Source organism: Cytophagia bacterium CHB2, assembly GCA_030263535.1.
Lineage (GTDB): Bacteria > Zhuqueibacterota > Zhuqueibacteria > Zhuqueibacterales > Zhuqueibacteraceae > Coneutiohabitans.
The window spans coordinates 1-57671 of the sequence record SZPB01000002.1 but is presented as its reverse complement, the minus strand read 5'-3'; the positions used below and the strand labels follow the sequence as shown (position 1 = coordinate 57671).

Sequence of the window (57671 nt, the reverse complement as noted above, 5' to 3'; positions counted from 1 at the left end):
CCACAGCGGACAGAACGCATTGAATAATCCGCCCGATCATCTCTTCTGGACGGACGAGCAGATGTGGAGCAACCGAAACGATGTGGCGCTGCTGTTCGATTATCGCGGCCTCGAAATTGACCGCTGCGCTTATTCCCACAAGCGTATGTTGGGCCATGAGGCCAAGCGCCGCAAGCGCTTGCTTGACGAGGGTGAAACCTGGCGGCTGGTGGATGAGCCCCGGCCGCAAGCACGCAAGATCGTTCGCCAGGAACGCGGCACAACCGGCGTGCGGCAGTCATTGCGATGAGTGAGATTCACCGCCGCAACGCGCCACCCCAGATCATATTCGTAGTTGAGTGACGGAGGCCAACATGCACCGATATAAACGCCTCATCGCCGGGCTCAATCTGAGCGAGCAGGATGAAACGATTATTCAATATGCCGCAATGTTTTGTCGCCGGGTGAAGCCGGAAGCCATGCATTTCGTGCATATCGTTCCCCGGATCAACATCCCGATGAGCATCCGGCTCAAATATCCCAACATGTTCCGCACGGTGTTGAATCAAATGGAACGTATTCTTGAGCGGCATTGGGAAGCCGGGAAAGGAGCGGCGTTTGCGTACGAGGTTGTTGAAGGAACGCCGCTGACGGAGTTGATCTACCAGGCAGCAGCTCATGCCAGTGATTTGATTTTGGTGGGAAACCGGAGAGAGCAGCGAAAGAGCGGCGCGCTTCCAGAGCGGCTTGCGCTGGATGCAACGTGTTCGGTTTTGATTGTCCCGGAAGGCGTGCAACCGAAATTGAGCAAAACTTTCGTGGTCACGGCGAACTCAAACGTTCCAGCAAGGGATCCGGCAGCAACATTGCAGAAAATGGCGCGAGAACGGCGCGCCGACCTGTTGGTCATTGACGCGCGGAAGCCAAGCCATGCGGCCCTCCTGGCAACGGTGATCAAGCAAACGATTCAGACAACCGCCATGCCGTTGCTGGTTTGGAAAACCGGCAATTGGGACACCTCCGCGCGTAAAGCTGCGTTTGAGTGGGAAGACGATATGTGGGAGGCGCCGCGCAGTCTTGCGGCCTAGGGGTATGTCCCGGATTGTTTTACGGTTTTGTTTTTGCCGCCAAGCGCGAAGCGCCAGAATGAGGTTGACTGCCGTGATTCTTGTCCTCACCAAAGCGCAACACCTCGTGAGTGAGTTTAAAGAGATTTCTGAATAAAGGAGCCGGAAACCATGCAGGAAAAAAACATATACGTTACGGAGAATGACGTGAAACGATTGCAGGCTCTGCTTGAGGTTGCAAAACAATCGCAATATTACGGCAGCGACGAACTGCAAAAACTGGGCGCGGAATTGAATCGCGCCATCGTGGTGGCATCAAAGGATGTTCCGCGCGATGTCATCACCATGAACTCGAAGGTGCGGTTGCTCGATCTTGAAACCAAGGAAGAGATGACGTATACCCTGGTGTTCCCCGATGAGGCTGATTTCGCTGAGGGCAAAATCTCCGTGCTTGCTCCGATTGGAACGGCGATGCTCGGCTATCGCGCAGGAGACACCTTTAGCTGGCAGGTGCCGGCAGGCATACGCCGGATAAAGATTTTGTCCATTTTGTATCAGCCGGAAGCTTCCGGCGATTATCATTTGTAGTGCATGACCATCAATCACCAAACAGATTCCTCATGGCGCCTGTAACCGACAAAGAATGTATTCTGATCGTGGATGAAGATCCGAACATGTTGGAATTGCTCCGGAGACATCTGAGTGCGAAAGGATATGAGGTTGTCTCGGCCACCGGCGTCAGCGAGGCGACTCAAATCCTGGCGGCAAGGCCGGTTGATCTGGTCATTACCGCGTTGAAGATGCCGGAAGGCAGCGGGCATGATTTGATCAGGCACATTCGAAGAAATTTCAAGCACACGGAAGTCATGATCGTCACCGGTTCTGCTGCAATTCGAGAGACTTTAGTGGCTGCCAAAGCCGGAGGGGCCGAGTATTTGGTGAAACCCTTTACTGAAGAAGAGCTTTTTACCGCGGTTCAAAGGGCTTTCAGCAAATTGAGTGTGCGCCAATCAAACCAAGCACGCGTCTATTTGGCAAGAACGGCGCATGAAGCGATCGTCCCCAACCATTTCTCTTGAGAGCGCAGCAAATAAGATTTACTCCTGCATGAATCGGTGAAATGCCTGCCTGCCGATTGGTTTCATTGGGATTCCCCGGGCGGGGGCACTTGACTTTCACCTGCAAGGAGGGTATCTTCTTCGCGAATTTCAATTGATGTCGACGCTATGAATCAGGATCGTTATGAACATGACGCACACGCAGCAGATGTGACGGACTCCGCACAGCGCGCAAAACGGGATTTGCGCGAACGCGTCAAGGAACTGACCTGCCTGTACGGCATCATGCAAATTGCCGTTCGCCCGAACCTCTCCCTGGAAGAGCTTCTGCAGAACATCGTGAATTTGCTGCCTCTCGCCATGCAGCACCCGGAATTTGCCGTTGGCCGAATCATTCTCGATCATCGCCCCTACACCACAACAAATTTTCACGAAAGCCCGCGCAAGCTGTCTGCTGACATCGTCGTAAATGGCAAGCGCCGCGGCGCCGTGGAAATTGCTTACTTGGAAAACACTCCCCCTTCAGAACTGGGATTATTTCTCAACGAAGAACGCAGCCTGATCGAGGCGGTTGCCAATCACGTCGAACTTATTGTCGAGCGCCGTCAGGCTGAAAGCGACAAAGCGCGTCTGCAATATCAACTGCAGCACGCTGATCGATTAGCCACCATCGGCCAGCTTGCCGCGGGTGTCGCGCACGAGTTGAATGAGCCGCTGGCAAATATTTTGGGTTTTGCACAGCTTGCCCGAAAATCTCCCGGGCTGCCCGCGCAAACGGAACAGGATATTGAAAAAATCGTTTCATCTGCGCTGCACGCGCGCGAGGTGATCAAGAAATTGTTGATGTTTGCCCGGCAAATGCCGCCTACCAAAGCGCGCGTCAATTTGAATGAGATTGTGCAGGAAAGCCTTTTTTTTCTCGAGTCACGCTTTGCCAAGCAGGGTATCCGGTTGATTCTCGAATTGGCGCCGGATCTGCCCCATATCACGGCCGATGCCACGCAACTGCAGCAGGTGTTGGTTAATTTGGCCGTCAATTCTTTGCAAGCCACTCCGAACGGAGGAAGTTTGACTGTTGCGACTTTTGCCGATGACAGCCAGGTTTCGCTTGTCGTCGAAGATACCGGAACAGGCATGACGGACGATGTGAAAGCCAGATTGTTCACTCCGTTTTTTACAACGAAGGATGTGGGACAGGGAACGGGTTTGGGCCTGGCAGTAGTTCATGGCATCGTCACCTCACACGGAGGCTCGATCCACGTCGAAAGCAAAGTCGGGCACGGCACGCGCTTCGAAATCAATTTGCCGATCGTGGAACCTCCGGAAAGCTGATGTTCTGCGCCGGAAGCAGCGCAGGCGTTGCATTCAGACGCTTTGCCGCAGAATCAGTGCAAGGAAAGGCATTCCTCATGCTGATTTCGTGAATGTCATGCCCACTTGCTCCGACCTTGTTTGAGAGAATGAAAAATGACAACCGCTTCCGATAATAAAGGCCGCATCCTCGCAGTCGATGACACGCCGAGTACGTTGGAATTGCTGCAACGCAATTTGACCTCGCAAGGGTATCAAGTTTTCACGGCGCCCAATGTGACGGAAGCCATTCGCATGCTGGAGTCTGCGCCGGCAGACTTGGTGATCACCGATTTGAAAATGCCCGGCGCCAGCGGCATGACCCTTATTCGCCATATCCGGGAAAACTTCAAAGATATCGAAGTGATGATGATCACGGGTTACCCGACCATTGAAGGCGCGGTCACCGCGGTCAAAAGCGGCGCGGAGGATTTTCTTGCCAAACCGTTCACGGATGATGAGCTGCATGCTGCCGTGCAACGCGCTTTCGAGAAATTGCACCGGCGCCGCGCCGTGCAGGCCGTCAACTTTCAAACGCCGCACTCGCCGCAGGGCCTGATTGGCAAATCGGAAGCCATGCAGAAGCTGCTCAATGTCATTGCCAAAGCCGCCACCAGCTCGGCGACGGTGTTAATCACCGGCGAGAGCGGCACCGGCAAGGAACTGGTGGCGCGCGCAATTCATTACAGCAGCGCGCGTGCTTCGGCGGCATTCGTACCGGTGAATTGCGGGGCCATTCCGGAAACGCTGCAAGAGAGTGAGTTGTTTGGCTATGTCAAAGGCGCATTCACCGGCGCCACCGAAACCCGCAACGGCTTTTTTCAAGCAGCGGATGCCGGCTCGCTTTTCCTGGACGAGGTTAGTGAGACCAGTCTCGCGATGCAAGTGAAGCTGTTGCGCGTTTTGCAGGATAAAGAAGTCCGCAAAGTTGGCAGCACGGTTCCGCAAAAGGTGGATGTACGAATCCTTGCCGCAACCAACAAGGATTTGCCGGCTTTGGTTCAAAAAGAAGTCTTTCGCGAAGATCTCTTCTATCGTCTCAATGTGATCGCCATTGAGATTCCGCCGTTGCGCGAAAGAGGCGATGACGTGTTGCAATTGATCAATTATTTTGCGGGCAAGTTTGCTGAAGAAACGGGGCGTGTGCCGCTGCGCTTTTCAGACGAGGCGCTGCAAACGTTAAGAAATTATTATTGGCCAGGCAATATCCGCGAGCTGGAGAACTTGATGCAACGGCTGGCCGTTATGACTGACGAAGAGGTGATCGAAGTCGCTGATCTGCCCACGCACATGCATTTCTCGACCGAGCGAGGCCATGGCCTCCGGCGCACGCTCGCGGAGGTGGAAATCGAGCATATTTGCAACGTGCTGGCCAGCGTGGACGGCAATAAGACGCGCGCTGCGGAAATTCTTGGCATTGACCGCAAAACCCTGCGCGAAAAGTTGAAACAACAGAATGCGAAGTCGAGCTAAAAATAGCTGCATCATATGATTGTCAATCATGACGGCAACATCGCGGCATCGCGCATGCCGGTTTGAAACCGTCGATACAAACGAGAGCTTAGAAACCAGGTTGCGTGCTTGAGCGTGCACCGAATTCGCGAGACAAGATTATCCCGGAGACCGCGACGAATTTGACAAAAATAGTCCATTTGGACTAGCAACTCCCGCCGGGACCTGCCGTATCCGGTGCAGTTTTTCATTTGATCATGCGTAACTATTCAGATCACCGCCCGGGCGCTTTTGTTTTTTGATTGTTGGAGCCAAGTATTGATTCAGCGCTTGGAAAATTTACACCGCCCGGGCGGTAATTTCTGACGAACGGAACAGTATCTCACATACAAAAAAGAAGAAATCTATGTCCAAGCCTGTGTTGCCCAAATGTGTTATGATGATTTGGCTGGTTGCGTTTGCCGTTTTTGTTTGGAATGGCGCGGAGTTGCATGCGTTTGTCTCTGGTCGAACCGATCGTTTGAAAGGCGCGCCGTTCCTAAAAACATACAACAAGAAAGCTGTTGTCAATAAAGCCGCCGCCGGGTTTGTCGCCCTCAGCTTTGACGAATTAACCAAATCTGAATTTTCTTATGCCGGGCGCGAAAAAGCGTTGCAGCCATTGGCCGAGGCGATGAATGCTTATTGGGATAGCCTCGGTTGGGGCAAGCATTTGGCCGGCGAAGCGCTGGCGGAAAAGGGCGCGCCTTATGTTTACGTCGGCAGCGCCGAGGGTGAAGGCGCGCCGCCCGAAGCAGCCATGCAACGCCTCGAACATGACAAATATCCGCCGATGGTCATTCATATCCTGAACCCCTCGAAAGCCTGGCGCGCCGCGCTCGGCGCAGCGATGCAAGCCCAACAAGTTGAGTATGTGTTGCTGCTCAAGCTCGGCTTCAGCGAATATCCTAAAGCCAATAAAGGGATGTTTGGGAAAAAAGTTGTGTTGGGAACGGGATACGAAGAAGGCATCCGATTTTTGAGCGCGGAAGACAAGCCCGTGGAAGTTCTGCAAGTCACCGGCATGTTGTTGGATCGCGAGGGCAACATTGTGCGCGCCGGCGCGGAAGGCATTGCCGCCAAAGACTCGCCGTTTTGGGTGCAGGTTCTGGAAGCGCAGGAGGCCATGAGCAACGAAGCATTGCAAACGTTGTTGCATGAAGAACGCCGGGAAGACCTAGCAGGCAAGCCGCTGAAGTGGCAGGTGGCGCTGCGCAATCTCGTGGCGCAATTGCTGGCGCAACCGGAATGGGTGGTTAAGTAAGGATTGTCACTCAAATAACTTGCCCATTTCACAAACCGCGAAGGGACGCGAATAAACGCGAATCTTAAAATTAGCGAATAGTCGCATTCATTCGCGGTTTCAAAAGTGAGCAAGTTATCTCCAGCGGATTTTCGACAAACTTAAAATCGCAGATTTTTGAGCAGCTTTAGACTCTGCCTACAAAAGTAAAAAGGGTTTTGGTGGGATTTCAATGTTGTCGATAATAAACTTTCAGAATTTTATGCGAGTTTAAAAAATTAAACGCGAACAACAGGGAGTAAACACAAATGGCAGGAGGGATCTCAAAATTTCTGGTGTTGTTGGGATTGTGGACCAGCGTGGCTCATGCGCAATGGCAGGCCGTGCCCTCGCCGGCAGATCGCGTTTTTGCTTTCGTGCAAAGCGGCGCGCGCATTTTTGCCGGCAGTGAGAACTCCGGACTTTGGTTCAGCGCCAATGGCGGCGCCAGCTTCGCGGTTTATCAAACCGGTCTGGACGAAATGAATTTCGACATACGCGGCTTCGAGGTTCGCCAGGACACAGTGTGGGTGGCCCTCGTGGGCGGCGGTATTTGCCGCAGCACAAATGCTGGAACAACGTGGCACGCTTTTAACGAGGGATTTGAAACACAGGCGTTCGCTATCGGAGTCAAGCAATTTGGCGACACGGTTTATGCGGCAATCGACTATTGGGATGGCTTGCAACCGAGCGGAGTTTACAAGACTTCTATCAAGCAGGCGAATTGGAAGCGCGCCGGCGCCGGTTTTCCCCCAGACCTGAGGGGTGTAACGTCCTTTGCCGTAACCCAAAGCGGGGCCATGCTGGCGGGTGCAGCGCTTGCGGGCGCGCGAGGAAACGTGCAAGTGAGTGTAGATCACGGAAACAGCTGGCTCAATCGCCGCATTGCAAACGTCGGGGATGTTTATACGCTTGAAGCTGTTGCCGATACGGTTTATGCCGGAACCTCAAACGGCATTTATGTGACGAAAGATTTCGGCGTAAGCTGGCAACCGCTCAGCGCGCAACTGCAAAACACGTTTATCGATGATATTTTGATTGTCAACCGCACGCTGTTCGCAGCAGTTGATCAGGTGGGCGTCATGTACTCCACCGATGGCGGAGCAACGTGGAGTACCATCACCGGCAATCTACCGATTGACAACGACTTTGTTAGCGCGCTGTTCGGCCATGACGGAAAATTATTTGCCGGACTCTCGGCGGCGCGCGGCGTTTGGAGCAGGCCGTTGCCCGTCACCGGCGTCGAAGAGCCTGAAAATGTGCCGCATACGGCTGTGCTCGAACAAAATTATCCCAACCCCTTCAATCCTGGCACGCAAATTTCATTCACGCTGCCCCAAGCAGAATTTGTCACGTTAAAAGTTTATAATGTTCTGGGCAAGGAAGTCGCGACGATTTTTGATCATGAGAAGAAAGCCGCCGGCAGCAACATCGTTTGGTTCAACGCGGAAAAACTTGCCAGCGGGTATTATTTCTATCGTTTGCACGCGGGCGATTTTATGCAAACGAAGCGAATGCTTTTGTTGCGATAAAATTGGGGAAACCTGGGCGGGACACTTCACTCAGACAATTTTCGCATATCTCTGAAACCGCCAATAAGCGCGAATATCTGCCAATTTTTGATTCGCGTTTATTGACGGTTTCAAATCGGAGAAGAATAAAATTCGAAGTTGGCCGGCTACGGCGCCGTAATGATTTCGACCCCCTTGTCTTCCGTGGGCGCTGCGCTGCTCTTGCCAAACCAGCGGACGCCATAATACACCCACCATGTACGCGGCAAGAACATGCCGTCTGCTTTGCACATATCCCGCAAAATTTCGTCCGCGCGCCTGCGGTCGGCTTTGTGATCCAGCAGGCTGAGGCGCATCAATTGATATAAGGCATCGTGTACCAACGAGCCGCGCATGAAGCTTTTGGTGTCGAAGGTCGGCCCGCTCGGACCATCCCAGGCGTAACGCTTGCGCACCGTGAGCTGCCCGCCGGCAGAAAGCGAGATGTACGGATGATCGATGTCTTGCTTGGGCTTGAGAGCGATCGTAACCGTGTAATCTTCCATAACCTGATATTTATACTTTCTCAATTTGCGGTAGAAGATCGGCATAATGAAATCCTTTGGCATGCAGTGATTTTTGAGCAAAGTGGTTTTGACCGGTGAAATTCAGGCCGCATGATAATACTTCGGTAATACAATTTCAATCGCAAAGATTTTTTGCCGGCTGCGGGATGGTTCTGTTGGCAGGCTGGAAGGCAGGTGGGCGGCGAGGCTCTAACGGTTGTCGAAGCGCTCGACCCAGAGTTGTTTGTTGCTTTTGAGCACGCCGAACTCTAAAAATGCCGGACGCGCGGAATGATCGCAATAGAGCGGGCGATTGAAGCAGAATGTGCCGGGATGCACGGCGCAGTATTTCTCCATCTCGCGGAAAAGCTTGCCGCGGGCGGACCAACCGCGATTCAGATCGCGGCGCTGCACGAAGACGTTGGCTTCGATGCCGTCTACCGCCCCGCCGAGGGAATGTGCCATGAAATGCCCCTTGTCCCACTCTTTACCAAAATTTTCTTCCGTGCGGCCAACCCAGCCGCGCAGGCGATAGTCGTCGCGGCTGCGTTTTATGGGATTTGACCGACCTAAAACCGCCACAAGCCTGGATTCGGAAGCACGATCGTATGCGGCTTTTCCCGCAGCTTCCAGCGATCCGTAATCATCGAAAATGTATTCGAACGTGCCGTGCGTAAAGCGGCAGACATTGGTTGGACGCTGCGTCATTTGGAGATAGGCGTCATACCAGAGGTGGGGAAGTTCTTCGAGGAGGGAGGAGATGATTGCTTCGATGGGCTGATCACCGATCTGCGACAAAATACCTGGGTAATCAATACCATCAGACTCGGTATAGTTTTTTTCGAATGAAATTTTCATTTGGTTCTTTGTAGAACTAGCGGACCACGCCCAAAAATCGCGACAATGCGATCATGAAGCTTTTCTGAGAGATTGCTCGGCATGCCGTTGTTTTGCCGTTCATTTATTTTTCGTACCTGAATTTTGCACAAAGGCTGACCTAATCCGCGATGAGTGCGGGTTTGATCAAAATGCCACTCTACCAATTGGGTGATGCACAAAAAATTGTATGAGAGTTTGCTGGCAACTACAAGGAGTGAAATGTTTATGGTGGGCGCAATTTTAAGGCGTGTTGCTTTGAGAATCAAGCGATTTTTGTTCACTTCGATTTCGGTGCTCACAATTGAAACAAATTTCTCACTCTCTCTTTGCATCGCTTCGCGGAAAAATTCCGCATTTCCCCATTCCCTCCGCAAAACCTCGATATTTCAACCTCACCACAATCTTCTGTAAACAAAAGAATTGTCTCGCCATCGAAAATTGGCACTGGCCTTGCTTGAGTCAGCCTGCGAACAGTTGCTGTCCGGGTGTTGCCCTATGACGCGCAATTATGTTTATGAACGGCAATCACCATAACTAAAAAGCGTCCGGATGGTGACTAAAGATCAGCAAAAAATCACAAGGAGGCGGTGTGGGATTTCTGGTTAAATATTCTGCCAAGTCGCGTATGTGCCAGAAGGCGTTGTTGGTATGCAGTTTTTTTGTGATGTCTACCGCGCGCGCAGACGACGCCAACAATATCAAAAACGGCGAGATCAAAGGCCGCGTCATCGCAGCGGAAACCGGCGAACCGTTCATCGGCGCAAACGTGCGCGTGCTGGGTTCGCGCCTGGGCGCAGCCACAGACGCCGAAGGCCGTTTCGCGATTGCCCGCGTGCCGGTGGGAACGTATACGCTGCTGGCCACTGCCGTGGGTTACGAGTCGCAGCGCCTGGAAAATTTAGTCATCAAAGAAAATGCCGCCATCGAAGTTAAATTCGAGCTGAGCGAAGCGCCGGTGCGCCTGGCGGATGTCGTGGTAACGCCCGGGCATTTTGCCATTATGCAAGAAGAGCCGGTGACGCAGCAAACGTTGACTGCCGAGGATATTCAAAACATTCCACATTTCGGCGAGGACATTTACCGCGCGGTGCGGCGCTTGCCGGGCGTGTCTGCCAGCGATTACTCCGCAAAATTCACCGTGCGCGGCGGCGAAAACAACGAAGTGCTGGTGCTGCTCGATGGCCTGGAGTTGTACGAGCCGTTTCATCTCAAAGATATTAACGGCGGCGCGCTCAGCATCATCGATGTGCAGGCGATTGGCGGCATCAATCTCATGACCGGCGGTTTCACGGCAGAATATGGCAACAAGTTGAGCGGCGTGTTCGACATCAACACCATCAAGCCGGAAACGGAGCGCCATCGTACCTCGCTGGGCCTGAGTCTGCTGCATGCGCGCGTCATGAGCGAGGGCACGTTTGGCAACGGCAAGGGCCATTGGCTGGCTTCGGCGCGGCGCGGTTATTTCGATCTCGTGATGCAAGTCGTCGAACCTGAAAGCAAATTCCGGCCGACGTATTACGACGTGCTGGGCAAGTGGCAATATCGCTTGAGCAACCGGCACACGTTCTCTGCCAACGTGTTGCACGCCGGCGATAATCTCGATCTCGAAGAAGACGGCGACGTGACCGACACCGGCTATGGCAATTCTTACGGCTGGCTGGGCTTGCAATCGTTTTGGTCGCCGCAGCTTTATTCGCGCACGGTGGCGTCTGTTGGGCGCGTGAGCCAGGATCGGCGCGCGATTTATTACATCAGCGGCCGGCGCAACGTCTACATGGATGCGTTCGAAGAACGCCGTCTCAACCTCTATGCGATCAAGCAGGATTGGAGCCTGGGCTTGGCGGAACGCCATTTTTTGAAATGGGGATTCAACCTGAAGCGTTTTGCCGCAGCATACGATTACTTCAATAGCGATCCCTATGCCGTCGGACGCGGATCGAATGATTTGCTTTTTGAATATGACACCACTGCCGTGCAACTCGAACCGAACGGCAACGAAATGGGTTTTTATTTCGCCGATCGCATGCGCCTCTTCGCGCCGTTGACGGTGGAAGTGGGCATGCGTTACGATCGCGTTTCACACACGGATGATGCAAATTTCAGTCCGCGTTTGCATGCCGCGTTTGCGCTCGGCAAAGCAACGGTGTTGCGTCTGGGCTGGGGTCGTTTTTATCAGGCCCAGGGCTTGCAGGAATTGCAGGCGCAGGATGGCGACGCTGATTTTTATCCGGCAGAACTGGCCGAGCATCGCGTGTTGGGCGTGGAGCATCAGTTTGAAAATGGCGTCAATCTGCGCGTCGAAGCTTATCAAAAACGGCTGTCGCAGTTGCGGCCACGTTATCACAACCTTTCGAATTCGCTGGAATTTTTTCCGGAGGTGGATGATGATCGCGTGCGCCTGGAGCCGGAGCGCGGCGATGCGCGCGGCGTGGAAGTTTTTGCGAAGCGCGATGCCGGCGGCAAGCTGGCCTGGTGGGCCAGTTATGCCTATGCCATCGCTGAAGATGAAATCTTGGGACAGAAGGTTTTGCGCAATTTCGATCAGCGCCACACGATTTATCTCGATGCAACATACCGGCCGGCGCCGCGCTGGCGGGTGAATTTGGCCTGGCAATATCATACCGGATGGCCGTACACGCCGGCGACGGTTGAGCCGGCGCAATATCCTGATGGCACGAGGTATTATCGCACAGTTTATGGCGAATTGAATTCCGAACGCTATCCCGCCTTTCACAGCATGGATGTGAAAGTGAGCCGTGACTTTGACGCCGGGCAGGGGCGCGTGACCGTGTTCGTGGAGTTCATTAATTTTTATAATCGTGCCAATGTGAAGAACTATTTTTTCGAAGATTTTCGTCTGCCCAACGGCGACCTCACGTTCGAACAGGGCGCGGATTTGTGGCTGCCGCGCCTGCCGTCGATCGGGGTGAGCTGGGAGTTTTGAGCGCTAATGATCTGTTATCGCGGTTCGTGTAAGTCAATTCGTTTGTCATTCCGCAGAAATCTTGTGAATAATTCTGCTCCGATGCTAAGCCTCACAGGGTTCTTCCTGAATGACGAGTTGATGTACTCGTGAAATGTCTAACAATAACATATTGGAAAGTGAGGTTTGTCATGAGAAGTAAATGCAACGCCATTTTCGTTGCCGTCGCAACGTTCGCGTTATTTGCCTCGTATGCCCAGGCGCAAATCGAGCCGAGAGCCACTGGCATTGGTTTGCGCGGCTCGTATTGGGACATGAATAGCGCGCCGGATCGCATTGTCATCACGGATTATCAACGCTATCACGCGGTGGAAGGCGGCGGCGCAGGCGGCTGGATCAGTTTCTTCTCTCGCACCAGTGAAAATTGGTTCATGGAATTCAACCTTGGCGCGATCAGCCGCGAGATCGAAAGCGTGTCGCGTTTTGACGGCCAGGACACGCGCGTGATGACGGTGGTGCCGGTGCTGCTGGGCGTGCGTTATCATTTGTTTTCACCGCAAAACCGCAGCAATCTCCGGCCGTATGCCGCGTTCGGCGCCGGGCCGTATTGGTTCGCCGATATTTTTGTGCATGAAGAATATTGGGACAAAGAGGAAGTTACCATCAACTCGAAGCTGAAAGCCGGAGGCTATGCCGGCGGCGGCCTGGATTTCATGCTGACCAGTTGGTTCGGCCTGAATTTGGATGTGAAATATCATTTCGTCGATTTCAATTCGAACTCGGATTTCAGCGGCTATGAATATGGTTTGGGATTGCAATTCATGTGGGGCAAATATCGTCCGGGACGGCGGAATTAAGGAGCGACGATTAAATAACTTGCCCAATCTCCAACCGCGAATAGACGCGAATCATCGCGAATTAAAAACATTAGCGGCCATTCGCGTTGAGTAGCGGTTTGAAGAAAATGAGCAAGTTGTTTAAATGACGATCCCAAGCAGCAATCGGAAAGTTCAGCAATGTTCACCACGGCTTGGCCGTGGCATCTACTGTGCTAAAGCCACGGTCAAGCCGTGGCTGAACAATCGGAGGAATCATCATGAAGAAATCATTCAATATAAAACGCGCGCTGCGCGCCGCGGCGCTTGCCGCCGCCGTTCTGTTTTCAATTAACGCTTGCGATATTCATCATGGCATCGATGCCGGCGGTGACGCCACGGTAACCGAATCGTTCTCCTTTCAAGTGAATGTGGCGAGCCAAAGCCAGTTGCGTTTGGAAGGCGTCAACGGCCCGATTGATCTGGTGGGCGCGCCGGGCGCAACCACAGTGGAAATCTGGGGCAAGCGCCGCGTCACTTCCGAAAGCGAAGAAGATGCCCGGGCTTATTTGCGCAATCTCGAAGTGCGGGTGAGCGACAGTAATGACGAGATTTTCGTGCAAACGGTTCAACCGCAAAACACGCACGGCCGCAGCCTCGAAGTGGTTTATCACGTGCGCATGCCCGGCAACTGGCGGGCGATCATCAAAAACGCCAACGGCAATGTTCTGGTGGATTCGCTGCAAAACCAGGCGACGGTCGCCATCGCCAATGGCAATGTGGAATTGCATGAAATTGCCGGCGCAGTCAAGGCGGAATTGACCAACGGCAACATGGCGCTGACCGGCGTGCGCGGCAGTGTGCGTGCGGAATTGATCAACGGCAATGTTTTTGTCGAAACGATTTTGCCGAAGAACGGCGCCTGCGAGTTGAAAACCGTGAACGGCACGCTCGGTTTGCAAATTCCCAAAGTCACTTCAGCAGAGTTTGATGCGGAAGTCTCGAATGGCACGATCAATTTGGTGGGATTGACGTTGCAGGCAACAACGAGTTCGCCGAAAGCCCTGCACGGCCGTCTCGGCAGCGGTGAAGGCAGCATTAAGTTGAACACGGTGAATGGCAATATTCAGGTCGCGGGATATTGAGGCCATTATGTGGATTCGTAAATCAAAGCTAGAATAAAATTCTAACTTTTTATCACCAACGGATAGATTAAGGCCAACGGAGAAAAAGACAAAAAGCTTTATCCGCTGGCGTTAATCTATCCGGTGGAGCCGCCCGCAGGGCTTCGGATTTCAGCTTGTCTGAAATCTGGCGTAGATTCTTGCCGGCAGAGTTTGGAAAAGAATAGGCGTTTTAAAGCCATTTACTACAGGGCGCCTTTGCTTTAGCCTCGGAGGAACACTGATTTTCACGGATTATTCCCACTTGGTTGAAACTTCAAATTTCGGTATCTTGCGGCGAACGCTAAACGATTAAGACAAGGCATACGCGAGGGCTGTGATGCGTTATTTCCTGCAAATGATTACGATGATGTCGGTTCTGCTGGCGCAAACGGCGTTGCACGCGCAACGGCCGTCGCGCGCAAACGGCATCGGCGTGCGCGCGAGTTATTGGAATCTCGGTGAGCAAGCCACGCGCTTCAACATTTCTGAAACGAAGAGCACATTTGATGTGAGCGGCGTGGGTGGATGGTTGTATTACTTTTCGCGGCTGAACAATAATTGGTCGCTGGATTTCGAGATCGGCGGGTTTGTGCGTGTGCGCGGGGAAGAGAATCTTGTCAGCGGCACAGAAGTGGACGTTTCCGTGGTTGCGCCGATTCTTGCCGGTGTGCGGTACGACTTGCTGCCGGTGCAAAACAACAGCGCGGCCCAGCCCTATTTGTCCGCCGGGTTGGGGCCGTATTTGACGACTTCATTCGAAGTGCGCGATCAAGGCACAGGCGAAACGGTTACCGGCGGCGGCCGCAATCTGTTTGGCGCTTATGCCGGCGGCGGATTGAATCTCGTCATGCGAAGCTGGGCAGCGTTCAATTTCGACCTCCGCTATCATTTTGTCGATCTCAAATCTTCTCACGGGTTGGCGGGACTGCATCACAGCCGCGAGTATAGCGGACTTGAATTCGGCCTGGGTTTATGTTTCATGTGGGGCAGCAAACGCGAGTTGTTTCAAATCAAAGAAACAAAACTCGTCGTGCGCGACTTATACCCAGCGTATTATAATTTTTACAGTACCTATCCTCTGGCATTGGTGACGATCAAGAACACGGCGGGTTTTCCGATTGAAGTCAACGTGCAGAGCAATATTCGCGGCTATTCCGAACGCCCGAAAGACAGCGGTTTTATTCGCTTGGAAAAAAATCAAACGAAGGACATTCCCGTTACCGCGATTCTGAGCCCGAGGCTGCAGGCCGTCGCACGGCGCGAGCCTGCGATTCTTGATATCAGGGCCGAGGCGCGCGCCGGCGGCAATGTCCGGAAGGAAACCAGCGCGCAAATCATGGTGCATTCGCGTAACGCCTGGAACGGTGAGGTTGACAAGCTGAGTTTTTTTATCACGCCTGAGGATGAACGCATTTTGAATTTGAACCGCCGCGTTTTGCGTGAAATGGCGGAGCAGGACGCCGCGAATGTCAGCGTTTTTGACAAAGCCAAAGCTCTTTTTGCCGCGCTGAGCGAGGCTGGGTTGCGTTATCAAAGCGATCCCAATATTCCGTATTACCAGGATGATCGCGTACAATTTGCCGCCGAGACGCTTGATTTGCGAGCCGGAGATTGCGATGATCTTGTGATCTTGTGCGCCTCATTGTTCGAGAGCGCGGGTATCCGCACGGCTTTTGTCGAGGTGCGCGATCCTGAAAAAGAAATCGCGCATCTGTATTTGCTGTTCGACAGCGGGTTGCCGGCCTCCCGGACTGCCGCCCTCAGCAGCAATGAAAAACGTTATGTCATGCGGGAAAAATCTGCCGGTCCGGCCACCGCTTGGATCCCATTGGAAACAACGCTGGTGGCAAGCGGTTTTGAAGAAGCCTGGAAAAGCGGGGCATTGCAATATTTGGAAGAGGGCATTTTGCGAAACGGCCTGGCGGACGGCTGGGTAAAAATTGTCGAGGTCAAATAAAGAGGCGCGAGCTGGTATCGAATATCTTGATAGCGCCCTCTGTGAGAGCGTGTTTGAAACGCACCGGTCGGTTTTCTTTACGTATGAACTTTTAAAATGTCCTGTGGAAGTGATTTTTGATTTCCGGCTAAACCGGACATTAAATTCAGTGTGAGGCATATGAAATCTGCAAACCTTGTGAAACGGCTGCTGGTAGCCCTTTTTATTCTGGCAGGCGGGTGGGAGGTGGGAAGGGCTGCGCCGACCGCAAAAATTATTTCTCTCAACGGCGAGGTGAAAATCCGGCGAGGCGTGGAAGAAAACTGGCAACCGGCGGCCGTGGGCATGTTGCTGGAAAGTGTTGATACGATATTGACCTTTGAAAACGCCGTCGCGGTTTTGGAGTTGAACGAGGGGGCAACGTTTCGTCTGAGCGGCAACACACTTCTGGAGATGCTGGATTTGCGCAAGATTACCGAACGCGAATTGTTTTTGCATCTCATGTCGCAAAAGATCAGTAAAATCCCGCCGGCGGATGAGAAAACGCGATTGCGCATCGGCAATGTCAGCTCGGTGCACGGCGAGCAAAAGAAAACCAGCCGCGGCCCGGGCTCGGATTCCGGCGAGCGCCGGCAGCAAGAGACAAACGGCGCAAAGGCTTTATTGGCGCAGCAATATCATCCCAATGCCATTCTCAAACTTTACCAGATTCTTGCCAAATATCCCAACGTAAATGATTGCGGCGAGATCCAGTTCTATCTCGGCCAGGCCCTTGAAGCGATCAACCGTCCCGGCCAGGCGCTGGACGCGTATCAAACCGTGATTGAACAAAGTCGCGCCGCGAACTGTGATGATGCCGTAGCCATGCAGCGCTTGCAAGCGGCTCAGCAGAAGAAGAAAAGCTTGCAAAAGTGAGCGCAATCGCTGATGGCTGCGCCGCATGAAAATAAATTCCATACACCTGCCTTGCACGTGCCCCACTCACAGGCGGTTATGAGAAGCGCATAACCGCCCCGGCTTTCCATGCTTTCTTCCTTGCAAATTTCTCCAAGATGTTTAATATTTCCCCGTGTTTTTTGCAGCACTCCGCGACGGAGGAGCAGTTTATCTTCAATTGAGACCGGGAGGTGTCCTATCGTTTCGATCAGTTTGTTACTGCAGATTCTCATCTTCCTCATTATTTTGATCGGCAGTGCGCTGCTTGCCAAGGCTTACTTTCAGAACGCCAAAGTGTCGAAGGAGGATCGGGAAACATGGAAGAAGAACGCCATGAGCCACAACAAGAAATTGGACGAATTTCTAGCAAAGAAAGACGACAAAAGTTATGGCGAATTTCTTCATCCTAAAACCTCACGTTTTCAGCCCAAACTGCCGTTCCGTATCGATGGCTCAGGAGAGGTGATGAAACGCGTCAAAAGTCAGATGGAGCAAACCATCGGCGCCACCAGTGTGATTCACTCGAGCGGGGAGGTTTATAAAGAAGTGTTGCTGGTGACCTACAATTACATGACGGAAGGCAAGCTCGGCGAGAAATTCGTGGAAGGCTCAGGCAAAGTTACACGCGTCTGGGTTTATGAAAATGGCTGGAAACTCGTGCATGAACACATGAGCGAGAATTGAAAAACGTTGATTTTTCAGAGATGCCCGCTTCTGATCACCTCAAAAGCGGGCATCTTTTTTTGCTTACGTGCGATGTGCCGAGCGCCGCCGCGGGGTCCGTTCCCGGCCTTGATGAATATGGCAGCGCGTCTTGGGTTCCGTGCCGGCTTTGAAAACAGCAAACGTTGTGCTCGGGCACTCTTCGTTGGCCAATTCTTTTGAAATGGTGCAGATTTCCAGCCGCAAAACGGTTGGGGGTTGATTGAAATCCACCACAGGAAGCCCGAGGGTGTCGTGCGCAGCTTTCATGAACGGCGCCCAAATCGGCAGACAGATGGACGACCCCGTACCCTTTTCGAACGACATATCCTGCCGATCAAATCCCACCCATACGCCGGTAGTCAATTGCGGCGTATAACCGATAAACCAGGTATCGCGATAATCATTGGTGGTTCCGGATTTGCCGCCGGCCGGGCGGGTGAAACCGTATCGGCTGCGCGCGCCGACGCCGGTGCCAAAGCGGCCGGGGCCGGCATGATAATCCAGCACCGAACGCATCATGTCGGTCATGATGGTCGCGGTTTCCTTGCTCAAAACTTCATTGCCGTGCGGGCGATTGTCTTCGATAACGTTGCCGTCTTTATCCTCGACGCGAGTGATGAACAGCGGCTCCATGCGCACCCCTTGATTGGGAAAGGCCGAATAAGCCGAGGTGATTTCAATCGGAATCACTTCGCCGGCGCCGAGCGCGATTGATTCATAGGCCGGAATGTTGGTGGTCAATCCCATTTTTTGGGCGTATTTGACCACGGTTGCGGGATTTGCGATTTGCTGCACCAGCCGCACGGTCGGCAAATTCAGCGAGCGCGCCAGGGCCTCGCGCAAGGTTACAAAACCGCCAATGGAACCGTCGAAATTTTGCGGCCGCCATTCTGAGCCGTCGGCTTGCTTGACAACGATGGGTTGATTCAGCACCTCGTAGGTCGGCAGATAACCATTGTCGATGACCGTGGCATAAACGAAAGGCTTGAACGCGGAGCCGGGTTGGCGCTGCGCTTGAATCACGCGATTATACTTGCTCTCATCGAAATCGCGGCCACCGATCATGGCGCGGACATAGCCGGTTTTGGTTTCGATGCACACAAACGCCACTTGCACCGGCCGTTTGCTGCTGAGAAAACTATTGATCGCGGTGGAATCTGCGACGAACTGCTGCATCGTTAAGCCCAGGCTATCTAACATGGCCGGGTTGATCATTTTCAAGTGTTCACGTTTGCGAATCAAATTCTTGTTGACCTGGCTCTGCACTTCGTGCAACTGTTTTTGAATGAGTTGATCCGCAAGATGTTGTACGCGCGAGTCGAGCGTGGTGTAAATCTTGAAACCCTCGGTGAGAATATCGCGGCCATATTTTTGCCATAACAATTGCCGCACATGTTCGGTGAAATATCGCGCCGTGCCATAGTATTCATTTGACATTGTCGAATGCACGCCCAGCGGCATGTCTTGATAGCGCTGCAAATCTGCGGCGGACAGGGCGCCGGTGGTGTACATGTTGCGCAACACTAGATTGCGGCGCGCTTGACATCCCGTGGGGTTGCGGATCGGGGACAGCGGTTCGGGCCGTTGCGCCAATGCCACTAATGTAGCGCCCTCGTGGATATCGACGTCTTGCACATTCTTGCCAAAGTAGCGTTGTGCCGCCATTTGCACGCCGTAGGTTCCGTGCCCGAGGTAAACGTGATTGAGATACATCTCGAGAATTTCGTCTTTGGTGTAAGTTCGCTCGAGTTGAATCGCGGTCAACGCTTCTTTGATCTTGCGCGACACGGTTTTTTCCGGCGTCAAATACATCATACGCGCAAGCTGCTGCGCCAGCGTGCTGGCGCCCTGGCGCTTCTCGAGATAAATCAAGTCGATTGCCAGAGCTTGCGCGATGCGCATGGTGTTCACGCCCCAATGATTGTAGAAATTGCGATCTTCGGTGGCCAACAGCGCGCGTTTGAGGTGTGCCGGCATCTGATCGAGCGGTGTGAACGAGCGGCGCTCTTCAAAAAATTCTTTGATCAGCTTGCCGTCGCTGGAGTAAACTTCGGAGCCCAGTTTGGGTTTGTAGCTTTCGAACTGGCTCGGGTTCGGTAAATCCTGGCTGAGATCGTATAGGTATATGGCGGTCGGCAGGCCGATGAGAAAAACAAGCGCACCCAAAATCATCCACGTTGTTTTGGAAGCGAGTGTGCGGGAAGAATCAGTCATCGTTGGCACCTTCGTTTACTTGGCTTGATAAAACGATTCGAACGGAGATTTGCGTCATGCTTGCACGCGACGCCGCGCGGCTTGCGCCGGTGAAGCAATCGTTTCATTCCATTTCAGCAATTGCGGCCCGTGCTCATCGATTTTGCAGTAGGTAAAGTGGGTCATCCAATCCCCGAGATTGATGAATGTTTTGCCGTTGATTTGCTCGACTTTCGGTTGATGCGTGTGCCCCATCATCACAACATCGTAGCCTTCCGCCAGCTTGTTCGTGGCATACGCGCGGTAGTCACGCTCCCAGCGCGCATCGCTCCGCACCAGCGTGCGGCTGGTGTGCGACATGCTTTTCGCGAGCGGCACACCGAGATCCGGCGTCAGCAAACGATACAAAAAAATATTGACCGGATGTTTCATGATTCGTTTCAGCAGCCGGTAACCGGAATCGCGTTTGGCCGCGCCGTCGCCGTGCGTAATAAAACAGCGATACCCGCACAACTCGCGCGTAATACCTTCGGCGTGAAGGGTGAGGCCGATTTGTGTGCGGAAATAATCGCCCACCCACAAATCGTGATTGCCCGCAAGATAATCAATCGGCATGCCGGCTTGCCGCAGCTCATATAACTTTGCCAGAACTGCAAAATGGCGGTTGGGAATGGCATGCCGGTATTCAAACCAAAAATCAAACAAATCACCGACAATGAACAATCCGTCGCCCGTTTGCTTGACATGGTGCAAAAAGTCAATGATTCTTTGTTCTCGCTGATGATCATCTGGGCGACCGGGCGCTCCCAAGTGGGCGTCCGAAAAAAGAAAATATTGCGGCATCTCCTCGATTGATGTTGGAATGATTTGACAGCATAGGTATCACGCTTCCCGGCAATATTCACGAGTATCTGCCTTTGATCTTGCAGTGGCGCCGGATATCCTCATTTAGGCCGGGCAATTTACATATTCTCCCTCCAACATGCAACTATCTCCATGCAAATCGTCTACCTGGTGGCGGCGAAATTGTAACGGCGTTTCTTCAAGGTTTTTCAAGGTTTAGTGCCAGCGCCGAGACAAAAATGAATTGACAACGAAAAATTTTTTTAGTAGATTCGCCGCACTTTGTTGTTTTAATTCGCGCTGAATGCATATGAAGTTTTAATCCGCAGAGGAGCTTGAAAACATGAGCCTTGATGCGCTGGGAATGATCGAAACGCGTGGACTCGTAGGCGCTATCGAAGCTGCTGACGCCATGGTGAAAGCGGCGAAGGTGACGTTGATCGGCAAAGAAAAAATCGGCGGCGGCTACGTGACGGTGATGGTGCGCGGCGACGTGGGCGCGGTCAAGGCCGCGACGGACGCGGGCGCAGCAGCGGCGGAGAAAGTCGGCGAATTGATTTCGGTGCACGTCATTCCGCGGCCGCATGCCGATGTCGAGTTGATTCTTCCGAAACGGACCGAGCTGGTCAGTGAATCTTAACCGTCATGGCTGAACGCGCGCTGGGAATGGTCGAGACTCGCGGCTTGGTGGCTGCGCTCGAAGTGGCAGATGCCATGAGTAAAGCGGCAGACGTGGTGTTGCTCGGCAAAGAGATCACAGATGCGGCATTGGTGACCATTAAAGTCGCAGGCGAGGTCGGCGCCGTCAAAGCGGCGGTGGAAGCGGGTGTCAAAGCGGCTGCGAAAATCGGCGAAGTGGTGGCGACGCATATCATCCCCAATCCGCATCAGGAAGTGGAAGCAAATTTGTATTCCAAAGAAGAGCGTGCGAAATTGCGTACGTGAGTGATTGGGCCGTGTGACAATTTGGGGCCGCGCCCTTTCGGGTTTTTATGTAGATTGAATTCGTGTGATGCCTGAGAAGACACGGATAGATAAACTGGTGCAACCGAAGTTGCATTACCCGCCAAGCAACTCCAACTCCTCGTGGAAACTTACCGGCGTCACCGATGACGCCTTTATTTTATCCCCGCTGTTCGAAATGCAGGCAAACCGCGCGCATAAGCTAAAAGTCTCAGGCATTTTTTGGAAAGAAGGCGCAGCCCCCGCATGAAGAGCGTGAGAGTTGACGCGTACGCCAAAATCAATTTAGGCCTCCGCATCGTCGGGCGGCGCGCCGATGGCTATCATGATATCGAAACACGATTTTTGCAGGTCAGCCTGGCGGATTCTTTGTTCTTTGAAGCGAATGATACCGATGAAATGGAGCTAAGCTGCAACTGGCCCGAGATTCCCTGCGACCGGTCGAATCTGTGCAGCCGCGCTTACCAGCTTTTGAGGTTACTGGTTGATTGCCGTATGGGCATCAAGCTTCACATTGAAAAAAAAATTCCCACCGGAGCGGGGCTGGGCGGTGGAAGCAGCGACGCGGCGGTAACGCTGATAACCTTGAATAATTTGTTTAATCTTGATTTAGATCTGCAAGTTTTGGAGAGTCTAGGGCAAAGAATTGGCTCCGATGTTCCCTTTTTTCTTCGCGGAGGGTTCTGCGAAGGCCGCGGTCGCGGAGAAATTCTCGCACCGATTGACAAGTTGCCGCAATTCTGGGTCGTACTTGTCTCACCGAATGTATCCATTTCAACCGCTTGGGCTTATCAAAATCTTAAATTCGGCTTGACAAACGAACAAAAGAGTAGTACATTCAGCGTTTTCAAAAAAGAAATGCCTGAGGTAGGCAACGCTAAATGGTGGGGAGAGAATGATTTTGAGGGAATTGTTTTCGATAAGTATGACGAATTAGCTAAGATTAAAGAAGAATTGTTAAAGGGCGGGGCTTTCGCTGCCAATATGACAGGAAGCGGATCGACGATTTACGGTTTATTTCGTTCATTCGAGCTAGCTCAACAGAATCAACAGCGGTTTCAGTTCAACTATAAATCCTTTTTAGCGCGACCACTGAAATGGGGGAAAAAGGAAGTTGACGATTATGTTCTGCAGAGCGTTTCTGGTGTGTAGGTCAGATACTCGGGGGGTGTCCTGTCAAATTCAATGCTTAAGGAGGGAGGAATGGAAATAACTGAAATCACGGTCAGTGTCCGTGATGAAGATAAGTTAAAAGCGTTTGTAAATGTAACGTTTGATGATTGTTTTGTTGTGCGCGGGATGAAAGTGATCAAAGGCGTGACGGGTTATTTTGTAAGCATGCCGAGCCGTAAAATGAATGACGGCACGTTTCGCGACATCGCGCATCCCATCACGAATGAATTTCGCGAAAAATTAGAAAAAGCGGTTTTAGAAAAATATAAACAGGAATCTCGTCGCGACGGTCGCCGGCCGAGCAAGAACGATGACGAATTCTTCTAAGAAGGTGTGGGACACTTCTTGCTTTTGGGGCGTCGCCAAGTTGGCAAGGCACAGGACTTTGGTTCCTGCATACGAAGGTTCGAGTCCTTCCGCCCCAGCACAGTTTTAATTCAGATCGAAGCTGCTGAGATAAAGTTCGAATGGCGAGTGTTCCGCTCAGTTGCTCGTCGTACCCGTAACCGGAGAAGCGGAAGAATCGTCATTTTTTTTGCCGTTTATGAATGCTCTGCTTCAACATCCACGCATGTTTTCTGGTCGGGCGCATCCCGAGTTGGCGCAAAAAATCGCCAATTACTTGAATCTGGAGCTCGGCAAAAGCGAATTCCGCGAGTTTAGCGACGGCGAGACCTGGGTTAAGTTTACGGAAAATATTCGCGGTCAGGATACCTTCATCATCCAGCCGACGAATTCACCGGCGCGCAATCTGTTGGAGCTGTTGATCATGCTCGATGCCGCGCGCCGCGCTTCGGCGCGACGGATCACCGCCGTGATTCCGTATTTTGGCTATGCGCGCCAGGATCGCAAAGATCAGCCGCGCGTCTCAATCACGGCGAAGCTGGTCGCCAATCTGTTGACAACGGCAGGCGCGGATCGCATTCTGACCATGGATTTGCACGCGCCGCAGTTGCAGGGGTTCTTTGATATTCCCGTCGATCATCTTTATTCGGCAACGGTGTTTGTTGAATACTTGCAGAAAATCAAAATTCCGAATCTCGTCGTCGTCGCCCCGGATTTGGGCGGCACACACATGGCGCGCGCTTACGCCAAGCGCTTGCAAGCGCCCATCGCGATTGTAGACAAGCGGCGTTCCGGCCCCAACATGGTTGAGGTGATGAACGTGATCGGACATGTCGAGGGCATGAACGTTTTGATTATTGATGATATTTGCGATACGGCGGGAACGTTGACCAACGCCGCAGCCCGGCTGAAGGATATGGGCGCGCAGCAAATTTTCGTGGCTTGCACGCACGCAATTCTCTCCGGCCCGGCCGTTACACGCATAATGAAATCACCCATTGATCAGATGATCGTCACGGATACGGTGCAAATTCATCCCAATAAGATGATCGACAAGATCAAAGTTCTCACGGTGGCCGAGCTTTTCGGCCGCGCGATCATGCGCATACACAATGAAGAATCGATTAGCTCGTTATTCGATTAGATCATAAACCGAAAAAATCCTTACTACCCAAAATTGAAAGTTGGATCATGAGCGCCTTAAACGTTGAAGTTCGCAATGAAACCGGCAAACAAATTGCCAAGCGCATCCGTCGCGACGGCAAAGTGCCGGGGATTTACTACATTCATGGCGAAAATCCCATTTCCTTCAGTGTGGACGCCAAAGAACTGCGCACCGCGCTGACGCACAAATCGAGCATCCTGGATGTGAACCTGGGCCAGGCCGAGCCGGCCAAATGCATTATTCGTGAAGTGCAGTGGCATCCGGTAAGCGGTGTGCCCTTGCACGTCGACTTGATGGGCGTTCGATTGACGGAAGAAGTTACGGTCGAAGTCCCGATTGTTCTCGTTGGTTCGGCTGCGGGCGCCAAAGACGGCGGAACCTTGCAGCAGATTTTGCGCACGCTTGAAATCAAATGCTTGCCGCTCGATATTCCAGAAACCATCAATGTGGATGTCAGTAACCTGAACATTCATGATGCCATTTATGTGCGGGATTTGAAATACGAGAAGATCGAAATTTTAAATGATCTTGAGCAAATCGTAGTCTCCGTGCTGGCGCCGCGCCTGGAAGAAGCGGCAGCCCCGGCGCCCGCGGCTGAAACGGCTGAGCCGGAAGTCATTGAGCGCGGTAAGAAGCCTGAAGAAGAAAAAGAAGAAGCCGCGAAGAAATAAATTTCCGTTTTGCCAGCGATGCTCCTATGTCGGATAGATACTTGATCGCCGGCCTCGGCAACCCCGGCAAAGAATATGGAAGCACGCGACACAACGTCGGTTTCATGGTGATTGATCACCTCGCCGAGCGTCTGCACGTTTCACTGCATGCCGGCAAAGGCGAATATCGGCTGTCCGACCCCGCTCCAATCGCGAGGGGTACACGGGAAGTTGTTTTGCTCAAGCCGCTGACGTACATGAACAACAGCGGCGTGGCGGTGCGAGAAGTGGCGCAATACTTCAAGTTTGAATTGCGCCACATGTTGATCATACTGGATGACTTTCAATTGCCGTTTGGCACGCTCAGGATCCGCGCCAAGGGGAGTGATGGCGGGCAAAAAGGCTTGCGTTCGATTATTCAGCATCTCGGCACCAATGAATTTGCTCGATTACGCTTGGGCATCGGCAATGAGTTGAATCAAAACGCAACGCATTTCGTGCTCTCACATTTTTCCAAGGCCGAGCGTCAAGCTTTGCCCGGCTTGGTGGAAAAAGCCGCCAATGCTGCGCTTGACTTTTGCGCGCACGGGGCTTCATATGCGATGAATCATTATAATGTCAAAAGCGGCGATCTTTGATTCGCGTAAGCATATCAAGAGTAACGTGTCTGCACAGTTGTAATCCCCTCTCGGGCAGGAGCTCACGGCCGTTTGGCCGGTCATGATATGGCCGTTGCACCAACGTCACTAAAACGGCCAATCGGTGTGAGCAATGATCCCCTTCACAGGGAATCCTTTCCGCTTCTGTCACGAGATTTATGAGTAAACGTTGAACAAGTAAATGGAGAATTGACGTTGCATCTCTACGAAACCACCGTTGTGGTCGATTCGGCGCTGCGCGCCGAAGATCTCAAGGGCTTCAGCGACCGCGTCGCCAGTTTCATTTCAAATAACGGCGGCGAAGTGGTCAAAATTGAAGAGTGGGGCAAGCGCCGTTTGGCCTTCGAGATCAAAAAGAAACAGTACGGCCATTATCTGCATGTCCGCTTTACGGCGCCGGCGGCGATGGTTGCGCTGCTGGAAAAAGAATATCGCCTGAACGAGTCTGTCTTACGCTATCTGACCATTAAAATCGATCCCCGCGCCCTCAAAAAAGAAGAACGCGATAGCCAGGAAAAAGCAGTAGCCGTAGCAGCAGCAGATCATCCGCCCTCCGCCCTCGCCGACAATGATTTCCCGGGAGAGCCATTGCCGGAAGAGTTGAACGAGGTCGCTTAATCCTCAAACGATTTGCCCCTCTTGATGCCGGGAGTGAGTTCTATGGCAGAATTAAAAATGCCGGATATCAATTCGGTAATGATCGCAGGCAATCTCACAAGTGATCCTTCGTTCCGCAGAACGACGAATGGAACACCCGTGGCAAATTTTTATATCGCATCCAATCGCCGGTTCAAAGACAATACCGGCCAATGGCGCGAAAATGTTTGCTACGTCGGCGTTGTCGCGTGGTACAAACTCGCGGAAAGCTGCGCGGAGAATCTTCACAAAAGCAGCGCGGTTTTGGTGGATGGCGAGTTGCAGAGCCGCATCTGGAAGAATGAAGACGGCACCACCCGCAACGTCGTGGAGATCAAAGCGCGGCGAATTCAATTTCTCAATCGCCGCAGCGAAGCAGCGGAAGCCACGGCCTCAGACGAGGAATTCGATAACGTGGCGATGGACGATCATGAAGAGCCCGTTCGCAGCCACACCGAAATTGTCGAACAGGCGCCTCCTCCGGCGGCTCCGGCGCAAAAAAGTGAATTCAATTTTGGTTACGATAACCTCAAATTGTGAGTGAATATCCTATGTTGAAAAAACGTCGTATTTGTCGCTTCTGCGAAGAACGCGAAATCTACATCGATTATAAAGACGAAAAGCGCCTGATGCGGTTTGTCACCGAGCAAGGCAAAATTATTCCACGGCGAACCTCCGGCACCTGTGCGACGCACCAGCGCATGCTGGTGACCGCGATCAAACGCGCCCGCATTTTGGCGCTCATGCCTTTTGTTTATGATCAGGTTCGTTAATCCGCTTCGTGCAATCCATTTTTTAGGCGAGGATACAAAATCATGAAAGTGTTATTGCGGCAGGATTTTCCCACGCTCGGGGAAGCCGGCAAAGTCGTTTCGGTCAAAGACGGCTATGCGCGCAATTTTTTGATTCCGCGCGGCATTGCGTTTGAAGCCACGCCCGGCAAGCTGAACGTTTTTGCAGAAGAGAAGAAACGCGGCGCCGCCCTGAAGCTGAGAGAGAAAAAATCCGCGGAAGTGTTGCGCGCCAAGATGGACGGCGTCTCCATCACCGCCGCCATGCCCGTCGGCGAAGACGATCGCATCTTCGGTTCGGTCACCAGTCAAGATATTGCAGATTTGCTTGCGGCCAAGGGCTATGAAGTCGACAAACGCAAAATCACCCTGGAAGAGCCGATTCGCGCGCTGGGCATCTACGAGATACCCGTTAAGTTGCACAGCGAAGTCGATTGCAAAATCAAGTTGTGGGTAGTCAAGCAATAAGCGAGCGCAAATGTGCAGATCAAAAAGTGGAGCATGCTCCACTTTTTTTGTTTGTGCGCCAGGCGTTTTCAAGGTTGACTTTTAAGTGCAGTCGCGTTAACTTGCTCGCGTTAAATCGTCTCGCACGGCGTGCGGCGCGCGCCGGCTGCCACCCTACTCGTGTCGTTCCGCGTTCCATGAAACCTCACTTGATGCACGAGGAATTCGGCGAGCAGAAATGTTTCAACCAGCGCAATCAAAAACCGTTGTTTCACGATAACTCTGACGGTGAATTGACGCCCGGTGGTCACGCTGCGTAAATCAATGCGATTGGAGCCGATGCCATCGTTCTGAGAGAATGCCACTGGCCTGCGCCAGTTCACTTGGCAAACAACTGGTGAAATTCCCCGAGATTTCTCTCGCTCCCCCATCAAATGAATTAAGGAACACCAGTAATTTGCTGTGCGCGCCAATCCGGGCGCGTACTTCACGACTAGGGTATTGACCGCCCCGCAGCTTTCACGCGCCTGGCTGAGCGAAAGCATGATGGACAGTTGATGCCCTATTTTTGTTGCCGGACAGAAAAAATGCGGTTAAGAGTTCTAAAAAGCAATTTCCTGGAAAATTACCGGATCAAGATCATTGTGATCACGATTGCGACGGTGTTTTGGTTTGCCGTCGTTACGGAAAATATTTATGAATATGATATGGATGTTCCGATTGCGATTGTCAACATACCGCCGGGCAAAACAGTGATCGGCAATCTGCCGCGGCAGGCGCGCGTGCGCTTTGAAGGGCGGGGCAAAGCCCTGTTTGCGCTGTTGTTTCAGCGCGAGGCGCGCCTCGTCATCGATCTCACCGAAAGCGGCTCATCCAAAACGTTTCAGGTTCAGCGCGAGCATGTTCAAATCGGGCGCTGGGGATTGCCGGTTATCGCCAAGCAAATTTTAGCCCCGCACGAACTCAAAGTTCAATTGACCAATCTGTTGACCAAAGAGGTGGCAATTGTGCCGGTTGCCGACCTCGCCACAACACCGGGCTATGCGGTTGTCGGTAAAATTCAAGTCTCTCCGGATTCCACAAAAATTTCCGGACCGGAGGCGGCGGTGCGGCCGATTCGCGAAATTTCAACAGCATTGGTGCAGGGGCGGAATTTGCGCGCACATTTTGAGCAGGAAGTGCCGTTGCAGGATTTTCCCGATTCGTTAAACATCCATTTGTCGAGCAAGATGGCAACGGTTGCTGTCGATGTGCAAAAACTTATTGAAATAACCCTGCCCGAAATTCCGGTGCGCGTGCACAATGCGCCGCGCCATCTCATCGTGACGCCTCTGCCTTCAACTCTTTCTCTCACACTGGAAGGCGGCGAACAGTTGCTGCTCGGTTTGAAACGCGAAGACATAACCGCAATCATTGATTTTCAACAGGTGAAAGGCTTGCTCGATAACGACGGTTATGTCCCGATCATCACCGTGCCGGAAGGCGTGAGCTATCGCAACGTCAAGCCGGCCACGTTTAAACTTATGATGGAGCGCGGCAATCATGCGTCTGCTCGCAATTGAAACTTCATGTGATGAAACCTCCGCCGCGGTGATGGAAGACGATCGCTTGCTGTCGAATGTCGTGTCCTCACAGGAGATTCATCATCGTTATGGCGGCGTCGTGCCGGAGCTGGCCTCGCGCGCGCATCTCGAACAAATCGCACCGGTTGTACACATGGCGCTTGCCCGCGCACAAGTGGTGCCGCAGCAGTTGGAAGCCATCGCCGTAACCCGCGGCCCCGGTTTGGTAGGCTCGCTGTTGGTGGGAATCAATTTCGCCAAGGGGCTGGCGCTCGATCTCGGCATTCCGCTGTTGGGCATCAATCATCTAGAAGGCCATCTCGTTTCAAATAATATTTCAGCGGATGGGCCGGAGCCGCCGTTTCTCGTGTTGATTGTCTCCGGCGGGCACAGTATTCTGGCGCTGGTGGAAAATTGGGCGAGCTATCGCATTTTGGGCGAAACCCAGGATGACGCTGCCGGCGAGGCTTTTGATAAAGTCGCGCGTATTCTTGGCCTGCCTTATCCCGGCGGACCGCAAATCGAAAAACTTGCGCTCAACGGCAATCCCCGCGCAATTGATTTTCCCGTCGCCCGCCTGAAAGACGCGCCGTTTGATTTCAGCTTTAGTGGACTTAAAACCGCTGTTTTGTATCACGTGCAGAAATTGAGCGGCAACGGCGCACCGACTGCCGGTCAAGCGGATATTGCTGCGTCGTTCCAGCAGGCGTTGCTCACGGCGTTGGTCGAAACCACAGCCCGCGGCGTTGAACATTTTCCCGTAAAAGCGGTCGCATTAGCCGGCGGCGTTGCTTGCAATAAAGCGTTGCGTGCGGCGATGACTGAACTAGGCCAGCAGCGCGGCTTTCGTGTGTTTTATCCTCCGCCAATTTACTGCACGGACAATGCCGCCATGATCGCACGCGCAGCCATGTTCTATTTTGCCAATCTCCCATCCGCGCTCGCGGATTTCAAGAATGATCTTTCCCCGGACCCGGGTCTGAAATTGACTTCGACCTCATGACTTTCGATTTGAAATTTGCCGCACCGGCTTTTTACCCTCTGATCCTTCTGGCGCTGGGAGTTGCGTTCACGCTTTTCGTCTATCGCACCACCACCCCGCGCGTATCGAACCTGCTGCGTCGCGTGTTGGCGATTCTGCGAACCGTTGCGCTGGCCGCTGCGTTGTTGCTCTTATTTGAGCCAACACTGAGTCTGGCCGTGAAACAATCGCAAAAACCGGCGGTCGCAATTCTCGTTGATCGTTCTGCCAGCATGACGTTGTCGGATTCTACGCAAAGCCGCGCTGACCTCGCGAAACAGGCGCTGTCACGCCCGTGGCTGGCGCAGTTGCGTGAGCAAGCCGAGGTGTTTTTGTATTCGTTCGGCGATACCTTGCAAGCGCTGGCGTTGGATTCGATTGCTGCGCTGAAGTTTGACGGCGACGGCAGCAATCTGGCTAACGCCTTGACGGCGGCGAAACAACAGCTTGCTCATCGCGAATATCGGGGCGCAATTGTATTCAGCGACGGCGCATATAATATCGGCAGCAACCCGGGCCGGGTGGCAGAAAGTTACGGCCTGCCCATCATCACCACACAAATCGGCGCGCGCCGCGATGCGCGTGATGCGCTGATCAGCGAAGTGGTTACAAATGAAGTTGCCTATGCCGACACCAAGCTGCCGGTTGCGATTTCCGTTTCAGCTTCAGGTTTGGCAGGGCGGCAGGCGCGCTTACGTGTTTATGAGGGCGAGAACGAGGTGGCAACGCAGACCCTTGTGCTGCCTTCCGACAACACCCAAGTCACGGCTTCGGTTTCATTATTGCCGCAACAGGTTGGATTGACACGATACACCGTAAGCCTGGATCATTTTGAAGGCGAGTTGACCACGGAAAACAATCGCCGCGCGTTTTATGTCAAAGTTTTGAAAAGCAAGCTGACCATCTGGATTTTTGCCGGTGCGCCCTCCGCAGACTTTGCATTTCTGCAGCGCACGATAGCGCACGACCCCAATTTTCAAGTACGCGGGTTTGTGCAGCGCTCGGGCGGAAGTTTTTACGCCGATGCGACACAGGCGTTGCCGGCATTTCGCCGGCCGGATGAATGGCAGCCGGTTGACGCGGTTCTGCTGGTTGATTTTCCGCGGCGCGATAGTGACCGCAGCCTGCTTGACATGCTGGTCAAGCAGTTGGGAGAAAATGCCAAACCGCTGTTCTACTTGCACGGCCCCGGCGTTGATTTGAATATGCTCGGGCAATTGCGCGGCGTTTTGCCACTCGCGGCGCTGCCGAATGCGATGAGCGAGCAAATCATATCCGTACAATTTACTCCGGCTGGCCTGTCGCATCCCGTGACGCGCGCAATAACCGATCGTTTGGCAAAATCAGCTAACGGGCGGGCGACAGCACTCAGCACCGATGAACTGCCGCCGTTATTTTCGAATGTCTATAGCCTAAAGCCCTCGCCGAATGCGGAGACTCTTGCCGGCGCAGGAAGTCGCATGGAATCGCTTTGGCTCGCGCAGAAAAACGCCAATCGCAAAACCATTGCGATTTTCACCTATGGAATTTGGCGCTGGAAAAGTCTATTGGAGGCCGTGGGGAAAAACACTGAAACCTATGAAAGTATGATGACCGGCCTGGTGCGTTGGCTGGTGACAAAAGAAGATGCCAAACTCGTGCGGTTTGAAAGCAACAAGGAGATCTATCGCGGCGGCGAGCAAATTGAATTAATGGCGCAAGTGTATCACGAAGATTATCGTCCCTACGAAGGCGCGCAAGTGAAGGCGCAGTTGACCGGGCCGCAATTTAATCAAGAAATCATTCTGCAAGATGCCGGCAGCGGGCTTTATCGCGCGCGCTTGCAAGTTCTTGGCGGCGGGGAATACCTTTACAAAGGAACTGCCGTAGCGGGTGATCGAACACTCGGCGAAGACAGCGGCCGCTTCTCGGTCGAGCCGTTTAGTCTGGAATTTCTCGACACACGCTACAACGAACCGGTGTTGCGGCAAATGGCGCAACTCACCGGCGGCGCTTATGTTGCTTCGGATAGTTTGGGCGACTATCTCTCACGCCTGCCGTTGCAGCCCACCACAAAAGTCGAATCATACCATCTCGCGCTCTGGGGCCGGCCCTCGGTGTTGGTGATTTTGCTGCTCACCCTGGGGCTGGAATGGTTTATCCGCAGACGGCAGGGGATGCTGTGATTGAAACTATACGAATGTTTCAAAACTTTCACTTTCAAGCACGCTCCTGCGAACAAAGCTATTGTAAATCACGCCGGTAATGAGTCCGAAAACAAAACCGTAAACAAAACTGAAGACTATCCCCAGGGAAACGACTGTAAAGGAATTCTGCAAATCCATCCCGGGGTAGATCAGCTCGAACAGCTCCAAGACCGCGCTCTGTCCGGAGAAGAGCACGATAAGTGACACGAGCAGAAACATCAGCGCCCACGCCAGCCCGATGGCCACGCCAAGTTTGACGCTGTCGAAGAGTCCGGCGCGCAGCAATGCCCTTTCAGAATAAAATGTGTCAGTTGCCGGCGGCCCGCCTTTGGAGGTGGCATCCGTCAAAAGCAAAAGATTCTCTTGGTTTGAACCATTCATTTGCTACTCCTCATGTTGAGATAACGTGAACGTTTCAACGGTAATCACCGGTCAATGTGATGGCGGCCCACGCTTTGGGATATGGAAGATTTTGTGTTGCGCTCTTCCGTGACATCTCAATAATTATTTTTTGTTGCGCTTCTCGCAGCGCCTCCGTTTTCGTCATTTTCTTTGTGATCCAGTTGTGATAAAATGATTTCATGAGTTCCATAGTATATTTATCGGGAATATTCCATTGCGTTGCAATAATCGCATTGGTTCCTGCCTTCATAAAAGCGTGCGTCAGGCCGACAACGCCCTCCCCTTGAAAAAAACGTCCATTCGCCGTGCTGCATGCCGAGAGCGTAACCAGTTGCGTCTCGGCGAGATTGAGATCGTACACTTCGTATGCGCTCAATCGGCCATCATCGTCATGATTTGTTCTTGACTGATGGTGAGGGGCTTTGCCGTTTTCGGCGCCAACGACAAGATAGGAGGCCAAAGGGCTTTTGCCATTAATCGAAGCATGCGTGGCAAAATGCAGTATATTAATGTTCTCTTGCAGCATCCCTGAGATTTTGCCCTCCGGAATATTTTTCCCGATCAGCGTATCGGGATTGAAAAACATCCTTGCGATATCTCTCACCTCCGTCGCAGAATGTCTCAAATCGCCGGTGGGATTTCCAAGCGCAAACAACTTCATCTGATTCGCAGGAATGGCGGGCCGGCGATTGTCAAGACAGAGCTTCAGTATTGTGGCGCTGGGAGCGTAAGCAAGATTATAGTCCTGCATCAAAAATTTTTGCTGGCCGTCCTGTGTGAATACCAGCGCGGCAAAAGGCACCTGATACAGTACGCCATCCGGGATAACATAAACATTCTTCTCAGGAGAAATGCCCTGTTTGATTGGCGCAATCACGATCTCATATAGTCGCTGCGCTAATTCCAGATAGCGCGCATAGGAATCGGGGTCGGTTTTTTCAACCGTGCCTCGAAAAGCATCGACCAGTCGGCTCAAATCAGCGCGGGAGATAGCAACATCCTTAATCAGAAGATTCTTATGGTCAACGGCGAATATAATGAGACGATCTTGTGTGACGCGGTATTCTAGCAAAACAACACCCTGATTCAGACTGTTTTGAATGCCTTCCAAGCTGGCAGGATGATCGCTATTGGATGAGACCTTATAAGCATCGTTTGAGCGTTCGCGAAGAATGTCAAGAAACCCCCTTGCCCTCGCTCTTTCCGAGTACGCAAACGCGGCATGGCCATTTCCTCGCATCCATTGCAGAATAATCATTTGATCAAAAAGATTTTGTATGGTGGAAAAGTAACTGATGCGATCTTCACGTTGAATGTGGACTCTCGCCGCTTCCACTTGTGCAATGGCCTGCTCAAAATATTTTTCAGCCAGGTCGAAATCCGTGGTGCGCTGGTAAACGAGCCCGATGCCATACAGCGCATGTACTTGGTGTAATGGCGTTTCAATCGCATTGGCAATTGCCAGCGCTTCGTTGAGGTTTTCCAGGGCATTTTCGTGCTGCCCCATCCCTGCTAGCGTGTTGCCAATCCGGATGAGGGCGGAGGCGATCCCCGTTTTAAAACCTATCGTTTTGAACGTGGTTAGCGCGGTTTCATAATACCCTAATGCCGTGCTGTGGTTGTTTTGCCCTGCTTCAATGTCTCCCATGTTGATTAATATATCAGATTCCAAGATTCGAGGCTTAAACGTCTCGGTTGCCGCATTTTTCTTGATTATGCTGCGCGCTTGTTCGAGGTACGCTAATGCAAGCTTCAGGCTATCCTGATCCTTGTAAACGTCGCCAAGGTTTTTTAGGGTAAGCGCAATGTCGTAGGGATTCCCAAGGCTGTCATTAATGGCCAGAGCATGTGAAAGGTAACTGAAGGATTGCTCGCTATCACCCAGAAGACGGTAGAGAATTCCAAGATTATTCAGTATCACTGCCTGATTGGGATAATCTTTCTCTTCTTCGGCTCTCTCGAAGGCGTTAGTATACTCGCGTTTGGCCTTTTCATAGTCTCCAATATTTTTGAATACAAGGCCTCTATCATTCAAATTTTTTAGCTCCTCCCATTTATTCCCGGATGCTTGGCACAGTGTGATCGCTTGATCAAGAAAATCCAGCGCCCGGGGAAAATCTCCCATCTGATTATTGGCCACCCCCAATCGTCCCAGAAGCTGCAATTCGCCAGCTTGATTGCCGATCGTGCGATGAATTTCCCACGCACGGTTAAAACATTCCAGCGCTTTGCGCACCTCGCCCGACTCAATGTAGATTTGCCCGATATTATACAGTGCGCCGGCTTCGCGATGGAGATACCCCGTTCGGCGAACGATTTCCAACAACTCTTCCCCAATTTTTAGTGCGTCTTCATAAGCCCCTTTTTGATACAAAACATACTGCCACATCAAAAGATTGTCTGCTTTTCGCTTCTCATCGCCGATCTTGCGACTCAAGTGCAGCGACTTTTTAAAGAAGTACATCGCGGAATCGTTCTGTGAAAGACTGGCGATTCCTTTGTTAAAAAAATAGTCGGCTTCGAGTTTGCGCTGCAGTTGCGCGGTTGTGAGCAGTTTGCTGAAATGGAGTTCGTTCATCAAGAAATTATCGGCGAGACTATCCTGATAAACCCGGGCAATTGCGGCAGCAATCTCGAAACTTTCGTTCGCGTTCACGAGATCTTGCGTGAGCTTGGAAAAAAGCGCGTGCTGCAACACTTTTTGAAAAAGGTTGCGAAAGCGAAACGGCTGATTCAAAATCACGGCGACGGCCTGTTGATGCTTGCTTTTTTCGCAATGCAAAGAAAATTCGTTCAGCAGTTCTTCTTCCTGAGCAGTGAGCGTACGCTGGCCCAACTCTTTCTCAAGCTGATCCATTGGCACAGGGTCAGATGCGATGAAGGAAAAGAACCATGCCAGGACAGCGATGAGCCCCCAAATGGCTATGCCGGGGTAAACGAATTTAGCGAAGCTTCGCATCTTTCCGGTCTTTTCTCAAAGGTGTCCGAAATACCTTCGCAATCCAGTTCTGAATTAGCTCCCAAACACCATTAAAGGAGGGGCCATGATAATGTCTCGTAAGCGCCTTCTTCTGTCCCTCTATCCAAGCGCGATAGATTCTGTCATAGTTGGGCATAAAAGATGTCGGAGACTTGGAATCGCGAAACGCAAAAATCTGCCGAACCAGGAGGTCTTTATCGGTGGTTTCAAAGCCTCGAGAATAATACACGAGATAATACAATTGCGTCAACAAGCCTTCATATTCAATCAACTTCTTGGGGGTTAATCCTCTATCACGATGCAGGGGATCCCGCAAAAGGGCTCTTCGCAATTTCGGGTGTAGGGGCGTCATAAAGTTCTCCACAGAAATTTGAACCAGAGTGCCAGCGCTACGATCTGTTCAATTTCGCCAATAAGCGATCATACATAAAATCGAAGATTAATTTGTCCCAGCGAAACTCGTAGTAGGCGATGTCCATGACACACGAGCAACCGATGTCGATGCGTTCCGGCACATAGGAAGTCCAGCTTGAATCCTTGTCGCTGCGATAGCGATCGGAATAATACTCCACCAATTCATTATTGTATCGGTATTTGGCGAAAACATCAGCGATGGCCGCGTTGGCAACCTCACGATCCCTGCGATTGATCATCTTGTCTCGCAACAGAACTTCGGACTTTGGATGATACTTGTCGACATACTCATCGACGATGGCGCCATTTTCCAATGAAGACATGGCATGCGCGAATTCATGCACCGGCGTCTTTAGCCGTTCATCCCACGCGGAAATTGCCGCAACACCGGGAAGTTCGGCCAGCGCAGCATGTTTCATGGTTGTGAAAGTTGCGAGATCCGGTGAGAAGGTCAGTTCAAAGTTCCGGTCAGCCCGATTGAAGCGATCCTTGGTGAAGCGCGCCGAAGAACGGGTCAGATAATCGGAGGCAGAAATGACGAAGATAATATCCACCTCTGGAAGCTTGTCCGTCAGCTCCGCGGTGCTCATCACAAATTCCTTAAGCACAGCAACCTCGGTCAAAGGCGCAAGAATTTCGATTCCGGCAGCAACCTCCTCACAAAGCGCCGTTTCTTCATCTCGAAATACCGCCAGCAACCTCAATCGTGAAATAATTTCCGGCAATCGTAGTAGTTCGTTGTTGACGAAACTTCTGAGGCAGCGTGTGACCACTCTAAAAAACAATTCCTGATTGTCGATGATGGGATCACGCTCAAGTGTCTTGTCTTCTTTCAAGATGCGAGGATTGGCAACAAAAACAATTGTGTAGGGATTGGATCCGCTCCCGGGCTGAATCACATGATTTGGTTGCAGACTAAAAACGCCCTCTTCAACGGCGCTGACTTTTTTTCTGGTCAGCCGGGTGTATATCCAACCAATCAGATACCCGAGCAGGAAGCCATGAATAAATCCCCACAATACGCCCCAAATGACGCCCAATGCCGTAAGTTGGTAGCCAGGATATACAGCATCAAAGAAATCGACCAACTTGCTCGGTTCTTTGCTGAGAATGGCAATCAGTGTTTTGACAAATACAGAGAATGCCCAAAAGCATCCCAATGCCAGGCCCAACAGTTTGGGACGGAGAATGCTGACTTTCGATGAAACCGTTGCTCTCATGAATCATCCTCCCGGTCAATCGCCTCTAGGGGTGAGCAATTATTTGATTGCACTCTTTCAAGCCAATGTTGACATCATTGCCCTCGAAGGGCAGTCAACTGATCTCGCGCGACGCTTGCCCAAGTTGACGTCGAATCAATCTCCAAATATTTTTGCCAGACATTCTCTGCTTGCGTCAGCTTCCCCTGTTTTTGATAAAGTGTCGCAAGATTGTATTGCGCTTCTGCGAATCGCGGGCTCTGCTGCAACGCCGCGGAGAATTTATCCAGCGCGTCGTCGTATTGCAATTTATGCCATGCCAAAACACCAAGATCATTCAGGATGCTGGCATCGCCAGGCGCCAGAGTGTTGGCCCTATTATAGTGCTCCTCGGCTTTTTGCAAATCTTGCTCGACGAGCAAATAATAAGTCCCCAAATATTGATGCGCCCGGGGATTGTCATTTTTAATTGCGAGAGCAGACTGCAACTTTTGGAGCGCCGGTTGACTTTGAGAAACGCGCTCTTGATTACGAACGATTTTGAATTCATCGTATTTGAAACTGCCTGCCGGGCGCGGCTGCTCCGCACTGTCGAAATGAATATCGGAAGAAAGTTCGACAAACGCTTGCTCCGCCAGATTATTGCTCCGCCATTTATCATATTGGGGCATGCCTGCGAATATCACCAGCAACACCGCGGCCGCCGCCGCCAGAATTGGCCGCCAATATGATGGAATTTTTGGCGCTTTTGGCAGGAAAGGCTTTGGCAACCCGGCGAGTGAATTTGGCTGCACTCGGCCGGCCGGGGGGACGGCAAACAGTTTTTCCAATCGCCGTTCCGGAGCTGGTCTATATAACTTTTCAAACTCCGACGCCTCTTCAGCGGTGGGCGGATTGAGCGAGTATTTCACGGCGGTGGAGAATAAATCAAAGCATTCGCGGCAGGAATCAAGATGAGCCTGCACGTTTTCCGCTTCGTTTTCACTGAGAGTGCCTTCCAGAAATCTCAGAATTTGGGCCTCCCGAAGATGGCTTTCTGAGAAGTCGCGGCTCTCGCGCTTGGTTTCTGGCGTAACAGTTGACATGATAAAACTTCCTTCCTCATAAAACAGGTGACTCGTGATTTGATCCGTGTTCTGGACACCCAGAATGTTTTGCCCATCATCCTGTTCTTATGGACACGAAATCACCTGAAAAGTCTCCAAAAAATTTTGGTCACATTAATTTTGCCGGCGCAAGCATTCGCGCACTTTTTCGGACAGCGTCTTGAGCAAGCCATAGATTCGCTTATCTGAAAGCCCGATTTGCCGAATCTGTGCAATTTGCTCCGCGGAGAAATCTTGATAGAAATACAGTTTGAAGAGAAGTCTGTCGCGTTGGGCGTGACGCTTATCGCCCAAAATTTTCCCCAAACAGTAACCCACCGCGTCTTCCAATTCCAGGCGCTTCACCTCATTATCCCAATTTTCCGCCGGCAGGATTTCGGCGAGATTGATGCCGCGGCCTTCGCTAGCGGGAAAGACTTGCTGATCGAGCGCCAGGCCTTTTTCCGCCGGCGGGCGCTTTTGGGCGTGGTCATTGCGCCAGGCATTGCGTACGACATTCGCCGCGATGGTTTCAAGATAAGTGAAAATCGAGTTGGCGTGCTGTCCTTCGAATTCCTTCAGCCGGTGCCCATTTTTTTCTTTTAACTTCAGATAGACTTCCTGCGCCAGGTCTTCTGCTTGCGCCACGCCGCGATAACGCATGCGTTTGCACATTACGAAAATCGTGCGTTGAATATGTTTGTCATAACGCTGAATGAATTCACTCCACAGCCTTTCATCATCTGGTGCGTGTGCCAGTTGCTTGACGAGATCGTTGTGCGTCAGATTTTTGTGGTTGTTGTTTTGAAATGAGCGTTGTTCGGAGTCGTTTCCGGGAAGAATGTAAGACATGTGGCAGCTCGTTGTCAGAAATTTCTCCGCTCGTGCAGAGCAGATGACGCTTGCCGGCGGTCGCAAATCGAAGGTCGATTAATTGATCAAACACGCCCGAAGCCCCAGAGTGCACCATCACTGTTCGTCGCAAGCCGATTGCAGCTTTTGCAGGCTGCTGCTGAGGGGCGCTGCGCTTGTCCTTTCAGAAGAATGCGGCGGTGTGAAAACTTGGGCAGACCGTGCGTCAAGCTTTTGGGCCACTGCACCAACAAAAGTCAGAGCTTAACCTTCAATATACTCCGGTCGCGATGAAACCATTAAATTTTCACACGGTCTAATTGCAACGGCAGGATGAAGTGTGTTGCGCGCGCCAGCCATTTAAAAACTGAAAAATTATACATGTAAATTGATCAAATGTCAATACTATAATTTTTTGAGTATTTGTTTTAAGAAAGATGAGCTGGACATGCAATTGTTGTGCATCGAGAACCAGTTGCGACTAGAACATCAGGGCGCAACTTTTGAAGATATGTGATTTCTTTGGTGATGATCGTGCTTGAGTGAGAGATGAAAAGGTAGAATGATCCGTGTTTGAGAACCAGCAGAATCGTGCGGGCAAAAGTCCATTTGCAGGTTTGCTTTCAGTTGAACGAAAATCTCGTGAGCAGATTTTGGCTGCGGCACGTGATTTTTGTGTTTGAGCGCGCAACATGCCCTCCAACGTGTTGACACAAAAAATTAGAGTAAATTTACGGGCTGGCCTTGTCTCTGGATTTTCGCTTGCATTTGTCCGGCAGAGGATTAAATTCCACCTGTGTTTTGAATGAAAGCCCAACACACGGGCGGGCGTCATGAGAGTGCGCTGGAATTCGGAGTGATTATGTTCATTCGCAAGAAAAAGCGGTGGGAAATTCCTGAGCGCCTGGCAACGCCGGAAGAAATTTTTTTGAACCGGCGCCGCTTTCTCCAGCAGCTTGGTTGGAGCGGCTTGGGTTTGATGGGCGGCCTTGCTTCTCTGGAAGCGTGGAGGAACGCCGCGGCAGCGATGCCGCAATCCAGCATTTATTCCGCCAAGCGCAACGCCACGTATGTGTTGGATCGCCCGCTCACCGACGAATTTGCTGCGACGCATTACAATAATTTTTACGAATTCACCACGGACAAACGCGGCGTTGCCGATTTGGTGGGCGAGTTCAAAACACAACCGTGGGCCATCGCTGTCAAAGGCCTGGTTGCCAAGCCCAAAACGTTCGACCTCGATGAGTTGATTAAACTCATGCCGGTGGAAGAACGCTTGTACCGTTTTCGTTGTGTCGAAGCCTGGGCGATGGCGGTGCCGTGGACGGGATTTCCGCTGAAGGCGTTGATCGATCTTGTTGCACCCACGGCCAAGGCGAAGTTTGTGCGCATGGTTTCATTCAACCGGCCTCATGAAGCGCCGGGCATGGCCGAACAAAGCTGGTATCCCTGGCCTTATTTTGAAGGTTTGCGCCTTGAGGAGGCCATGAACGAGCTGGCGTTTATGGCCATCGGGATGTATGGCAAACCCATGCCGAAACAAAACGGCGCGCCGGTGCGGCTTGTGACGCCGTGGAAGTACGGGTACAAAAGCATCAAATCAATCGTCGAAATCGAATTTACCGACAAGCAGCCGCCGACGTTTTGGAACAAGATCGCGCCGGGCGAGTACGATTTTCTTTCGAATGTTGATCCCGATGTGCCGCATCCGCGCTGGTCACAAGCCATTGAGCGGATCATTCCGAGCATGGAAGAACGCCCGACGTTGAAGTACAACGGCTACGAAGAATTTGTTGCCTATCTCTACAAAAAGTCATAAACATCAAAAATCGCATTATCGAGGAGGTTTCATTGGATACGCCCAAACAAAAGGCCTTGCACATCATAACGCAGATGAGCGACGGCTCGTCGTGGCAGGACATTTTCGATACATTACAAAAAGAAAAAAGCGCCCGTCATACGAATAATGACAACGTCGATTGGGAACGTTTGGTGCGGCAAGTGCGCACCGTTTTGTACGATGAGTTCCCGGACGCCAAAACACTGAAACTGGACGTAGATCACGAAGGCCAGCATGTCTCGGGCTTCATTGTGGCACAGGATTTTGAAGGCATGGAAGACGCCGACCGCCAGGATCGCGTGTGGGATGCTTTGGAAAAGGGACTCTCGGTTGACGAGCAAAGCCGCATTCTGAGCGTGATTGCTTTGACGCCCACTGAAGGCGTCGCGCAAGGCGTGTCATCGTGAGCCGCATGTGATTTTGTCTGTGCTGCAATCTGCAGCAAAAAAACTTCTGTAAAATTAGCAAGGCCGCAGGCATTCGCCGGCGGCCTTTTTTATTTGCAGTGATCGCTTTATGCTGCGGTCGCGCACAAACACGAGAGAGGCACATTTTGAAGATGGTTATGTCGTCGTGGCCCTCACGTTTTTGCAATACGCATCGTAGATTACTCTTGCGCAAAACCTCTCCTGGGGAAAATGACTTGATCGGTCTGCTGCGAATTCCTGCCACTGGAATTCTCCCGTACGCGTAACAAAACCCCCGGCGGTTGCATCAACAATCGCGACGCTCGCAAGCGCGCTTTTGGCCATCATCTGTTGGACTGCTGTCATGATTGACTCGCGGGATAAATCTGTTTCCGGAAATTCCATCAGTTGTGACAGCGTATTTTCAGAGATAATCAGATGATCGGCAAAGGCAAGAGTTGAGAGAAGGTTGAGCTTGACCGGCGCATCTGGAAGCTGATCAACATAAAGCGAAGTGATTAAACCGGCGTTTTGCGCCATTTGCAAGACACGGCCGGCGTGTGTGCGATGTTCATCCGCGGGGTGCAACAACGCCGGCAGCCGGGTGAGATCGTGTAAATGAAACCAGCTTGCGAGGCAATGGCGAAAATCGAAATGCTCGACAGATAAAAGATCATTCGCGCCGCCGCTGTAAAAACTCGTGCGCATATTGCTGCGCTGCGCTAGAATAACCTCGGCATGCGCCGTTGCAATTTCATCTTTAACGCAGAGTTGATACGTGTCGATGTCAAGTTTATGGCAATCGTCAAGGATGAGATGGCCGTTCTCATCTTCGCCGAGGCTGCCAATCGCATAAAGCGGCGCATTCGCGTCCAGGCCGCGCAGTTCCGCCATTAGCCGGAACGCGCCGCCGAGCCGAAGGTGCTCGTTCTCAATTTTTGCGACGCTACCTTCCGGCGGATAGTGTGTAACTTCTCGAACATGCTCGACCACCCATGGGCCAGCGCATGCAAAACCTTCACGATAAGGCATGGTTGCCTCTGTTTTTGCGTTTAAATAAATCCCCCAAACCTGGCAAGATTTTTTCCAAAGTGACTTTGAAAAATATTTTCATACTTGTATGTCATCCAAAGGGATCTGGTAAAGTTGCAGGCCTATTGCCGAGTCCTTCCCAAGATTCGTCCGGTGGACATTTCGAAGGAACCTCTTCTACAAATTAAGGTACCAGCGCACTAGAACGGCCAGAACTTCGGAATCAACAGAATGGCCAGTATCCAGAACAGTAAATTCAGCAACGTACCGGCGCGCAAAAAATCCGCGAATTTATACTGGCCCGGGCCATAGATCAGCGTGTTGGTTTGATAGCCAACCGGCGTCATGAAGCTCAACGATGCGGCAAAGGTCACGGCCATGAGCAAGGGTCGCGGACTCAATCCCAGCGATTCTGAAGCGGCGAGGGCGATGGGCGCTAACAGCGCTGCAGTGGCGTTATTGGACATGACGTTGGTCAAAACCGTGGTCAACAAAAAAAGCGCCGCGAGCAAAGCCAGTGGTCCCCACGGCCCGATGCCGGCAATGAGGGCATCCGAAACCAGCAGCGCCGCGCCGGTTTTCTCCAACGCCGCGCCTAACGACAGCACACCGGCCAGCAGAAAAATCACTTTCCATTCAATGGCTTTGTAAGCTTCCTCCAAATCAAGACAGCCGACGAGGATCATCAAGATGGCGCCGGCAATGGCGCTGCTTACAATCGGTATAATGTTGAACGCGGCGGCGAGCACAACGCCCGCGACGATCGCTATTGCAGGGATAGCCTTGCTCTTGCGAAACGTGGGCAGACCGACTTCGGAAACGACGAGGAAAGCTTCATGCTCCTCGAGGTGAATGAGATGATCGCGCCGAATCTTCACTAACAATACGTCGCCCGCGCGCAGGGTGGTGCTTTCCATCTTTTCATGCACGGTGGCGCCGCGATGGCGCAAGGCCAGCACCGTGCCGCCGAAATAATTGCGGAAGCGGATGTCCTTTAACGTCTTGCCGTCCAACACAGAATTGGGCGCGATCACGGCTTCCACTAACATCGCTTCCTCAGACTCCAGCTCCTCATCGCGCCATTTGATTTCCGGCTTCAGAATAATGCCCTTGCGTTCCTGCAGTTGTTTTATCTTTTCGATTTCGCAGCGCACGCGCAACACGTCGTTGGCCTGCAGCACAGTTGCCGCGGTGGGAAGGGGAATCAGCCGGTCCTCGCGCTGCACTTCCAGAATATCGAGATCGAGATCTTTGACCAAAGGCGAATCCGCCACGGATTTGCCGACCGATTCCGCCTCCGGCAGCAGCACCACGTCGATCAAATAATCGCCCATGCCAAAGGTTTGCATGAGATCACCCTTGCCGCGGCGGTCGGGAATCAAGCGGATGCCGATGAAGATCATGTACAGTATGCCGGCGGCGAAGAAAATTGCGCCCATGCGCGTGAACTCAAACATGCCGAAGGTCGGCTGGCCGTGGCGTTCGGCAATGGCGCTGACCAGAATATTCGTGGAGGTGCCGATCAGCGTGCACACACCGCCGAACATCGAGGCGAACGACAGCGGCATCAACAGTTTCGAAGGGCTGACACCGAGATCGCGCGCGACGCCCAGCAGCAGCGGCAAGAAAATCGCAACCACCGGCGTGTTGTTGATGAAGGCCGACAAGCCGCCGGCGATGAGCATGGTCACAAACAACGCCAGCCAAAGATTGAGTTTGAAGAGCCGGCTCAAGACGCGGCCAAGATGATTTACCGCGCCGGTTTTGAACAAGCCGGCGCTGAGCACGAACATGGCGCCGACTGTGACGGTGGCAGTGTTGCTGAAGCCGGCGATGCCTTCTTCCGGCGAAATGATGCCGCTCACCAGCAACACACCCATCACCAGCAGCGCCACCAGATCAACCGGCAGTTTCTCGGTGGCAAAAAGGATGACAGCAAGGATAACAAGGACAAGAACAAAAGCTATCTCAAAGGTCATGATGGCAGGGAAAATGGTTGAGGTCAATCTCACGCGCCAAAATTCATTTGTATCCTAAGCAAATTTTCATTATTTATCAAACCAAATTTCGAAAGGATCTATTGGCATGCACATTCCCGCGGCCCAATTGCCGGGCACGAGTAAGCTTTATTCAACCTATCTCAGCGATTTCGAGCGCGTGCGCGAATTTTTTAACGTCGATTTTCGCGCTCTGGAGCCGTTGCAAGCGCATGCGCAACAAGTGGCGCGCCGTGATTATCCCCGGGCTGCGGTTGCTGAAATTTTACTGCGTCAAAATCAAAGCTGGGGCGCGGGTGAACAGGTGAGAAGCAACATTGCCGCGCTGGCGCAACCGGGAAGTATTGCGGTTGTCACCGGCCAGCAAGTCGGCATGTTTGGCGGTCCGCTGTTTACCTTGTATAAAGCGCTGACGTGCTTGAAGCTCGCCGCCAGCCTGCAAGCGCGTTTGCAGCGCGAGGTGGTTCCGGTTTTCTGGCTCGCCGCGGATGACGATGATCTCACGGAAATCGATCATCTGCTTTTGATGACGCGCGACAACAATCTCACGCCTTTTTCGTGCCTGCGTGATGCCGCACAGCGCCGGCCGGCCGCGCAAGTTCATCTTACGGAGGATATTGCCGCCTGCCATCAAGCGTTGGCGGATGCGATTGTTGATTCCGAATTCAAAACCGAGATCCTTGCTGCGCTCGCGCAAGCTTATGCTGCGGGACGTTCGTTGCCGGATGCCTTCGCGCTGTGGCTGAATTATTTGCTCGGCGATTTCGGCTTGGTGATGCTCAATCCCGCGGATGCGGAATTGCGCCAGCTCGCCCGACGCATCTTTCTGCCGGAAATCATGCAAGCCAGCCCGTCGACAAAAGCGGCGTTGCAAACCAGCGCGCGGTTGGAGCAGGCGGGATATAGTGTGCAGGTGCCGTTGCGGCCCGGGCGTTTCAATTTGTTTTATGTCGATAGCGCGCGCCATGCTCTCGAACAAAAAGAAGGCCGCTGCGTCAGCACCGACGGGCAATTTGAGTTTTCCTCGCAAGAGTTGCAGCAGCGCGTGCAAGAAACGCCGCAGCAATTTTCTCCCAATGTGATTTTGCGTCCGGTGCTGCAAGATTTTCTGTTGCCGAATGTCGCCTATATCGCCGGACCGGGCGAAATTTCTTATTTTGCGCAATTACGCGGCGTTTACGAAAGCTTCGGTGTGTTGATGCCCGCCATCTTCCCGCGCAAGTCGCTGACGCTGCTCGAAGCGAAAGTGAAACGCGTGATGGAAAAGTATGATTTATCGTTGCGTGAATTCTGGAGCCGGCCGGAGGATTTAGTGACGCGCGTCGCCCGCCAGGAAGCTCCGGAGGGTTTATTTGAGCCGGTGGCGGCAGCGCGAGATATGCTCGGCGGCAGACTCGATGAGTTGAAGCAACGCGCTGTTGCGCTTGACCCGACGCTTGCCGGTTTCATTGATAAAGAACGCGGCAAAATTTTCCATCAACTGGAAATCATCGAAAACAAATTATTGCAAACCTCCAAACGCCAAAACGAAACATTGCAGCAGCAAATCATGAAAGCGTCCCATGCCTTGTTTCCACAGCAGCGCTTGCAGGAACGCGAGTTCAATATTGTTCCCTTTTTGTGCAAATACGGCAAAAATGTCGTGCGGCAGATTCTTGATGAAATGGAGTTGCAGAATTTTGATCATCAAGTCATTGAGTTGTGAGATGAATGTTCGGGTTTCGCGATGGGGGCGAGAAGTGGAGCTGTGTGCAGGTATCATTTCTAAAGTAAACCTGAGAAGGAGGAGGCCATGTTGTCTCAAACAAACCGTTGGTATTTCCTGTGGTTCTTATTCGTCTGTTTATTGGCGGTCAAGCCGGCCACGAGCCAGGATTTGCAGTGTTTCGTCCTGACCCCGCCGGATCAAATCCTCGCCGGCGTCAAGCAGATCGCCATCGCCGATTTCAGCGTCACTTCGAGCTACGCGGAAGACGACGCGCCGAGCGGCAAAAAAAACACATTTGACAAAATCCTGGGCGCAGTCGAAAAAAGCGCCGCAGCCGAGCGCAACAAAACGCGCTTCAACGATGCGGGCCGCAAATTGTCGGACTTGATGACCGGTGCGTTGATCAAAAGCGATCGCGGCGTCGGCAACGTCAGCTCGGGCTTCCTGGGGCTTGGCTCGAAAGAGGGTAAAAGCTTTCAGTCCGGCGCGTTTACCAATATTTTCCGTGTAGTCGAGCGCTCGCAAATTCAACAAGTGATGAATGAGTTGCAGCTCTCGCAAACCGGCGTGGTCGATGAAGCCTCCGCAGCGCAAGTGGGCCGGGTATTGGGCGTCGATGCCATCGTCATGGGCAATGTCAATGTTTCCTTTCAAGATCGCTGGCTGAAAGAAGAACGCGAGAAGGACAAGAAGAAGTATCAGGTTGATTGCGAAAAGCGCCAGGCCAATGTCAGCGCCTCGATTCGCATCATCAAAGTGGAAACCGGCGAAGTGATCGGCACGAAAGACGGCCAGGAGAAGCAGGAAAAGAAGAAATGTGAAGGCGATTACGGCGATTTGCCCTTGCCGGAGGCGCTGGTTGATCAATGTCTGGAAAAAGTCGCCGATGAGTTGGTTGACTATTTCGCGCCGGAATTCGCCTTGCAAAAGCTCAAATTTGAATACGACATGGGCAAAGATTACAAGCGCCACACCGACATTGCCAAGCAGGCGATTAAAGACTACGATCTCAGCACCGCCTATTTGCAGTTTGCCGCGATCGTCGAGCAGGATCCCTACAATCACGCGGCGAATTTCAATGCCGGCGTGTTGCACGAGGCAGTGGGCAATTTTAAGAAGGCGCAGGAAAAATACAATTTCGCCTTCAGCCTCAAAAGCGACGAAGGCAAATATCGCGACGCGCAGAAGCGCATTGCCAAGCAAACAACTTTTTGGGATCAACTCAACACGCTGGGCATCGTTTTGCAAGAGCATGAATTCAGCGCTACGCAGGCGGAGTTGAAATCCGCCACGGTGACGAAAGTCGTGACCAAAGGCTCAGGTTCGATCCGCCTTGACATCAAGGCCGAACCGAATGCTGCCAGCGCCACCGTGGTCAAGGTGCCGGGCGGCATCGAACTGGAGTTGCTCGAATCTTCGAAGGATTGGTTTAAAGTTAAGCTACCTGACGGCAAACAAGGCTATCTTGCCGCCAGTCAGGCGCAAATTCGAAAATAGTCAGCGGCCGTGTGAAAACTTTTGGGCGCCACGCGGGCTGAGCTGGTGACGTGGGCTGAGCTTGTCGAAGCCTGCCCTTGTCGAAGCCTGCCCCTGTCGAAGCCTGCGCTTGTCGAAGCCTGAGCCTGTCGAAGCCTGAGCCTGTCGAAGCCTGTGCCTGTCGAAGCCTGAGCCTGTCGAAGCCTGAGCCTGTCGAAGCCTGTGCCTGTCGAAGCCTAAGTTTTCACCCAACCATATATTGCCTGAACGATGGGAGTTGACAAAGCATGCAGTGTTCCAATTGTGGTTTTGAGAACTCGGATAAGCTGAAGTATTGCGGCGAATGCGGCGCGCCTCTGCCCGTGCTTTGTCCCAATTGCAGCTTTGTCAATCCTGCACAATTTAAATTTTGTGGCCAATGCGGCACTCGCCTGACGGAGCCGGTTTCTTCCCACCCCGGTCCAGGTGAAAATGTTGAGACCAGGAATCGTGTTGCGGCCAAAGTTCCGGAGGCCGAACGCCGGCAGCTCACCGTGATGTTTTGTGATTTGGTCGGCTCGACGGCGCTCGCGACGAAACTCGATCCTGAAGAGTTGCGCGAAGTGGTGCAGCAGTATCAAAAAGCCTGTGCGGACACCGTTAATCGTTTTGACGGCCATATCGCGCAATACCTCGGCGACGGCGTTATGGTTTATTTTGGCTATCCGGTCGCGCATGAAGATGATGCGCGCCGCGCTGTGCGCGCCGGTTTGGAAATCGTCGACGCGACGCAAAAGCTCAATGAACGTTTGCAGCGGGATTTTCATGAAAGCCTGGCGGTGCGCGTCGGCATTCATACCGGTTTGGTGGTGATCGGTGAAATGGGCGGCGGCGCAAAACGCGAGCAGCTTGCGCTGGGCACGGCGCCGAATATCGCTGCGCGGTTGCAGGGTTTTGCAGAGCCGAATACCGTGGTGATCAGCTCGGCAACGCATCATCTCGTGCAAGGCTTTTTCAAGCAGCAGTCGCAAGGCATGCGGGTGTTGAAAGGCATTGTGCCGCCGCTTGAAATCTTTCGCGTGTTGAACGAAAGCGGCGCGCACAATCGTCTTGAGGCGACCATGAATGCCGGCTTGACGCCGCTGGTGGGCAAGCATAAAGAATTGCAGGAACTGGTCGCGGCATGGCAGCGCGTCAAAAGCGGCGAACGGCAGGCCGTGCTGCTCAACGGCGAAGCCGGTATTGGAAAATCGCGTTTGTTGCATGCGTTCAAACAACAGCTTGCCCATGAGCCGCATCTCTGGTTGGAGTGTCACGGCTCGCCTTATTTTCAAAACAGCGCATTGCATCCCTTGATCGAATGGTTGCAGCGCGTGCTTGATTTTCGCCGGGAGGACGCCTGTGACGTTAAAACCAAAAAGCTCGAGAATTGGCTCAGCCATTATCAACAACCGGCTTCTGAAACGTTACCACTGTTTGCGGGGCTGCTTTCCGTGCCTCTGGGAGATTGTTACAACCCGCCGAAACTGAATCCTCATCGCCTGAAACAGAAAACCCTGGAAGCATGGCTGGCCATTTTGATGGAGATGGCGCAGCAGCAGCCCGTGGTTCTTGTGGTTGAAGATTTGCATTGGGCCGATCCTTCCACGCTCGATATGCTTAACCTGCTGCTGCAATCCACCCAAACCGCGCGTTTGCTGGCGTTGTTCACCTCGCGTCCGGAGTTTATGCCGCCGTGGGGCGAAAGTCCTGATGTCGTGCAAATCAACCTCAACCGCCTCACACAAGATCAAGTTGAAACGATGGTGGCGCAGGTGACCGGCGCAAAAATGCTGCCCGCGCCCGTGCTGCGGCAAATCGTGACCAAAACCGACGGCATCCCCTTGTTCGTGGAAGAACTCACCAAGATGGTGTTGGAATCCGGTATGCTGCGGGAAGACAATAATCATTTCGAATTGAACGGCGCGCTGCCGCCGCTTGCCATTCCGGCCACGCTGCAGGACTCGTTGATGGCACGGCTTGACCGCCTGGCGCCGGTTAAAGAAGTGGCGCAATTGGCCGCCACTCTCGGGCGCGAATTTTCCTTTGAATTGATGAGTGCTGTGGCTCTGGTGGAGGAAACCACGCTGCAACAGGGTCTGGCGCAGTTGGTCAAGGCCGAACTGCTTTATGAAAATCCTCATCCCAACGGACACGGCGCCACGTATGTTTTCAAGCATGCCCTGATTCAGGAAGCCGCGTATCAAACCTTGCTGAAAAGCCGGCGGCAGTATTATCATCAACGCATTGCGCAAACGCTGGTGGAAAAATTTTATGACACGGCCTCCGACCAGCCCGAGCTGCTCGCCCATCATTACACCGAAGCCGGCCTGATCGAAACCGCGATCGCCTACTGGCAATGGGCCGGCGAAAACGCGATCCAGCGCTCGGCGAATATCGAAGCCATCAGCCATTTGACGCGGGGATTGGACTTGTTGAACACGCTGCCGGAAAACGCGCAACGCGATCAGCTCGAGCTTGAGTTGTTGACGTATTTGGGCGTTGCGACTGCAGCGACCAAGGGTTACACCGCCCCGGAAATCGAACGAATCTACCATCGCGCGCGCGAGCTTTGTGAACGCGTCGAGTATTCACCGCGCCAATCTTCGAGCATGCTGGGGTTGTGGAAAGGCACGTTGGTCCGCGCTGATTTTGAAAAAGCCCTGGCCTTGGCGCAGGAGTGCATGCGGCTGGCGCAAAAAAAGCAGAACGCCGAGCTGTTGTTGACCGGCCATCTGACGCTGGGCGTGACGCTGGCCAGTTGGGGCGAACTGGCGCGGGCGCAAGAACACTTAACGAAAGCGCTCGAGCTTTATCAGCCTTCGGAGCATCGCACGGACGCTTTTGAATATGGCGAAGACCCGGGCGTGGTTTGCCTGTCGTATCTTGCCGCCGCTTTGTGGATGCTCGGTTATCCCGAACAAGCATTGCAACGCAGCAATGACGCGCTGGCATTGGCGGAAAAACTCGCGCATCCATTCACGCTGGCGCTCGCGCTCAACTTCAATGGAGATTTGCATTATTTGCGCCGGGAACAGCACATGATGCTCGAGCGCGCAGAACGATTGATCGCATTGGCGGAAGAGCAGGGTTTTCCGTTTTGGCGCGCTTGCGGAGAAATTCAGAAAGGCAGCGCGCTTTTTGAGCGCGGCCAGCATGACGAAGCGTTGGCCCTGATCGATCAAGCCGTGGCGCATTTGCACGCCGGCGGCGCGCAAATTGGAGAAGCTGCGGGCCTGGCGCAACGCGCATTGGCTTATGGCAAAATGGGGCGTGTCGAAGAAGGCCTGCAAATCATTGACGAGGCCATCGAGATGGTGAAGAACGGCGGTGAGCGCCACATTGAAGCCGAGCAATGGCGCATCAAAGGCGAGCTTTTGTTGATGCAATCTGACAGCGGCAAATTCAACGGTTTGTTGCCCGCGCAGCAGCAGCAAGCGGAAGAATGCTTTCGGCGAGCCCTCACGGTGGCGCAACAGCAGCGCGCCAAATCCTGGGAATTGCGCGCCGCCATGAGCTTGAGCCGCTTGTGGCAAAAACAGGGCAAAGCCGCTGAAGCAACCGCGTTCTTATCGGAAATTTACCATTGGTTCACGGAAGGCTTTGACACGGCGGATTTGCAGGAAGCAAAGCAATTGCTGGGCGAATTCCATTTGGTTGAATCATAGAAAGAACATGTCCATCGATTTTCTTGCCCTGGCCGCGCATCCCGACGACATTGAATTGGGCTGCGCGGGCACGTTGATCAAGCTCGCAAAAATGGGTTATCGCACGGCCGCCTTCACGCTCACGCGCGGCGAAAGCGGCACGCGCGGCACGCCCGAGATTCGCCAGCGCGAGTACGATGCCGCCGCGCAGATCATGCGCGTGTCGCAACACGGCATGCTCGATATTCCCGATGCCGGTATCGAAGAAACTCAGATCAACCGCCTCAAACTTGTGCGCATCATCCGGCAATTGCAGCCGCGCGTGGTGGCAACGATGCATTGGCAGGCGCGCCATCCGGATCACATTCATGCCTCGCACTTGGTGCGCGATGCCGCAATGATTGCCGGCTTGAAGAATCTCGATCTCAGCCCGCTGGTTGGAGCGAGTGAAGCGCCGGATGAACTCAAGCGGCCGTGGCGGCCTTATCGCGTGTTGTATACGCCCGAGCGCTACGAGATTTCCGTGAGTTTCATTGTGGATATTTCGGATACCTTTGAAGAAAAAATGCGCGCGGTGTTGGCTCATGAATCGCAATTTCATGGCGAGAACATGCACAAATACGGCGCCGAGCGCACCATTATTTCACGCCCGGAGTTTTTGGAATTCATCACCGCGCAAAACCGCAATTGGGGCGCGATGATTGGCGTGAAATACGGCGAAGCGTTCATCGTGCGCGAGAGCGTGCGGCTCGATGATCCGGTGGCCGCGTTTGGCGCCTGGTGCGAAGATGCAATTCCCTGAATAAGTTTGATCGGTTTTTTAGCGGAGAGTCCTAGCATGCAATTTCCTCAAGGCGCCGGCGGCACCTCCGGCGGCGTCGGCAAATTTTTTCTCGGCTTCGTAATGGCGGTTGCCGGCGGCTATTTGTTGACGAACCAAGTGACGGTGACGAGCGGGTTTTGGCATTTTTTCGGCGTCAGCGCTTTCGGACTTTCGCTGATACCGTTTTTGTTCGGCGTTGGCCTGCTGTTCTTCAATGGCAGCTCGATGCTCGGCTGGCTGTTGACGATTGCGGGCGTGGTCATTATTTTCGCCGGCATTCTTACGCATCTCAATATTTACTTTCGCCCCACCAGTTTGTTCAACACGCTGGTGATGTTGATCCTGCTGGTTGGCGGCATTGGTCTGCTGGCGCGTTCGCTGCGCGCGCAATGACATGAGATCGCATGAGCTGAACGATAGAAGGTTTGTTGAGGGTTGACAAGAGTCAGCCTGAAGATTCGCATCTAAGAGACGACAGCAATGAAAATAGGCATGATTAGTTATCCCACGCTCGGCGGCTCCGGCGTGGTGGCCTCTGAGCTGGGCATGGCGCTTGCGCAACGCGGGCATGAAGTGCATTTTATCAGTCACGCCATGCCGTTTCGCCTGCGCGAGTTTCATCCGCGCATTTTTTTTCACGAAGTCGATGTTGCCACGTATCCGTTGTTCAAATATCCGCCCTATGACATCGGGCTGACCAATAAAGTCGTTGATGTGGCACAAGAGTATGACCTGGACATCATTCATGCGCATTATGCTGTGCCGCATGCGACGGCAGCGTATCTGGCCAAACACATCGTCGGCTCCGCAAAACTGAAAGTCATCACGACGTTGCACGGCACGGACATCACGTTGCTGGGCACAGATAAATCTTTTTATAGTGTGATCAAATTTAGTATTGAACAATCCGACGGCGTGACGGCCGTATCCGATTATCTGGTCAAGCGCACCAAAGACGAATTCAATATTAAGCGCGACATTCGCCGCATTTATAATTTCATCGATATCAAAAAGGGCCGGCCGGCGAAAGCCGGACCGTGCAAGCGCGAAATGTTTGCCCCGCACGGGGAAAGCCTCGTGGTGCATGCCTCCAATTTCCGCCCGGTCAAGCGCGTCAGCGATGTGGTGCGCATTTTCGCGCGCGTGCGCGAAAAAATACCGTGTAAATTACTGTTGGTCGGCGAAGGCCCGGAACGCCTGTTTGTGCAACAATTGGTCAAGGAATTGCGCCTGCGCGATGACGTGAGTTTTTTGGGATCGGTGGATTATCTCGAAGAAATTCTGTATTGCGCCGATCTTTTTCTTCTGCCGACCGAGCAGGAAAGTTTCGGCCTGGTTGCATTAGAAGCGATGAATTGCGGCGTGCCGGTCATTGGCACCGATGCCGGCGGCCTGCCGGAAGTAATCGAGCACGGCAAGAACGGCTTTTTGTTGCCGGTCGGCGAGATCGCAGCCATGGCCGAAGCCGCCTCGGATTTGCTGGCAGATTCGGCCAAGCAAATCGCATTTTCAAAAAACGCGCGCGCCCGCGCCGAGTTGTTCGATATCGAAAGAATTATGCCGGATTGGGAACGATATTATGACGAGGTATTGTCTGCCCGATGAAGGCTTGCAGCAACAGAAGAACGGGATTGACAGAGAAATTCGAAAAGAGGAGCTCGCAACCCGAGGCAAATCATGACCAGCTTAAATGAACACGATCTCATTTATGATTGGAACAAGCACGAGGGGCATTTCAAGCCGAGCAAGCCGGTCGAGTTTGACGACGAGACGCTGCGCGACGGTTTGCAATCGCCTTCGGTAACCGATCCGCCTATTGCCGAAAAATTTGGCATGCTTCATCTCATGCACCGGCTCGGCATTCAAGCGGCAAACATTGGCTTGCCGGGCGCCGGGCCGCGGGCGCGCGCCGATGTGCTGGCGCTGGCGCAAGAGATCGTGAACAACAAACTCAATATCTTTCCCAATTGCGCCGCACGCACGGTGGAAGCCGACATCATCCCGATCGTTGAAACCGCGCAGCGCGTGGGCATGGCGATTGAAGCGGCCACGTTTCTAGGCTCCAGCCCGATCCGGCAATTTGCCGAGAATTGGGATATCGCTTTTCTACAGCGCACGGTGGAGAAAGCCGTTTCGTTTGTGGTCAAGCATGGTTTACCCTCGATGTTCGTCACCGAAGATACCATTCGCTCGCATCCTGAAGACGTGAAGCTGCTTTATGCCACGGCGGTGCGTTGCGGCGCAACGCGCGTGGTTGTGTGTGATACCGTGGGCCACGCGACGCCGAACGGCGTCAGGGCTTTGGTAAAATTCGTGCGCGAGACCGTGCATGCGATTAATCCCGAGGTGAAAGTCGATTGGCATGGCCATCGCGATCGCGGCATGGCCATCATCAACACGCTGGCTGCAATTGAAGCGGGTGCCGATCGCGTGCACGGCACGATTCTCGGCGTGGGCGAGCGGGTGGGCAATGCGCCGCTCGATCACATTCTGGTGAATTGCAAGCTGCTGGGCTGGATTGACAATGATTTGACGGCGCTGCAAGAGTATTGCGATACCGTGTCGCGCGCCTGTGAAGTTCCGATTCCGCCGAATTACCCTGTGTTTGGCCGCGACGCCTTTCGCACCGGCACCGGCGTGCATGCGGCGGCGATCATCAAAGCACACAACAAAGGCCAGGATTGGCTTGCGGATTTGGTTTATTCCGGTGTGCCGGCGGGTTGGTTCGGCCGCAAACAGGAAATCGAAATCGGCCACATGAGCGGCGAGTCCAATGTGATTTACTGGCTCAAAAGCCAGGGCATCGCGCCGGCGCGTGAACGCATCGACGCGATTTTCAACAAGGCCAAAACCATGAGCCGCAACATGACGGACGCGGAAATTCATGAAGTCTTGCAGGCGCTGCCGTGATTTCTGGTACTACAACGTTAAGTCGAATCCTATGGCACAGACGAATAGCCCCAACAAAGGGGCGAAATGTAAAAGCGAAGGGCAACGCCCTGGGAAATCGGTAATCATGAGATATCACCAAGCCCCAGCGGGGCGCCATAGAACCACGTCAGGAATGCCGCCCCTTCAGGGCTAGATACGATAGATTTTATCGGTTCCCAGGGCGCTGCCCGTGGGCTATTACATGCGACCCCGTTGGGGTCATCAAGTTGGCCTTCGGGAGAAAACATTGTGCACTTAACGGTGTAGTGCTAGGGAGCGCTATTTAAATAATTTGCTCATTCTTGAAACCGCGAGTAAACGCGAATAGTCGCCAATCTTAAAATTTGCGTTTATTCGAGTCCCTTCGCGGTTTGAGATTTGGACAAGTTATTTAAGCGGAAATTCTCAATTCTGTGATCGTGATGAAAATCTATTTCTCCGCAGCGATCAGCGGCGGGCGTGACCGCCAGCCGCTTTATTACAAGATCGTGAATTTTCTGAAGGAATCTGGCTTGGAGGTTTTGACCGAGCATGTCGCGCATGCACAAGTGTTGCATCGCGAAGCGAATTTGAACGCGCAAGAAATTTTTAAGCGTGACATGAGTTTGATTGCGTTGTGTGATGGTCTGATCGCGGAGGTGAGCACGCCCTCGCTGGGGGTTGGCTATGAGATTGCGATGGCCCTGCGGCAGCCCAAGCCGGTTTTGTGTTTATGTGAAGAGGGCGTTTTTCTCACCCGCATTTTAACCGGCAACACCGACCCTTATTTAATCATCAAGTTTTACAAAAATGAGACGGAGTGGCAAAATTATCTCGCGGATTTTATTCAGCAACTCCGGCACAAGGCTTAGGCGGATTACCTATTCAAACATAGAATAAAATTCTGAAAGTGTTTCGCCCACTGAAATTCCACTGAAAAGGCTTTTCTTTCTGTGGCAGTTCTACTTCTACTGTGGGCGAAGTTTTCAAAGCCGCTCGAAGAGCTTCGATTTTCAGCTTGTCTGAAAATCAGTGTAGCCCTTAACGTTTTCAAGGATGAAAACGAAACCGCAAGGATGGCAAAATCATGGATGAGCCCCGCAGCATCGTGTCTCAGGTAATGTGCTTACATTTTCGCGCCCGCCTCGTTCTATTGTACGCCGGTTTTTTACTCGGGTGCTTGCAGCCTTATCAACGCCCGCCGGTAACGCAATCGCCGCAAGCGGACAGCGCGCAGGTTGCCGTTATTCCCGATACCACATCTCTTCCGGCCATCGTCCCCGAGGTAATCTCCAAAATTGATACTTCTTTTGCGGCGCCGCTTGCGACAGAAGATAAAGTCGAAGATAAAATTGTGACGCAATTCAAGGATAACCGTATCGCGGTGCAAGTGGCAATTGTTCCGCAAGAAAGCCGCCGCGCGTTGGGCGAACGCATTTTGCATGATCCCAGCACCTGGCAAGCATTGCCCGCCGCCAGCGTAAAAACCGATTCAGGAGAATACCTCGATGCGCCGTTTGCATGGTTGAACTACGAAGCCAAGAAGAAAGCGCTGCAACAGGTATTTCCACAAGATATCGAGCACGATGAGGGCTGGGTGCACATTGTGCAGCACAAAGGCGAGACGATGTGGGCGATTGCCGAGATTTTCACTGGCGAGGGCAATAAGTATCCCGAGATCGAACGGGCGAACAATCTGCCCTCGCATTCGCCGTTGAGCCGCGGACAACGAATTCGCATACCGGCGAATTTGTTGTCGAAGTCTTTGCGCGATCCTTCCTCGGCGGAATTTGTGGAGTTGCCGCAAGATACCCTGAGCGCGCCGGCAGCAATCGCGCGTGCGGCGGAGAAGCCGGTGTCGCACGATCCCGACCTGAAGTTCCGCAAGATTGGCGGAGAATGGTTCGGGGTTTATAAATTGCGGCGCGGAGAAGCGCTCTATAGCGCGGTGGTGGTGAGATTCACCGGCCGCGTCGACGCGGATGAGGTCAATCAAATCGCGCGGCAGCTTATGCGCATCAATAACATTCGCGATGAGACTGCCATACCGGCGGGCACCTCGATTCGAATTCCACTGCGTTTGATTGATGAAGCGCTGCTCACGGCGGAGGAGGAAGAAGCGCCGCTGGCGCAGGTGCGGCGCGGCCCCGGAAAGCTGCACGTGATTTTAGACGCCGGGCATGGCGGAAATGATCCCGGCACCATGGTGCGCGGCTGGCGTGAGGCTGATCTTGCCTATGATTTGATGCGCCGCTTGCAAGGCGAGCTGGAACAGCGTGGCGTTGTTGTACATTCGCTTGTGTCCAGCCGGCCGGGCCGCGCGGCGATGAGCAACGGCTATAACGATAAACGCCACAGATATGTTCTGGTCACGCCGCCTTATCTTATTGAAGACAGCCGCGTCGCCTTGAATTTGCGGATTAATTTGATCGACGCGATCTACGAACGGCTTTTGGCGCAAGGGGTTTCTCCGGCCAATATCATTTTGATCAGCATTCATCTCGATCATCTTCACCCCTCCGTCAACGGGGCGATGGTTTATTTCCCGGGCGCAAAAGAACGCACAGAGAGTTATGGCGCGTGGTGGGACGGCGTGTATGCCAG

The 57671-nt window shown here is 52.8% G+C and carries 53 protein-coding genes and 1 tRNA gene (1 of these 54 running past the window's edge); 41 read left to right on the top strand and 13 right to left on the bottom strand.

Features of this window, described 5'->3' with window-relative positions:
• The 8 genes from FBQ85_00640 to FBQ85_00605 form a co-directional block, all read left to right on the top strand.
• On the top strand, window positions 1-289 hold the 3' portion of the coding sequence (locus tag FBQ85_00640) for a lamin tail domain-containing protein (GenBank protein MDL1873670.1). 224 nt of this gene lie to the left of the window's left edge; the window shows 289 of its 513 coding nt (coding positions 225-513); the start codon falls outside the window, past its left edge; it ends in the stop codon at window positions 287-289.
• Window positions 290-353: 64 nt separating this feature from the next.
• Window positions 354-1067, top strand: a complete 714-nt coding sequence (locus FBQ85_00635; GenBank protein ID MDL1873669.1) for a universal stress protein — start codon at window positions 354-356, stop codon at window positions 1065-1067.
• Between the two features lie 150 nt (window positions 1068-1217).
• Window positions 1218-1634, top strand: coding sequence for a nucleoside diphosphate kinase regulator (locus tag FBQ85_00630; protein MDL1873668.1), 417 nt, complete (start codon window positions 1218-1220; stop codon window positions 1632-1634).
• Window positions 1635-1666: 32 nt separating this feature from the next.
• Complete coding sequence (locus FBQ85_00625) at window positions 1667-2125, top strand: response regulator (protein ID MDL1873667.1); 459 nt, start codon at window positions 1667-1669, stop codon at window positions 2123-2125.
• Window positions 2126-2272: 147 nt separating this feature from the next.
• On the top strand, window positions 2273-3436 hold the full coding sequence (locus FBQ85_00620) for a PAS domain-containing sensor histidine kinase (GenBank protein ID MDL1873666.1): 1164 nt from the start codon (window positions 2273-2275) through the stop codon (window positions 3434-3436).
• A gap of 135 nt (window positions 3437-3571) precedes the next feature.
• Window positions 3572-4927: a sigma-54-dependent Fis family transcriptional regulator gene (locus FBQ85_00615; protein ID MDL1873665.1), complete on the top strand. Its 1356-nt coding sequence runs from the start codon at window positions 3572-3574 to the stop codon at window positions 4925-4927.
• A 385-nt stretch (window positions 4928-5312) separates the two neighbouring features.
• On the top strand, window positions 5313-6209 hold the full coding sequence (locus FBQ85_00610) for a hypothetical protein (protein ID MDL1873664.1): 897 nt from the start codon (window positions 5313-5315) through the stop codon (window positions 6207-6209).
• Window positions 6210-7309: 1100 nt separating this feature from the next.
• Window positions 7310-7759, top strand: coding sequence for a T9SS type A sorting domain-containing protein (locus tag FBQ85_00605; protein ID MDL1873663.1), 450 nt, complete (start codon window positions 7310-7312; stop codon window positions 7757-7759).
• A gap of 146 nt (window positions 7760-7905) precedes the next feature.
• On the opposite strand, the gene FBQ85_00600 is transcribed toward FBQ85_00605, so the two are convergent.
• Together FBQ85_00600 and FBQ85_00595 are read right to left on the bottom strand one after the other, a co-directional pair.
• Window positions 7906-8331, bottom strand: coding sequence for a DUF1353 domain-containing protein (locus tag FBQ85_00600; GenBank protein MDL1873662.1), 426 nt, complete (start codon window positions 8329-8331; stop codon window positions 7906-7908).
• A gap of 162 nt (window positions 8332-8493) precedes the next feature.
• Window positions 8494-9141 (bottom strand): hypothetical protein, encoded by a 648-nt coding sequence (locus FBQ85_00595; GenBank protein MDL1873661.1) that lies wholly within the window; start codon window positions 9139-9141, stop codon window positions 8494-8496.
• 610 nt (window positions 9142-9751) lie between these two features.
• Between FBQ85_00595 and FBQ85_00590 the strand changes: the two genes are divergently transcribed.
• From FBQ85_00590 to FBQ85_00565, 6 genes are all read left to right on the top strand, one after another.
• A complete protein-coding gene (locus FBQ85_00590; GenBank protein MDL1873660.1) occupies window positions 9752-12106 on the top strand; it encodes a TonB-dependent receptor in 2355 nt (784 codons plus the stop codon).
• A 170-nt stretch (window positions 12107-12276) separates the two neighbouring features.
• Complete coding sequence (locus FBQ85_00585) at window positions 12277-12942, top strand: hypothetical protein (GenBank protein ID MDL1873659.1); 666 nt, start codon at window positions 12277-12279, stop codon at window positions 12940-12942.
• Window positions 12943-13181: 239 nt separating this feature from the next.
• Window positions 13182-14045 carry a DUF4097 domain-containing protein gene (locus FBQ85_00580; protein MDL1873658.1) on the top strand — a complete coding sequence of 288 codons (864 nt, stop codon included), beginning with the start codon at window positions 13182-13184 and terminating at the stop codon, window positions 14043-14045.
• 358 nt (window positions 14046-14403) lie between these two features.
• Complete coding sequence (locus FBQ85_00575; GenBank protein ID MDL1873657.1) at window positions 14404-16023, top strand: hypothetical protein; 1620 nt, start codon at window positions 14404-14406, stop codon at window positions 16021-16023.
• 159 nt (window positions 16024-16182) lie between these two features.
• Window positions 16183-16917 carry a hypothetical protein gene (locus FBQ85_00570; protein MDL1873656.1) on the top strand — a complete coding sequence of 245 codons (735 nt, stop codon included), beginning with the start codon at window positions 16183-16185 and terminating at the stop codon, window positions 16915-16917.
• Window positions 16918-17025: 108 nt separating this feature from the next.
• Window positions 17026-17622 carry a hypothetical protein gene (locus FBQ85_00565; protein ID MDL1873655.1) on the top strand — a complete coding sequence of 199 codons (597 nt, stop codon included), beginning with the start codon at window positions 17026-17028 and terminating at the stop codon, window positions 17620-17622.
• Between the two features lie 63 nt (window positions 17623-17685).
• Here the strand turns inward: FBQ85_00565 and FBQ85_00560 are convergent, their stop codons facing one another.
• Both FBQ85_00560 and FBQ85_00555 read right to left on the bottom strand, forming a co-directional pair.
• Window positions 17686-19857, bottom strand: coding sequence for a PBP1A family penicillin-binding protein (locus FBQ85_00560; GenBank protein MDL1873654.1), 2172 nt, complete (start codon window positions 19855-19857; stop codon window positions 17686-17688).
• 54 nt (window positions 19858-19911) lie between these two features.
• A complete protein-coding gene (locus tag FBQ85_00555) occupies window positions 19912-20679 on the bottom strand; it encodes a UDP-2,3-diacylglucosamine diphosphatase (protein ID MDL1873653.1) in 768 nt (255 codons plus the stop codon).
• A 343-nt stretch (window positions 20680-21022) separates the two neighbouring features.
• Between FBQ85_00555 and eutM the strand changes: the two genes are divergently transcribed.
• The 13 genes from eutM (at window position 21023) to FBQ85_00490 (ending at window position 27529) form a co-directional block, all read left to right on the top strand.
• Window positions 21023-21319, top strand: coding sequence for an ethanolamine utilization microcompartment protein EutM (gene eutM, locus FBQ85_00550; protein MDL1873652.1), 297 nt, complete (start codon window positions 21023-21025; stop codon window positions 21317-21319).
• Window positions 21320-21324: 5 nt separating this feature from the next.
• The gene (locus tag FBQ85_00545) at window positions 21325-21624 is read left to right on the top strand and encodes a BMC domain-containing protein (protein MDL1873651.1); all 300 of its coding nucleotides are present in this window, start codon (window positions 21325-21327) and stop codon (window positions 21622-21624) included.
• Window positions 21625-21691: 67 nt separating this feature from the next.
• Entirely contained in the window at window positions 21692-21892 is a 201-nt protein-coding gene (locus tag FBQ85_00540; GenBank protein MDL1873650.1) for a hypothetical protein, read from the top strand.
• On the top strand, window positions 21889-22794 hold the full coding sequence (gene ispE / locus FBQ85_00535; GenBank protein MDL1873649.1) for a 4-(cytidine 5'-diphospho)-2-C-methyl-D-erythritol kinase: 906 nt from the start codon (window positions 21889-21891) through the stop codon (window positions 22792-22794). The genes FBQ85_00540 and ispE overlap by 4 nt, the downstream gene beginning before the upstream one ends.
• Before the next feature lie 51 nt (window positions 22795-22845).
• Complete coding sequence (locus FBQ85_00530) at window positions 22846-23142, top strand: septation protein SpoVG (GenBank protein ID MDL1873648.1); 297 nt, start codon at window positions 22846-22848, stop codon at window positions 23140-23142.
• 25 nt (window positions 23143-23167) lie between these two features.
• Window positions 23168-23240, top strand: a tRNA-Gln gene (locus FBQ85_00525).
• 119 nt (window positions 23241-23359) lie between these two features.
• On the top strand, window positions 23360-24304 hold the full coding sequence (locus tag FBQ85_00520; GenBank protein ID MDL1873647.1) for a ribose-phosphate pyrophosphokinase: 945 nt from the start codon (window positions 23360-23362) through the stop codon (window positions 24302-24304).
• Window positions 24305-24351: 47 nt separating this feature from the next.
• Window positions 24352-24996 carry a 50S ribosomal protein L25 gene (locus FBQ85_00515; GenBank protein ID MDL1873646.1) on the top strand — a complete coding sequence of 215 codons (645 nt, stop codon included), beginning with the start codon at window positions 24352-24354 and terminating at the stop codon, window positions 24994-24996.
• Window positions 24997-25022: 26 nt separating this feature from the next.
• Window positions 25023-25613, top strand: a complete 591-nt coding sequence (locus FBQ85_00510; protein ID MDL1873645.1) for an aminoacyl-tRNA hydrolase — start codon at window positions 25023-25025, stop codon at window positions 25611-25613.
• Between the two features lie 210 nt (window positions 25614-25823).
• Window positions 25824-26252 carry a 30S ribosomal protein S6 gene (rpsF, locus tag FBQ85_00505; GenBank protein MDL1873644.1) on the top strand — a complete coding sequence of 143 codons (429 nt, stop codon included), beginning with the start codon at window positions 25824-25826 and terminating at the stop codon, window positions 26250-26252.
• Between the two features lie 57 nt (window positions 26253-26309).
• Entirely contained in the window at window positions 26310-26810 is a 501-nt protein-coding gene (locus FBQ85_00500) for a single-stranded DNA-binding protein (GenBank protein ID MDL1873643.1), read from the top strand.
• Between the two features lie 11 nt (window positions 26811-26821).
• Window positions 26822-27043, top strand: a complete 222-nt coding sequence (gene rpsR / locus FBQ85_00495; protein MDL1873642.1) for a 30S ribosomal protein S18 — start codon at window positions 26822-26824, stop codon at window positions 27041-27043.
• A 42-nt stretch (window positions 27044-27085) separates the two neighbouring features.
• Complete coding sequence (locus FBQ85_00490; GenBank protein ID MDL1873641.1) at window positions 27086-27529, top strand: 50S ribosomal protein L9; 444 nt, start codon at window positions 27086-27088, stop codon at window positions 27527-27529.
• Window positions 27530-27639: 110 nt separating this feature from the next.
• Here the strand turns inward: FBQ85_00490 and FBQ85_00485 are convergent, their stop codons facing one another.
• On the bottom strand, window positions 27640-27873 hold the full coding sequence (locus FBQ85_00485; GenBank protein ID MDL1873640.1) for a hypothetical protein: 234 nt from the start codon (window positions 27871-27873) through the stop codon (window positions 27640-27642).
• Window positions 27874-28065: 192 nt separating this feature from the next.
• On the opposite strand from FBQ85_00485, the gene FBQ85_00480 reads away from it, so the two are divergent.
• From FBQ85_00480 to FBQ85_00470, 3 genes are read left to right on the top strand one after another with little or no spacing between them, the layout of a single operon-like run.
• A complete protein-coding gene (locus FBQ85_00480) occupies window positions 28066-29070 on the top strand; it encodes a hypothetical protein (protein MDL1873639.1) in 1005 nt (334 codons plus the stop codon).
• Complete coding sequence (gene tsaD, locus FBQ85_00475; GenBank protein MDL1873638.1) at window positions 29051-30073, top strand: tRNA (adenosine(37)-N6)-threonylcarbamoyltransferase complex transferase subunit TsaD; 1023 nt, start codon at window positions 29051-29053, stop codon at window positions 30071-30073. Before FBQ85_00480 ends, tsaD begins: the two co-directional genes overlap by 20 nt.
• On the top strand, window positions 30070-32256 hold the full coding sequence (locus FBQ85_00470; protein ID MDL1873637.1) for a VWA domain-containing protein: 2187 nt from the start codon (window positions 30070-30072) through the stop codon (window positions 32254-32256). The genes tsaD and FBQ85_00470 overlap by 4 nt, the downstream gene beginning before the upstream one ends.
• A gap of 6 nt (window positions 32257-32262) precedes the next feature.
• Here the strand turns inward: FBQ85_00470 and FBQ85_00465 are convergent, their stop codons facing one another.
• The 6 genes from FBQ85_00465 to FBQ85_00440 all read right to left on the bottom strand — a co-directional run bounded on the left by FBQ85_00465 (window position 32263) and on the right by FBQ85_00440 (window position 39209).
• Window positions 32263-32658, bottom strand: a complete 396-nt coding sequence (locus FBQ85_00465; GenBank protein ID MDL1873636.1) for a hypothetical protein — start codon at window positions 32656-32658, stop codon at window positions 32263-32265.
• 34 nt (window positions 32659-32692) lie between these two features.
• Window positions 32693-35638: a CHAT domain-containing protein gene (locus FBQ85_00460; protein MDL1873635.1), complete on the bottom strand. Its 2946-nt coding sequence runs from the start codon at window positions 35636-35638 to the stop codon at window positions 32693-32695.
• Window positions 35622-36011, bottom strand: coding sequence for a hypothetical protein (locus FBQ85_00455; GenBank protein ID MDL1873634.1), 390 nt, complete (start codon window positions 36009-36011; stop codon window positions 35622-35624). The genes FBQ85_00460 and FBQ85_00455 overlap by 17 nt, the downstream gene beginning before the upstream one ends.
• A 37-nt stretch (window positions 36012-36048) precedes the next feature.
• On the bottom strand, window positions 36049-37293 hold the full coding sequence (locus FBQ85_00450; protein MDL1873633.1) for a hypothetical protein: 1245 nt from the start codon (window positions 37291-37293) through the stop codon (window positions 36049-36051).
• Window positions 37294-37367: 74 nt separating this feature from the next.
• Window positions 37368-38357, bottom strand: coding sequence for a tetratricopeptide repeat protein (locus FBQ85_00445; GenBank protein ID MDL1873632.1), 990 nt, complete (start codon window positions 38355-38357; stop codon window positions 37368-37370).
• Window positions 38358-38492: 135 nt separating this feature from the next.
• Window positions 38493-39209, bottom strand: coding sequence for a sigma-70 family RNA polymerase sigma factor (locus tag FBQ85_00440; GenBank protein ID MDL1873631.1), 717 nt, complete (start codon window positions 39207-39209; stop codon window positions 38493-38495).
• An 862-nt stretch (window positions 39210-40071) separates the two neighbouring features.
• Here FBQ85_00440 and msrP point away from each other — a divergent pair.
• Both msrP and FBQ85_00430 read left to right on the top strand, forming a co-directional pair.
• The gene (msrP, locus tag FBQ85_00435; GenBank protein MDL1873630.1) at window positions 40072-41028 is read left to right on the top strand and encodes a protein-methionine-sulfoxide reductase catalytic subunit MsrP; all 957 of its coding nucleotides are present in this window, start codon (window positions 40072-40074) and stop codon (window positions 41026-41028) included.
• Between the two features lie 32 nt (window positions 41029-41060).
• The gene (locus FBQ85_00430) at window positions 41061-41456 is read left to right on the top strand and encodes a hypothetical protein (GenBank protein ID MDL1873629.1); all 396 of its coding nucleotides are present in this window, start codon (window positions 41061-41063) and stop codon (window positions 41454-41456) included.
• Window positions 41457-41612: 156 nt separating this feature from the next.
• On the opposite strand, the gene FBQ85_00425 is transcribed toward FBQ85_00430, so the two are convergent.
• Window positions 41613-42488 (bottom strand): carbohydrate kinase family protein, encoded by an 876-nt coding sequence (locus tag FBQ85_00425; GenBank protein ID MDL1873628.1) that lies wholly within the window; start codon window positions 42486-42488, stop codon window positions 41613-41615.
• Between the two features lie 200 nt (window positions 42489-42688).
• Window positions 42689-44467 carry an SLC13 family permease gene (locus FBQ85_00420; protein ID MDL1873627.1) on the bottom strand — a complete coding sequence of 593 codons (1779 nt, stop codon included), beginning with the start codon at window positions 44465-44467 and terminating at the stop codon, window positions 42689-42691.
• Between the two features lie 106 nt (window positions 44468-44573).
• On the opposite strand from FBQ85_00420, the gene bshC reads away from it, so the two are divergent.
• The 9 genes from bshC to FBQ85_00375 form a co-directional block, all read left to right on the top strand.
• Window positions 44574-46190, top strand: coding sequence for a bacillithiol biosynthesis cysteine-adding enzyme BshC (gene bshC / locus FBQ85_00415; GenBank protein MDL1873626.1), 1617 nt, complete (start codon window positions 44574-44576; stop codon window positions 46188-46190).
• 87 nt (window positions 46191-46277) lie between these two features.
• Window positions 46278-47690 carry a hypothetical protein gene (locus tag FBQ85_00410; protein MDL1873625.1) on the top strand — a complete coding sequence of 471 codons (1413 nt, stop codon included), beginning with the start codon at window positions 46278-46280 and terminating at the stop codon, window positions 47688-47690.
• Between the two features lie 266 nt (window positions 47691-47956).
• On the top strand, window positions 47957-51355 hold the full coding sequence (locus FBQ85_00405; GenBank protein MDL1873624.1) for a hypothetical protein: 3399 nt from the start codon (window positions 47957-47959) through the stop codon (window positions 51353-51355).
• Between the two features lie 7 nt (window positions 51356-51362).
• Window positions 51363-52136 (top strand): bacillithiol biosynthesis deacetylase BshB1, encoded by a 774-nt coding sequence (gene bshB1, locus FBQ85_00400; GenBank protein MDL1873623.1) that lies wholly within the window; start codon window positions 51363-51365, stop codon window positions 52134-52136.
• A gap of 36 nt (window positions 52137-52172) precedes the next feature.
• Window positions 52173-52550, top strand: coding sequence for a hypothetical protein (locus tag FBQ85_00395; GenBank protein ID MDL1873622.1), 378 nt, complete (start codon window positions 52173-52175; stop codon window positions 52548-52550).
• 87 nt (window positions 52551-52637) lie between these two features.
• On the top strand, window positions 52638-53762 hold the full coding sequence (gene bshA, locus FBQ85_00390; protein ID MDL1873621.1) for an N-acetyl-alpha-D-glucosaminyl L-malate synthase BshA: 1125 nt from the start codon (window positions 52638-52640) through the stop codon (window positions 53760-53762).
• A 72-nt stretch (window positions 53763-53834) separates the two neighbouring features.
• Entirely contained in the window at window positions 53835-55067 is a 1233-nt protein-coding gene (locus tag FBQ85_00385; GenBank protein ID MDL1873620.1) for a 2-isopropylmalate synthase, read from the top strand.
• Window positions 55068-55510: 443 nt separating this feature from the next.
• Complete coding sequence (locus FBQ85_00380; protein MDL1873619.1) at window positions 55511-55939, top strand: deoxyribonucleoside 5'-monophosphate N-glycosidase; 429 nt, start codon at window positions 55511-55513, stop codon at window positions 55937-55939.
• A gap of 215 nt (window positions 55940-56154) precedes the next feature.
• On the top strand, window positions 56155-57671 hold a 1517-nt coding region (locus tag FBQ85_00375), incomplete at its 3' end, for a LysM peptidoglycan-binding domain-containing protein (GenBank protein MDL1873618.1).

What these genes read in the sequence shown, in the direction of transcription:
- FBQ85_00570 (MDL1873656.1), top strand. Translation starts at nt 16,183, where the DNA reads ATGAAATCTGCAAACCTTGTGAAACGGCTGCTGGTAGCCCTTTTTATT.
- FBQ85_00445 (MDL1873632.1), bottom strand. Translation starts at nt 38,357, where the DNA reads ATGTCAACTGTTACGCCAGAAACCAAGCGCGAGAGCCGCGACTTCTCA.
- bshA (MDL1873621.1), top strand. Translation starts at nt 52,638, where the DNA reads ATGAAAATAGGCATGATTAGTTATCCCACGCTCGGCGGCTCCGGCGTG.
- ispE (MDL1873649.1), top strand. Translation starts at nt 21,889, where the DNA reads ATGAAGAGCGTGAGAGTTGACGCGTACGCCAAAATCAATTTAGGCCTC.
- FBQ85_00405 (MDL1873624.1), top strand. Translation starts at nt 47,957, where the DNA reads ATGCAGTGTTCCAATTGTGGTTTTGAGAACTCGGATAAGCTGAAGTAT.
- eutM (MDL1873652.1), top strand. Translation starts at nt 21,023, where the DNA reads ATGAGCCTTGATGCGCTGGGAATGATCGAAACGCGTGGACTCGTAGGC.
- FBQ85_00565 (MDL1873655.1), top strand. Translation starts at nt 17,026, where the DNA reads ATGCTTTCTTCCTTGCAAATTTCTCCAAGATGTTTAATATTTCCCCGT.
- FBQ85_00510 (MDL1873645.1), top strand. Translation starts at nt 25,023, where the DNA reads ATGTCGGATAGATACTTGATCGCCGGCCTCGGCAACCCCGGCAAAGAA.
- rpsR (MDL1873642.1), top strand. Translation starts at nt 26,822, where the DNA reads ATGTTGAAAAAACGTCGTATTTGTCGCTTCTGCGAAGAACGCGAAATC.
- FBQ85_00440 (MDL1873631.1), bottom strand. Translation starts at nt 39,209, where the DNA reads ATGTCTTACATTCTTCCCGGAAACGACTCCGAACAACGCTCATTTCAA.
- FBQ85_00380 (MDL1873619.1), top strand. Translation starts at nt 55,511, where the DNA reads ATGAAAATCTATTTCTCCGCAGCGATCAGCGGCGGGCGTGACCGCCAG.
- FBQ85_00420 (MDL1873627.1), bottom strand. Translation starts at nt 44,467, where the DNA reads ATGACCTTTGAGATAGCTTTTGTTCTTGTCCTTGTTATCCTTGCTGTC.
- FBQ85_00555 (MDL1873653.1), bottom strand. Translation starts at nt 20,679, where the DNA reads ATGCCGCAATATTTTCTTTTTTCGGACGCCCACTTGGGAGCGCCCGGT.
- FBQ85_00490 (MDL1873641.1), top strand. Translation starts at nt 27,086, where the DNA reads ATGAAAGTGTTATTGCGGCAGGATTTTCCCACGCTCGGGGAAGCCGGC.
- FBQ85_00395 (MDL1873622.1), top strand. Translation starts at nt 52,173, where the DNA reads ATGCAATTTCCTCAAGGCGCCGGCGGCACCTCCGGCGGCGTCGGCAAA.
- FBQ85_00385 (MDL1873620.1), top strand. Translation starts at nt 53,835, where the DNA reads ATGACCAGCTTAAATGAACACGATCTCATTTATGATTGGAACAAGCAC.
- FBQ85_00425 (MDL1873628.1), bottom strand. Translation starts at nt 42,488, where the DNA reads ATGCCTTATCGTGAAGGTTTTGCATGCGCTGGCCCATGGGTGGTCGAG.
- FBQ85_00470 (MDL1873637.1), top strand. Translation starts at nt 30,070, where the DNA reads ATGACTTTCGATTTGAAATTTGCCGCACCGGCTTTTTACCCTCTGATC.
- FBQ85_00605 (MDL1873663.1), top strand. Translation starts at nt 7,310, where the DNA reads ATGTACTCCACCGATGGCGGAGCAACGTGGAGTACCATCACCGGCAAT.
- FBQ85_00545 (MDL1873651.1), top strand. Translation starts at nt 21,325, where the DNA reads ATGGCTGAACGCGCGCTGGGAATGGTCGAGACTCGCGGCTTGGTGGCT.
- FBQ85_00410 (MDL1873625.1), top strand. Translation starts at nt 46,278, where the DNA reads ATGTTGTCTCAAACAAACCGTTGGTATTTCCTGTGGTTCTTATTCGTC.
- FBQ85_00595 (MDL1873661.1), bottom strand. Translation starts at nt 9,141, where the DNA reads ATGAAAATTTCATTCGAAAAAAACTATACCGAGTCTGATGGTATTGAT.
- FBQ85_00465 (MDL1873636.1), bottom strand. Translation starts at nt 32,658, where the DNA reads ATGAATGGTTCAAACCAAGAGAATCTTTTGCTTTTGACGGATGCCACC.
- FBQ85_00635 (MDL1873669.1), top strand. Translation starts at nt 354, where the DNA reads ATGCACCGATATAAACGCCTCATCGCCGGGCTCAATCTGAGCGAGCAG.
- FBQ85_00615 (MDL1873665.1), top strand. Translation starts at nt 3,572, where the DNA reads ATGACAACCGCTTCCGATAATAAAGGCCGCATCCTCGCAGTCGATGAC.
- msrP (MDL1873630.1), top strand. Translation starts at nt 40,072, where the DNA reads ATGTTCATTCGCAAGAAAAAGCGGTGGGAAATTCCTGAGCGCCTGGCA.
- bshC (MDL1873626.1), top strand. Translation starts at nt 44,574, where the DNA reads ATGCACATTCCCGCGGCCCAATTGCCGGGCACGAGTAAGCTTTATTCA.
- FBQ85_00585 (MDL1873659.1), top strand. Translation starts at nt 12,277, where the DNA reads ATGAGAAGTAAATGCAACGCCATTTTCGTTGCCGTCGCAACGTTCGCG.
- FBQ85_00460 (MDL1873635.1), bottom strand. Translation starts at nt 35,638, where the DNA reads ATGCGAAGCTTCGCTAAATTCGTTTACCCCGGCATAGCCATTTGGGGG.
- FBQ85_00575 (MDL1873657.1), top strand. Translation starts at nt 14,404, where the DNA reads ATGCGTTATTTCCTGCAAATGATTACGATGATGTCGGTTCTGCTGGCG.
- FBQ85_00625 (MDL1873667.1), top strand. Translation starts at nt 1,667, where the DNA reads ATGGCGCCTGTAACCGACAAAGAATGTATTCTGATCGTGGATGAAGAT.
- FBQ85_00620 (MDL1873666.1), top strand. Translation starts at nt 2,273, where the DNA reads ATGAATCAGGATCGTTATGAACATGACGCACACGCAGCAGATGTGACG.
- tsaD (MDL1873638.1), top strand. Translation starts at nt 29,051, where the DNA reads ATGCGTCTGCTCGCAATTGAAACTTCATGTGATGAAACCTCCGCCGCG.
- FBQ85_00455 (MDL1873634.1), bottom strand. Translation starts at nt 36,011, where the DNA reads ATGACGCCCCTACACCCGAAATTGCGAAGAGCCCTTTTGCGGGATCCC.
- FBQ85_00630 (MDL1873668.1), top strand. Translation starts at nt 1,218, where the DNA reads ATGCAGGAAAAAAACATATACGTTACGGAGAATGACGTGAAACGATTG.
- FBQ85_00500 (MDL1873643.1), top strand. Translation starts at nt 26,310, where the DNA reads ATGCCGGATATCAATTCGGTAATGATCGCAGGCAATCTCACAAGTGAT.
- FBQ85_00520 (MDL1873647.1), top strand. Translation starts at nt 23,360, where the DNA reads ATGAATGCTCTGCTTCAACATCCACGCATGTTTTCTGGTCGGGCGCAT.
- FBQ85_00515 (MDL1873646.1), top strand. Translation starts at nt 24,352, where the DNA reads ATGAGCGCCTTAAACGTTGAAGTTCGCAATGAAACCGGCAAACAAATT.
- FBQ85_00610 (MDL1873664.1), top strand. Translation starts at nt 5,313, where the DNA reads ATGTCCAAGCCTGTGTTGCCCAAATGTGTTATGATGATTTGGCTGGTT.
- FBQ85_00580 (MDL1873658.1), top strand. Translation starts at nt 13,182, where the DNA reads ATGAAGAAATCATTCAATATAAAACGCGCGCTGCGCGCCGCGGCGCTT.
- bshB1 (MDL1873623.1), top strand. Translation starts at nt 51,363, where the DNA reads ATGTCCATCGATTTTCTTGCCCTGGCCGCGCATCCCGACGACATTGAA.
- FBQ85_00540 (MDL1873650.1), top strand. Translation starts at nt 21,692, where the DNA reads ATGCCTGAGAAGACACGGATAGATAAACTGGTGCAACCGAAGTTGCAT.
- FBQ85_00560 (MDL1873654.1), bottom strand. Translation starts at nt 19,857, where the DNA reads ATGACTGATTCTTCCCGCACACTCGCTTCCAAAACAACGTGGATGATT.
- FBQ85_00450 (MDL1873633.1), bottom strand. Translation starts at nt 37,293, where the DNA reads ATGAGAGCAACGGTTTCATCGAAAGTCAGCATTCTCCGTCCCAAACTG.
- FBQ85_00530 (MDL1873648.1), top strand. Translation starts at nt 22,846, where the DNA reads ATGGAAATAACTGAAATCACGGTCAGTGTCCGTGATGAAGATAAGTTA.
- FBQ85_00480 (MDL1873639.1), top strand. Translation starts at nt 28,066, where the DNA reads ATGCCCTATTTTTGTTGCCGGACAGAAAAAATGCGGTTAAGAGTTCTA.